The organism is Zhenpiania hominis (genome assembly GCF_014333425.1).
Lineage (GTDB): Bacteria > Bacillota > Clostridia > Peptostreptococcales > Anaerovoracaceae > Hominibacterium > Hominibacterium hominis.
Map to the genome: position 1 here is coordinate 1 of NZ_JACRYT010000013.1, position 57,671 is coordinate 57,671.

Genomic DNA, 57,671 nt, shown 5'->3' on the forward strand with positions numbered 1-57,671 from the left:
AAACTGACGAAGCAGAGGATATACATAAAGAACCGAGGAAAGATAGAAGCGAGGGATTTCAAGGACAAAGACAGAGGAAAAGGCAGCTATGGTGAATATGCAGAACGGATCATAGAGGAGGCCTGCGAGGGAGCGATTGATTTCAGCATATTTGAGAGGAGCGAGCCTGTTTTCGATGGAAGCAGCGGAACCCAGACACTGATCAGAAGCCTTAGCATGAACAGAGGCATACCGCTAAGCTAGATGATAATCATTTTGGATCTGTCAACCAAAAACTCCACAACAACTTGACACCGCCAGTTTCTAGCTGCATTTTGATCAGAAATAACGATTCCATTAAGATTTAATATTTGAGCATTAACAGCAAGAACACATAAAAAATTGTGCTGATCGCGCCTTCTATACATCATAGGATTTCGTGGATCAAAATATAAGTTCACATAGGAATGCAGTTCCTTTCCATTTGGGATGGTTTTATTTCGTCTTTCTTGAACATCTGGATCAGCAATGGATTCATGTTGAAAATCAATATTGTTGTATGATAATATACCATGTTTAATCACTGTAGGGATATTTTTTATAGGCATTATATTATATAACACTCGTTTTTTTGTTAAACGAAAAAAGAGTTCGGCATAATTCATAATATTACTCCTAAGCAAGGATATCTTGCTTATTTTTACACCCCTCTACCTATTAGATTACTCAGTTATAATTTCTTTATGTCATTTTATCATAGAGTCCCATGGAAACCAATAGATATGTCAGCATCTTCTCAAAAGTTTGTTTAACCTGCATATCTATTATCTCCTCTATCTCCTCCAAATTAAATCCTGTTTAAATCGTGTGGTAAACTGCACATTATACTTCACGGGCATCCTTAAGCGATTCCATCGTCGAATATCTCGGCGCGGAAGGATCCTCCTTCCGTTTCCATCCTTCTTCAATCGCTGCTGCAGTAGTATGGCTTGGCACTTCCAATTTTAATTCTAATCGAAACATTTTATCATTATATCAAACGAATTTTATTGTATTTTTGATAAAGAAAGCAGCTTCTCAAAAAGCTTCTGGCTTTCTAAGAGGCTGCCTATAAAAATGTGTTGGGTCGTAATTTACCTTACTTTAACTTTCTTCACTTTACTGTAATCACCGTAAATCTTTGTCTTTCCGACTTTCTTGTATGCACGGACTTTCACATAGTATGTTTTTCTCGCTTTCAGCTTTTTGATAGTCCGCTTCACCGTCTTGTTTTTGCTGATAGTGATATTTTTTTTGCCTTTTTTGAACTTTTTGTTCTGGGCGTATGTAATCTGATAGCCGGTCGCTTTGTTGTCTCGTTTCCAGCTTACGGTCATACGTTTTTTGCCTTTTTTGACTTTCACACCCACAGTTTTCTTCGGCTTTACCGTGATGGTAATTCTTTTCGTTGCAGCGTTATACTGGCTGGTTGCCGCTGCTGTGATCGTGATAGTTGCCTTACCCGGCCCCTTCAAAGTTACTCTTCCGATGGTGCTGACGGTTGCCACTCTTGGGTTGCTGGACTTATAGGATAGTTTTGTTTTAGCTTTGGCGTTCAGGTTAAATGGTTTATTTCCGTAGGTCTTTATAACGGATTTTGCAGTGATGGTTTGAGAATTTCTTGCAACTGGCGTTGTTGGTTTTTGTTATTGTAGAGGGGTTTCATCTATTGTTCCGTCACTTGACACAGCCCCGGCATAAGACCAGAGATTAGAGGTTAGATTTAAACGCAAAGCGGGTCTTACTCCAATATCACACATTGCAACATAAGTGCCTCCTTCTGCAATGAAACCATTCTTTGTAACATATACAGCACCAGATGCCTCCTCCACAGAACCATAAGAACGTAGCCACCACGTATCATTATTAGCTGTGTCTCCTATTTTCCAATTGACATAATCTGTGTCTTTAGAAATTCTTGTCGGTGTATTCTGCTGAGTGTCTGGGAACCCATAGGTACTATTTTTTGCTTCTGTTACAGAAAGTAAAAAAACTTTATCAGTAGTATGAGGTCCTGCATTATTCATAATCTTTTTCTCATAAATTGCGTTCTTTTCTTGTTCATTAAATGCCACATCTATGAAATTTTTCTGTGTAAAATTTTCTTTTGCTGAATTATAATCACTGCCATATCCATTAAGCCAGCTTCTAATAATGGAACGACTCCAAACACCACCGCCTTCATCTGTATTATACATCAAATCTTTTTCTAAATTTTTATCGGCCAATAGCAATGCTTCATCACCATCTACCGACAACACCCTCCATTTAATCGGGTCGTTATTGAACCCACCGTTCCCATCCGAACTCTGTGGATAGTGTCCAAACCAGACGCAATCCCAGGTGACGATTCCGTCCGATGCGGTTCTTGGGTTCTGCAGGTTTGTTGTTGCCGCGCTGGCCTTCGATACATTCATCGGCATCGCCAGTGTCACCAGCATCAATAACGCAACCGCTATCGCTATCCACCGATGCCATTTCTTCTCTACACTCATATTCAAGAGGTTCCCTCCTTCAAGACGTTCGATTCCGGCATCCCTAAGCGACGGTAACCTCTCTCCCGTTTCTCCCTAATGCTACTTGAACCGTTTGAATGACTTTCTGTTCCGCAATCATCCTCTTGTTCACATACTTAATCTCAGTGTATCGCATTTTCCAGATTCCTGCATTAACATAGGTTAACAAACCAGACTTTTTTGATGTTTTTATGTATTTTTCTACATATTCTTCACAAATTCTGTTTCTTTTCTATCAGTATGCCACGTTTCTTTCGCACAATTTGAGAGTCTGGATACAATCCATCGGAACACAAAAAGACTGCCGCCAGCCCCAAGACCAGCAGCAGTTCAAACAACCCGTTCCTTTTTACAACCTGTATATCTCATCTTGTGGAGTATCGAAAAGCCGCTCCTTTCCCTCCAGCAGATTCAGCATCTTCAAACAGTATTCATATCTTCTGAGTATAAAATTCTCTGCTCCATGTTTGTTCTTATCGATCATCCCCATGGCAGTAAAAATCGTAAAAAATTCCGACAAAAGCTGCCTGATGTACCGTTTCTTGATCATAGATCTCATCTGTTACATCCATGCTTGCAGATGAATAGGTGCCTAAATTATGTTTCGAAATCTCCGGCAAATCGCCTTTTTCTTGAATGGCTTCAATCCCTTCTTTACAGGTAACCAGAAGCTGCTTATATGCTTTATCCCGATCTACAAAAATCGGCTCATTATACATAATACCAATGCACTTAATACTGTACCTATAAGATATTTCTTTTTCATCAAATTCATCTCCATTCACCACCTATCTTTACTATTTTTTCCAATAATTCCAAGGCTATCCGTTCCTCAAATTCGGCTGTCAAAGATGCAAGAACACATATTACTGCGGCCATCGCTCTCTTAGACGGAAGATTCTCTCTAACAGATTCAAAAAAGGTAAGCCTTTTTATTTTTCTCAGAAGACTCAGTAGTAAATCCCCATACCGCTTCATCTGTGGTATAATTAAAAAAAATCAAGGAGAAATACATGAACACCAATCATAACCTGCAATTGCTTTCTGCCAAGCTCCCCTTCTGGAGCCATTTATCGGCTCCTGAGCAGCAGTTTCTCTCGCAAAGCATCTCACTTTGCGACTATAAAAAAAACCAAACAATCCATACCGCGGAGTTTGAATGTATCGGGCTCCTTCTTGTCAAGTCCGGAATGATCCGCATCTTTCTGATTTCGGAGGAAGGAAAAGAAGTCACGCTTTACCGGATTTCGGAAGGAGAAGTTTGTGTTCTGTCCGCAGCCTGTGTCCTTCCGTCCATCACGTTTGACATTCACATTGAAGCTGTATCGGATACCACTCTGCTTCAGATTAGCGCGCCTGCCTTTTCCCGTTTGATGAAAGAAAACATTTATGTCGAAGCTTTTGCATATAAAACTGCTTCTCTGCGCTTTTCAGACGTTATGTGGACCATGCAGCAGATTCTTTTCATGCGGTTCGATCAAAGGCTGGCTGTCTTTCTTTTAGAGGAAAGCGCGGCGCGAGATACGGATGTATTAAAAATTACCCATGAACAGATCGCGAAGCTTGTCGGAAGCGCTCGGGAAGTTGTTACACGCATGCTGAATTATTTCGCGGAAGAAGGGTGGGTCACACTGTCCCGTGGAAAAATCGCCGTCAAAGATCGCGACGCATTAAAATCGCTGCTGCAGCATTCCCTGCCGCAGCAGCGGTAATATCGCTAATATCGCTGTCGCTACTTTTTCTTTTTCCCCACTTCTTTTCTCTTTCCTGAGTCTTCCCTCAGCTCCATCGGTTCATGATCTTTTCTCGGTACAATTTCTCCCGTCTCTACAAGGTGAACAAACAGGTCCGCCAGCTTTGGATCAAACTGGCTCCCTCTCTTCCTTTGTATCTCTTCAAGAGCATATTCTACAGAATAAGGGGTTTTATAAGATCTTCGGGAAACCATCGCGTCAAAAGAATCTGCGATACACAAAATTCTGGCAGATAGAGGAATATCCTCTCCCGAAATTTTCCGCGGGTATCCTTTTCCGTCGTAGCGTTCGTGATGTCCGATGACTGCAGGGATTACATAATCCAGCGATGGAAGATGGCGGATAATCCCAACGGAATTCTCTACGTGCCCTTTCATAATCTCATACTCCTGATCCGTCAGCTTTCCCGGCTTATTGAGAATATCTTCCGGAATCCCGATCTTTCCGATATCGTGCAAAAGGCCCGCTTCCCGTATCAGCTCCACAAAGTCCTCTCCCATATCATTTCCGGCGGCCAGGCTTGCCGCATAGTAGGCGACATTTTTCGAGTGATTGAATGTATAATGATCCTTGGTGTCAATGGCGGCAGTCAGCGCATAGATCGTTGAGGCGTATTCCGAGTAGGCATCCTGCTTGTACGCGCTCCCCTCATCTCCGGGCAAGAACGCGTTACTGCTGCCTCCATGGGCCAGCATAATCGCATTTTTCCCTCTGCGTTTCACCTGGTAGACTGCCATATCCGCATTGTCCACCAGTTCTTTCATACTGCCTGCCGCATAAGGATACGAGGAAATACCTCCGCTGACAGTCAGAACTTTCAGCGTGTAATCCTTTTCCGCCTTATTCATATCCATAATCTGCCTGCGTATATTTTCCGCCAGATTTTTCGCAGACAACAGATCATATCCCGGGAGAATTACAGCAAACTCTTTCCCACTGTATCGCGCCGTGTATCCGTTATTTCCCACGCTGGCCGTTATGATTCGAGCCACCCGCTGAAGGGCCAGATCCCCTTCCCTGTATCCGTAAAGCTGATTGTAAAGCTTGAAATCATCCAGGTTGAGGATAATCAGCGCAAGGGAACGGTCTTTATTCTTTTCAAATTCTTCCTGAAGCACTTGATAAAAACACTTTCGATTCAAAAGCCCGGTCAGATCATCCGTCCTGGCTTCCGCGTAAGCTTTCTCGTACAGCCTGGAATTCTTAACCGCGATGGATCCGATGGAGCTGATCGAGGATAAGAAGCCAATGTCATCGTATGTAAATCGTCCATTTTTTTCCTTTGCGGAAATCGCTACAAACCCAATCAGAAAATCTCCGTCTCTAAGGGGCAGAAACACCTCAACTCCCAGATCCCGAATCTGCTTTTTTTCGCTCTCCCACATGGATTTGTAAACGGTAAGACATCGGAACTCATCCATAAAAAGGAAATCACACTTTTGCTTCAGGTAGACAACAATCGGATTGGAAGCTTTCAGAGAAACTTGTTTACTGTCCAGCGGACTGGCGCTGTAAGCGATATCATATCTGCTCCCATCGCTGTCCGCAATGAAAATAAATACTTTCTGCACTCCAAGAAGCTGGCGTACCGCGTCCGTTACATATTTCAGCACCTGATTGATTTCAAGGCTCCGGGAAACATTTTCACTAAACTCTTTCAGGGCATCGGATTTTACCAGTTCGTCCTTGATGAAAACGCCGTCCACAAACTTTTTCACCCCATAATACAGCAAGAAAGTCAGAAGGGTAAAGAGAACTGCCGTAATCAGGATGTAATTATCCGCGTACCTCCCCAAAATCGAACGAATAACGCTTGCCAAAGGGACAATTACATTCGAAAAGAGCAGAATCGCGATCGCCATTACCACAATATAGCAGCTTCCCTTTGACACCAAAAGAGTCAGTTTGAACAGACGCCGCCGGTACAAAGCGTAACTCATAAAAATGACCATCAGAAACGCGGAAAGAACATCGATGGGAAATCCTTTGAAAACAGGAACACACAGACAAAGCTGTCCAATAAAAAGGCACAAAATTCCCAGCAGGATCGGACGCAGCTGTCTTTTGCGGATTTCATCCGTTCTGTAACTTTTTCGGAACAGCAGCATCATATGGATCAGAATCAGCGCGCACACAGCAAAGAGGATTCCCACCGTCCATGTCACGTGATAGACAAAACTCACCTGCCCGTCTCCGCTTTCAATCATCTTCGGCGCTTCCAGGAAAAATCCTGTCGCAATATTAATGATATTGATGAGCAGCAGGCTCACCAGCCATACAGGAGTCAGTTTTGATTTTTTCTCTCCCACAAAAGCCTGTCCGAAATAGAAGAGGCCATATGCCATCATCAGAAGGCCAAACAAGGAAACATCATACCAGAACTTTTCTGAAGGCCACAGACGCATACGCATACAAAATGAACCTCCGGTCCACAGAACACTCAGCACCAGCACCAGAATAAACGCGTTATTCAGTTTCGTTCTCCTTGCGGCCATGAAAGCAAACAGAAAAATCCCATAGCCGCCGAGGGCAATTGCGGGAATAAACACATAACTGTTCATTGTTCTGCCCTCCCTTGCTGCCACTCATAAGTATTTTTCTGCAAAGCGGTTAGATTACGCACATCCCGTATAGACGGATTAATTTTCCTCAGCTTTTTCTGATAGGTTTTATTATACTCCGCAAATGTACCGCATTTCAGAATCGTAATCTGAAGAGGATCCATGCCCAAAATCCGCTTTAAATCTTTATAGTCATGATCCACATATTTAAAATAAACCGTCAGATGTTCTTTCAGAATTTCTCTGCTGACCGCCCGGCTCACAAGAGAATCCGGTTTCAATTCTACATACATGTGCATGCGCGGCTTATTTTCCGACGTATATTCTTTCACAGCCAGCCAATCTTCGATATCCAGCCCCGACAAATTCACAACAGTCTGGATCGCGCTCTGGGATATTCTTGTAAACCCCGCGATATCAATAATATCCGCAACTCGGTCAATATAATGAAAACGCGGAAGCTTTGTCTGATCTTTGCTGCTTTCAAGAGCCACGCACCGGTATACATCTCCTACCCGGTAGCGCATAAACGCTCCTCCCTTTAAAACGGAAATCACAATTTCATATTTTTCGCCGGCAAGAACTTCGTTCATCAGACAGGTCTTCGGTTGATAAGAGGGGTCTTCCAGATTCTTATTCATCTCCTCTTCCGGAATGAATTCGTAAAAGCAAGTGTCCGGGAAAAAATACATTCCTTCTCGCGTCCAGGTTTCCGTTCCAATACAGGAAGGCTCTGTTCCCGCGAACAGTTCCATCGGCCGTATTCCCCAAAGCTCTTCCAGTTCATTTTTATAACAGTTGTTATCTGTCCCCGCTACCATAAAACCCTTCAAATCAAACAAGTCTTTTGGCATTATATCTCTGCCTTCTTTTTTGCAGATCCGTTTTGCACGCAGATATCGGGCCAGCCTTTTGGGAGAAACATGGAGTATAGAACCCTTTCCGTTTTTTCCGCTCTCGCTGGAAGCCATTTGTGAAAGGGATCTGCTGACATAGTACGCGACACTTCCCAATCCGAAAAAAAAGTCAATCCCTCTGGACATTCCCATTTTAAATCCCTTTTTATTTCTCTCGGAAAAGGAAAGCTTCTCCGCTTCCTCCACAGGCGGCAGAAACTCAACTGTAATTTCGTCACAAAGGGCCCTTGGCATAAGACCGGTAGCATAAGGAAGCGGCGCCAGACCATAAAGCATGGTGTCGCCCGCCTTTGCGCTGAACCGCATTTTTTCCGTACTGGTACACAGAATCATACAGGCAAGGATGTTATTTTTATAGGTATTGAGCATTCCTTCCGTATACGGAGCTACCTTAATCGGATGTTTGCCTCCTTCCCAGGTGGTCTGAATCCAGATAATCGGCTCCGCGGGAAGCATATCCCCCCGTTTCTGAAGCAGAACATCCGCATAATCTTCATAGGTAGTCAGAGGAAACGATTCCCTCAGTTCTTTTACAGAATGTATCGATTTTCCTTTTAAAAGCTTCTTTCCCAGCTGAGAACCCGTCCACAAAGACAACTGTTCTTCCATCAGGCGATTCTGTATATTCATATACTCGTCAATATTCAAATCCAAAAAACCGCAATACTCATTCCAAATATCTTCGGCACGGCTTTGCTTCAGTTTTTCCTCGAATTTCATACATGTTTCCTTTCCCTTTTTAAGGTTCTGATACATTCAGACATACTCTTTCCTGTAGGGATCAGAAAGGGCACTTTCTTCTTGTAACTGCGATAGTCTGCAAAGCAGTTTGGGAATGTCCACACATCCTGTACAATCACATACAGTAAATTACACACGCAAAAAATAACTCCAGCAAGGATTACGGACGGTTCCGGCACAGCGGCGGCAAGGCAGATATACAAACCGACAAACCACAATACTCCCGGATGTCGGCACAAAGCGTACATTCCTTCTGCACACACCTGAGGGTCTCCATCTTTTTTTATATAAGTTTCGCTGAATGGGATCGCAAAAAACAGCGTATAAATAAGAAGGATGAAGAACACTGCCGCCAAAACCAGGGCAACCCACTGCCCAACGCCTCCTATTCCTCCGCGCTCCCAGTTCCGAACCATTAGAATCCCTGTCGCTGTCGCCAAAAGCAGCGCCCCAATGAAAAAAGCCGATTTTATCCATTTGCATTTCTGTTTTACCGAATTAATATCATAAATTGCAAATAGAAGAAAGGCAACCACTCCCGCCGCGATACATGCGCCGTCTGTCATTTAAAAACTTTCCTTTAACTGTCCGGTCCGATACGCGTTCACTAGCGCTCTCAGTTCCTCCACTTCCCGTTCCAGTTCCTTTCCCTGGTCTGTATCCCGTACGGTCATTCGCTTTGGAAGTGTCTCAAGGGTCGTAATCTTTGGCGTATGGAACACCTGAGTTCCATCTTCCTGAAGGGGCTCATAAGGTTTGTGCTCCGAAAGAGCCATAAACCTGGAATTAAAGATAAAGGTATACCCCGCGATCCCGGTCTGTTTCTGATAAGCCTTTGAAATTCCTCCGTCAATGACAATCAGTTTGCCGCCTCCCTTGACCGGACTCTCCCCGTCTTTGATTTTTACAGGCACATGCCCGTTTAAGATATGGGAAGTCTTCGGATCCAGATCAAATTCCGCCAGAATCTTCTCACAGATTACTTTATCATTAATCAGAGAATAGTATTCCGCCGTATGTTCTTTGTGGGTCTTTTTGTCCGCAATGAAACACCGTTCAAAAGTCGTCATCTGATCTTTTCCAAACAAGGGGGAATTATTGCTGAGCCATAAATACCACATAATATCACCGGAACGTCCCGTCTCTTCGGATTCATCCGGTACAAAGTAAGCCATTCTCACCTGTTCGTCCAGGTAATCCATGTAATCCTTTCCCTTTTTCGTAACGCCGTTTACCGTACACTCCTTGAACTCCCCATCCGCGGTCATCGGAATACAGCCATGGAACAGCAGGTTGCCGTTAATGCATTTGTACAAGCTTCCGTGACTGTAAAGAAAACGGATATGCTTTTGCAGCTTTTCACTCTGAAGGAAGGACGCTTCCAGGGAATGAAGCATTTCTTTTTCTTCTTTTGTGAGTTCATAGGGGTTTTCCGGATCAATGGTCGGGAAGTTGGCGTCCCTCAGTTCATAAGTCACGCCTTTTATGTCGATGGTCCCCTTTCCATAATCAATTTTATCCAGCAGCATCCGGTGTTCCAGTTTATATTCAGGATGGGCCATGATTCTCTGTCCCTCTACCTTGAACTGGCAGATAGCGATGGCCTTATTCATCTTCGCCGCCAGTTCCGGATCAACCGGATCGTATTTATTTTCATCAAGGATTTTCGGCTTAAAGTACTCACACGGGTCATCCCCATAAATCGTAGAAGCAAGGACTGCCAGCGGTCGCAGGTTAATCCCGTATCCGATTTCCAGCATATCAAAATTATTGTAGCTGATGTTCATCCGCAGTACGTTTGTAATGCAGGCCCAGTTTCCTGTCGCCGCGCCCATCCAAACGATATCGTGGTTTCCCCACTGAAAATCTACGTCATGGTAATCGAGAAGAAAGTCCATAATGGCGTCCGGATGCGCGCCTCTGTCCCAGATGTCTCCGATGATATGCAGTCTGTCTACCGCCAGGTTGCTGATCAGATTTGCCATCTTGATGATGAATTCTTCCGCCACACCGCACGCTACAATAGAATTGATGATCTCACTGTAGTAGTGGGCTTTATTGGCCTCATCATCCGCATGCAGCAACTCATCCATACTATACGCGAGATATTTCGGAAGCCTTTTGCGCACCTTTGATCTCGTATATTTCGTAGAAACCGATTTACAGATTTCAACAAGCTGGAAAATTGCTTCTTTACACCATTTGTCAAAATCCCGCTCCGAAGCTTTTCTCCGTTTCAGTTCCGCCTCCGCGTTGTACACAAGAGCCGCCAGCGCGTCCCGTTCGTCATGAGAAAGGTCCGGTCCGAAAATTTCATCCACTTTTGTGTGGATGACGCCGGAAGCGCTCTTTAACATGTGGATAAACGCTTCATGCTCGCCATGCAGATCACTTAAAAAATACTCGGTTCCCTTAGGCAGCGCCAGAATCGCGCTCAGGTTAATAATCTCCGCGCAGGCCGCGTTAATGTTTGGATAATCCTTCGACAGATGCCGCAGGAATTGCTCGTCAATCATGATTTCTTTCTTTTCTCCTTCACCAAATACTAATATCTGATTATTTTTTCCTGTTTTACGGAATTCTATCAAAATCCGACTTCTGTTTACATTGTAACATAACTGAAATCTCGCCGCAATTTTGAATTGGTTACAATAATAAAATTATATCAAATTGGCAGAAATATGCAATCTGCCGCGCAAACTTTCTATAATTTGGAAACTAATTTAAAACATGAGAAAGGAAGCGGAGTTACGCTGATAATCAGTGGATAATCCGCAGGAAATCAGCGGGCAAACATCAGGAAACCAGCGGGCAAACATCCCGCCCCGCTTCCCGAAGGTGTTCGCCCAGAGCTTCCCTTCCATTGCATCATGGATCGCTTCCAGCGTACTCCACAGGATTTCTGTCTGTGCTGCGAGATTTGCTAATTTGTCTTGAATATAAATTCTTGAATCATTTCTCATCTCCTTGTAGATTCCTGTCCATTTTAATTCAGAACAAATCCCTGAAATTATGGAACAGAAGTTGCGGCGCGCGAATAAATTGGCAAAAATTCTGGGCTTGGTGCGCGATGCGCGAACATTTTGGGCAAAAGGAACGAGTAGTTGCATTTTTCCCCAAAATTCTCCCTTCGTCTCTTTGTTTTTAAGATCTAAATTTCCAAATATGGAATATATAGTAAAATTTGCTTCAAAATCCGCAATTCTGATTTCGGAAAGGCAATCATGTTCGCACCCATGTCTCCTTCGTACTTGACATTATAAAAAACACCTCCAAAGTAACAGATTTTTATATTTTATCTGTCTACTTTAGAGGTATCATATCAAAATCAATATGGGTGGTAATTACTACTAAATTAATACACCTTTTTACATTTTTTTGCGTTAACTTCGTACACCATTCCGGATGGTTTTTTACGCCATTTTTACACCAAATAGCGATAATTTACAATAAATGGCAACAATCACCATCATTTTTTCAATAGTTTCAACCATTGAAATTTCAACGTATTTACCGGATCTCCCGAATATTGAACGGAGTGTTCTGATATACATAATAATTGAGCCAGTTGGAGAACAGCAGGTTCGCGTGGGCTCTCCAGCGGAACAGGATCTCCTGCTCCGGATCATCGTTCTTAAAATAGTTGGCAGGGACCTGGATGTCCAGTCCTTTTTTTACATCGCGGAAATATTCTCCCGCCAGAGTATCCTTATCGTATTCCTGGTGGCCGAGAACGAAAATCTGCCGGCCGTTTTCCGTGGAAATGATATGAGGCCCGACCTCCGGCGATTCTGCCAGAATCCGCAGTTCCGGATGCTTCAGGACATCCTCTTTCCAGATCTCCGTATGTCTGGAATGGGGAGCGTAGAAGATCGAATCAAATCCCCTCATCAGCGGATTATGGGCTCTGGTCACCCGGTGCTCGAAAACGCCGAACACCTTCTGATCCAGCAGGTGCTTGTCGATTCCGTAATAGTAGTAAAGCGCTGCCTGCGCCCCCCAGCAGATAAACATATTGCTGTAAACATGCGTCTTGCAGAACTCAAAAATTTCGCATAGCTCCTTCCAGTAGTCCACCTGCTCATAAGGCATCTGCTCCACCGGCGCTCCGGTCAGAATCATCCCGTCAAAATATTCATGCTTAATCTCGTCAAGAGTCTTATAGAACGTATCCATATGCTCCTGGGAGATATGGGTGGATTCATGGGAATCCATCTGCACCAGAGTCATCTCCACCTGCAGCGGACTGTTTGCCAGCACTCTGGCAAGCTGCGTCTCTGTGGCGATTTTAGTCGGCATCAGATTGACGATTACGATTTTCAGCGGACGGATATCCTGCGTCGTCGCCCTGGCCTGCTCCATGGTAAAAATATTCTCATTCTGCAGCGCTTCTGCCGCAGGCAGTTCGTTCGGTATGATTAAAGGCATTGATACTTCTTGTGTCCTCCTGTTTTCCGTTTATTTCACTTTATCGAGAGCCTGATCAAAGTCATAGATAATGTCTTCAATGGCTTCCAGACCTACCGATACCCGAATCAGGGACGGGCTGATTCCCGCCGCGATCTGTTCCTCTTCCGAAAGCTGTCTGTGGGTTGTGCTGGCAGGGTGCAGCACAGAAGTGCGGATATCGCCCACATGTACAACGATACTGGTCAGTTCCAGATGCTCCAGGAATTTTTCTCCTGCCTCTTTTCCACCCTTCACGCCAAAGCAGAGTACGCCGCTCTGTCCCTTGGGAAGATATTTCTGCGCCAGCTCATAGTACTTATCGCCTTTGAGACCCGGATAAGCAACCCAGTCCACCATCGGATGATCTTTCAGATGCTCTGCCAGTTTCATGGCGTTTTCACAGTGACGTTCCATACGGATATGCAGCGTCTGCAGCCCCTGATGAGTCAGATACGCGTTCATCGGCGCCATCGGACAGCCCAGATCCCGTACCAGTACTGCCGTCAGTCTCGTGCAGAAGGCGGTCGGACCGAACTTTTCATAAAAGCGCAGTCCGTGGTAGCTTTCGTCCGGTTCGGTCAGACCCGGGAATTTATCCGACGCGGCCCAGTCAAACTTTCCGCTCTCCACAATCGCGCCGCCTACGCAGCTGGCGTGTCCGTCCGCGTACTTGGTCGTGGACTGAATCACGATATCGGCTCCCAGTTCCAGGGGGCGGCATAAAGCCGGAGTTGCCAGCGTGTTATCTACAACCAGCGGAACTCCGATTTCCCTCGCGACCTTTGAAAACTTCTCAAAATCCAGAACGCTCAGAGCGGGGTTTCCAAGAGACTCGCCGAATACGGCCTTGGTGTTCGGTCTGGCGAACTTCAGAATTTCCTCCGCCGGAAGATCCTGATCCACAAAGTCCACGTCGATTCCCAGTTTTTTCAGAGAAACGCCCAACAGATTGTGGGTGCCGCCGTAGATGTTGGACGCGGAAATTACATGATCCCCCGCGTTACACAGGTTCAGCACCGTAATCAGAGTAGCCGCCTGTCCGGAGGAAGTGGCAATTCCGGCGGTTCCTCCTTCCAGCAGCGCCATCTTGTTTTCCAGCGCTTTCACCGTAGGGCTTCCCAGCCTGGTATACATAAAATTGGGACTCTCTAAATCAAAAAGATCGGCTACATCCTTCGCGTTATAATAGCGGTAAGTTGTATTCTGCACGATAGGGAGCACCTGAGGCTCTCCGCTCTTCGCCTTGTAGGCGCCGTGCACGCATCTGGTTTCAAACGCGGTTTTTCTTTCTTTTGTCATATGTATATTTCCTCTCTTATTTTTTCATAAATTCATACTCAATATCTTACACGATTTTTCACGAAAAAACAAGGAAATCTCAAAACAGGTTCCGCTTAAAGCCGGTATAGGTCGCCGCAAAATACAGCAGATAGACTCCCGCGAATATCAGCAGGGAAATCCCGTAGTAAAACAGCGCGGAAGTGGGAATCCCGGTATAAAATACAAATCTCTGCCCCGCGTAGATGGAAAGAATTCCGCTGAGGATTACGGCCATCAGCATCGGCCACAGGTAATAGGAGGCAAGCTGTTTCAGCACGATCCGCCCGATTTCCCGTTCCCTGAGTCCCAGCTTGCTCAGAACCTGGTAGCGAAAACGGTATTTCGCCGAATCGCTCAGCTGCTGCACGGAAAGGATCGTCATGGACACGCACAGGAACACGATCGCGATATAAAACAGCGGATAGGCCATAGAAGCAAGGACAAAACGCATTTCTCCCATCATGTTGTCTCTCACCATCACCGTTGCCGCCATGGTTATGATCTCATTGGTGCCGTAGCCCCAGGTAATCACCGCTTCCATTTCCCCGGTCTCCTCGTTTTCATAATCCTTGCTGTCCGCCAGAAGATCCTGCAGACCATCGGGAGCAGATCCTTTCAAATCCGCTGCCAAAAGAGAGTAAAACGGATTCATCGAATTGGCCAGGCGATCCGGAACCACCAGGATATAATCCGCCCCGTTTTCCCCGCTCTGGGCAAAGGGAATCGTTTCAATACCGGCACAGCTGAGGGAATGTCCCGCCGCCTCAATCCCCGTTTCCTTCCGGAAGCGCTGGAAGCTGTCTTTGAGCCGTTCTTTTGTCTGAATCAGATACTGCCGTTCTCCCAGGCGGATCGGCTCTTCTCCCAGCATTTGCCGCAAAGCGTTGTAATCGCTCAGCTTCATATAGGTATCATAATCAAAATACTCGCTGCTGCCGGTGTTTTCCGTCTGCTGGCTTTTGTTCTGAAAGTAGGGAAGGTTCTCCCGCAGCCAGTCGTTCACAGTTGTGCTCCCGTTCTCATAAACCCGGTAGACCCGCAGAGCTTCCGGCTCCGCTTCTTTTTCCAGAATAGCGATCTGCCGGGCGAAATCATCGTCCTTCTCATCGCTGAACATAATGACATCAAAGGGAAGCTCTGTTTCCAGCATCTTGTTCTGATAATCGCTGAGCATCATTGCCGCGGAGCATCCGACCAGAGCCAGAGCCAGCAGCACAGTGATGCTCCCCATAGTAAACCGCATCGTTTTTATCTTGGAAGCCATCTGGCGGAGAAGAAAGATCCGTTCCCCTTTATAAATTCCTTTACCCTGCCGTTCAATGCGGATGGCCGTCAGACCGGAAAGGCCCGCGTAAAAAAGATAGACGCAGACGATCAGCCCCGCGCTCATGGGCCATACATTGGCCATATTGAAGCTTCCTGTAAACAGGAAACTGAAAAACAGGATCGTATAGGCAACCGCGAGAAAGAGCCAGACCGCAGACCGCTTTGTCTGTTTTCTGCGCAGCATCTGGTTCTGCCGGTCCAGATAGAGCAGGTCATAGATCTTCATCTTTTTGAAAGCCCTGCGGTTTCTCCACAGAGCGAGAAAATAAACGGCTCCGAACAGACATACGGTCATCAGCAAGCCGTATCCGCTCACTTCCGCCGACAGATGATAAGCCCTCTGGAAAATATGATAAAAAATCGCCGTCAGAATCTGCTGGAAAAAAAGTCCCGGAAGGATTCCCAGGATCAGCGCCGCCGCTCCGATCAGAAGATTCTCCCTTGTAAACAGCTTCCGTATCTCTTTTCGCTTCATTCCCATCAGCAGGTAGGTTCCGAATTCCCGGCTTCGTTTTTCCAGCATAAAGCGGATCATATAGTGAAACAGCCACGCGATGATGAAAATCAGGAAAAAGGTAACAAGGCACAGCATGGCGGCCATGATACCTCCGCCCTGCGCGTAGAGCGCTTTCAGATCCCTGGAGAAAATCAAGGAATTGAACGCCAGCATCAGCGCGGAAATAATGGTCATGGTCACCAGATAGATCAGGTAGTCCCTCATGGAACGCCTGGCGTTTCGAAAGGCGAGTTTATTCAGCATGGGAAAGCTCACCTCCCGTAAGGGAAAGAACTTCCAGAATCTGATTCAGGAAATCACGCCTCTGCCCGCTGCCCCTGCGCAGCTCGTGAAAAATTTCCCCGTCCTTTAGATTCCCAGTTCCTCCATGATAGCCCCGGCCTTCTCCTTGATTTCCGCTGCCGGACGTTTGCGGATGCTCAGCGCCAGCGTGATGTTTTCTTCCAGAGTCAGCGTGTCCAGGAGATTGAAGTCCTGAAATACAAACCCCAGATGCTCTTTTCTGAAATCCGCCAGCTGATCCTCGGAAAGCGCGGTTATATCCGTATCCCCGTACCAGATATGACCGGAGGTCACCTTGTCGATGGTGGACATCAGGTTCAGCAGCGTGGTTTTTCCCGATCCGGAAGCGCCCATCACTCCTACAAATTCCCCGGATCGCACTTCAAAGCTGATTCGGTTTACCGCCTTGGTTATATTGTCTTTTGTTCCATAATATTTTTCGATATCACAGACTTTGATTGTTCCGTTCATTTCTGTCATTCCTTTCTTTTCTGAATATCTCAAGTATAAAATGAAACAGCAGGCGTTTGTATCGCTGTGTCTTACGCCAGTCTTACAATTTTGAAAGACTTCTTTTCCGGGCATTTCCCTCGCTTTTCACAGGCTCCGGTCTTTCGTAAAAGGTTCCCTTTGGAAAGCGCAGAATCATCTTCATGCCCTTCCCCTCTTCCGATTCGGCGTGAATCTGGATTCCCAGTTTTTCGCACAATTTCCTGCAAAGATAAAGCCCCATGCCGGTAGACGCCCGGCTGCCGCGTCCGTTGGTTCCGGTAAATCCCTTATCAAAAATACGAACCAGCTCTTCCCGCCGTATCCCGACCCCCTCATCGGAAATGGCAAGCTGTACCCCGTTTTTTATGTCTTCCGCTTCAACGCGGATTGTCCCCTTTTCTCCTTTTTTGTATTTAGCCGCATTGATGAGAATCTGACTGAGAATAAAAATCAGCCATTTTTCATCACAAAAAACCGTTCCACATTCTGTGCGCACAGTAATCCGCATCCCGTTTTGAATCAGAAATGCTTTGTTTTTGGCAATCGCCTGATAGACCACCTCCTGCAGATCCAGTTCTTTCATCAGATAATCCTGGTACACAAAATCCGATCGGGCGTAAAAAAGCGCGGATTCAATGTAATTTTCAATTTTTCCAAGCTCCGGGCGGATTTTTCTCGCCAGGGTCTTTTCCCCGGATCCGGTCTGATTGTCGCAGATCAGTTCAATAGCGGTCACCGGAATCTTGGCGTCGTGAACCCAGCTTTCAATATATTCCCGGTAATCTTTCTGCTCTGCCTCCAGGCGGTGGATTTCTTCGATTACCGATTTGTTTGACTCTTTCAGAAGACGGGCGTAAATCTGATCCTCACAGCGGTACGGACGTTTGATCAGCTCTCCAAGAAGATAGGGCCGATCAAGGCCGGAGAGAATTCCCTCCAGTTCTTTGAAATATCTGCGCCGTGAAAGATAGGCGCAGATGAAATAAGCGGCCGCCGCTGCCGCCCATCCGATGAGAATCAGCCCTACCATTCCCCCTTCGGTTCCGCCGGCTGTCAGAAAAAGCGACAGCGCCGCCATTCCCGCCAGATTCAGCAGAATCGCGGCGGTCCGATCCCTGAGATATCCGCGTATCGTCATGCTGCATCACTCCCTGCTTCCAAGTTTATATCCCATGCCCCGCTTTGTCTCGATAAGATCGCCTGCTCCGATCCCGGCAAGCTTTGCCCGGATACGCGTCATGTTGACACTAAGAGTATTATCGTCAATAAAAATCTGATTGTCCCACAGGTATTCGATGAGATCCGCTCTGGAAACCACCTCTCCCGGATGAAGAAACAAAGCGTTGAGAATCCGAAATTCATTTTTAGAAAGCTCAGCTTCCCTGCCATTTTTACGGATGCTGCAGGACAGCAAATCCAGCGTAACATCCCGATACGTAAGAGTCCTCTCCTCTTCTGCCGGCGCGCCGCTTCGTTTCAGCACCGCCGCGATCCTGGCAAGAAGAATAGGCGCCTGATAGGGTTTTGAAATATAATCGTCACCGCCTCCTGTGATACATTCCAGTTCGTCCATGGAAGTGTTCCTGCTGGTGACAAAAATCACCGGCACGTCGGAAGTATTTCGCAGCTTCCTGCAGACCTGAATTCCGTTTTCCCCCGGAAGATTCACATCCAGCAGCACCAGATCCGGCGATTCCCGCAGAATCTGCCCGGCAGGATCTTCAAAGCTCTGGGGGCACACCGGCTCATAAAGCGCATTCTTCAGAAGGACTTCCAGTTCCTCCCGAATCGCCGGATCATCTTCAATTACCATAATTTTGTACATCTTTTCCCTCCCTTTTCCTGCACCTACCATACCACAGATTTTCCCCAGGGACAAGATAAAGCGGCAGAGCGGATGGACCGCGGCCGCGGGCAAACATCATACCGTTTCCCGCTGCCGTGTTTGCCCGCAGAAAAAAGCCTGACCGTTTTTCCGATCAGGCTCTGCTAACAGACTTCGTCTCCAGATGAAAAGCGGGCCGCCACTGTACAATAGCGGCGGCCAATCTACTATAAAACTTTACTGAGAAAGCTCTTTGTCCGCTCGTTCCGCGGGGAATCAAACAGTTCCGCCGGGGTTCCCTGCTCCATGATAATTCCCTGGTCCATGAAGAACACCCGATCCGCCACTTCTTTGGCGAATCCCATCTCATGGGTTACAATCACCATGGTCATTCCCTTTTCCGCCAGATCCTTCATTACGGCAAGCACTTCTCCAACCATTTCCGGGTCCAGCGCCGAGGTCGGCTCATCAAACAGCATCACTTCCGGATCCATGGCAAGAGCCCGGGCGATGGCGACTCTCTGTTTCTGTCCGCCGGACAGGGCCCTCGGGTAAGCAAGGGCTTTATCTTCAAGGCCTACCGTTTTTAACAAGTCTTTTGCCTTTGCTTCCGCGGCTTCTTTTGACATGCCTTTTACCTTAATGGGCGCCAGAGTCAGGTTGTCCAGCACGGTCATATGTGGAAACAGGTTAAAGCTCTGAAATACCATTCCCAGCTTTTCCCGCACCTTGTCGATGTCCACATCCGGCCGATTGATCTGTTCTCCGTCCAGATACACTTCCCCGCCTGTAGGCTCTTCCAGCAGGTTCAGGCAGCGCAGAAAGGTACTTTTTCCCGATCCCGACGGTCCGATTACGCAGACCACTTCCTGTTCCTTGATTTCCTCGGAAATTCCCTTCAGCACTTCCAGTTTGCCAAAGGATTTTCTCAAATCTTTTACCTTAATCACCCTGCGCCATCCTCCTTTCCAGATACGCCACAATCCGCGACAGAGTAAGCGTCATAATCAGATAGATTACCGCCACTCCGATATATGCCTGAAAGGACAAAAAGGACTGGGAAGCCCATAGCTGTCCCCGCCTTGTAATTTCCACAATTCCCGCTACAGACAGAATCGCTGTTTCTTTTATTAGCGCGATAAACTCGTTTCCAAGAGCCGGAACGATGATTTTAAACGCCTGAGGAATGATGATATAACGCATGGTCTGGGCGCTGCTCATCCCCAGGGAACGGGCCGCCTCGGTCTGTCCGATATCAACCGCCTGAAGCCCGCTGCGGATGATTTCCGCCATATAGGCAGAGCTGTTGACGCCGCAGGCAATAAAACCAATCAGAATTTTAATTTCCCAGTGAAAGGATACGCCAAACCACTCGCTGATAATCTGCGGGATTCCGTACGCCAGAATCAATACCTGCACCAGCAGCGGCGTACCTCTCAGGATGTCCACGTAAATCGTCGCGATTCCCCGCAGAATTTTAAACCGGGACATTTTCGCCATAGCCACCAGAAGTCCCAGTATCAGTCCGATAAACACCGCTACCAGTGAAATCAGCAGGGTGGTCGGCGCGCCTTTTGCCGCTACGATGACTCCTTGTAAATATTCCTGCACCTTATCTCCTCCTGACAAGAATCAACCTTTGACCGCCTGCGCGGCCAAAGGTCTCCTAACAATCCTATTGTATCTCTTATTTATTGAACCATTCATCAACCAGTTTGTCGAACGTGCCGTCTTCCTTGATATTGGCAAGGCCCGCGTTGATCTTCTCAAGAAGCTCCGTATTGCCCTTCTGAACCGCGAATCCGTAGTTTTCCGCGTTCAGAGGTTCGCCGACCATCTTGATTTTATCCGGCTGTTTTTTCATATACGCTTCGGTTACCGGCTTATCGTTGATCACCGCCTGCACATCTCCGTTAAGAAGCTGCATCATCGCGGTATCAAGTCCGTCCAGAATAACAGCCTCCGCGATTTTCCCCTCATCAGCCAGCTCCTGTGTTTTTGTAGCTCCTGTGGTTCCGGTCTGAGCTGCGACTTTCATGTCCGGCGTCAAATCGTCCACGCTCTTGATGGTATTGTTGTCTTCTGTAACCGCAACCATCAGCTTGGATTCATAGTAAGCGTCGCTGAAATCCACCTGCTTTTGCCTTTCCGGATCGTCCTTGTTCATTCCGGCGGCGATAATATCAATGTTTCCCGCCTTCAATGCCGGCACCAGCCCGTCAAAGGTCAGGTTTTCAAAGGTCACTTCAAATCCCTGATCTTCACCGATGGCTTTAATCAGATCCATATCCAGGCCGACAATATTCTGTTCTTCGTCCGTTGTGTCAAACGGTGGGAATGTCGGCTCTGTTCCTACCTTGTAGGTCACTTTCTCCGAATCGCCGGATGTGTTTTCTTCGCTGTCTCCGCCGCCGCAGGCCGCCAGTGAAAAGGCCAGCGCCACGATAAGCAGGACCGCAATGATACTCTTCTTTTTCATTTTTCTTTCTCCCTCTTAAATAAGTGTCGGTTTAATAATTATACGACGCATACAAAAAACATGCAAGAGTAAAGTATCTATTCAACAAAATAAAAAGTGAAAATGACGAGAGGAGTATCAATCGCCCGAATACCGTCACTCATTCAGAGAAAAAACCTGTTCCAGCCATTTTCCGTAATCTCCGATCCATCCGCCGTCACCGCCGAATCCGTGGGGCCAGTCCTGTAAAACGATCCGCTTAGAAGACCGCTGCCATAATCGTATGCCTCCGGAAAATCCTCCGGAGTAGCCAGAGTGTCTTCGGATGTTCCGTCTCTTACTTCCGATTCTTCCCGCAGCTGTGCGGTATTCCCTTCTTGATTTTGCTGTGTACGCATTGTTTCCTCACTTATTTTTTCTTGAGAATCCGCGCCGCTTTCTGACTGCGCGGAACAGCCGGAAAAAAGCAATATTGCCAGCGCGAACAGAATCCCGATTTTTTGATACCTTCGCATGTTTTTTCTCCTTTACCTATCGCTATTGTAAGATAGTTTCAAGGGAAAGTACAATGCAGGTTATGAAATCTGCTATAAGTGAAAATTCTAGTAACCCCGACGCGTTGCGAGTTTCATAAATACAAAGAGATAAACCACTGTCCGAAAACATAAGCTAGATCTGGAGGTGGTTTTATATGGCAGAAAAAAAGCAACAGGAGACAATCCTGGTAAACGGATACGCATATCCTACAATTTCCCGGGAAACTCTGGACGCGTGGCTTGTAGATCTGACGTTTGTCTCCGCGTTTAGTTATGGTTTTACTGCGGACGGACAGCTCATCATTCTTGATGATGAAAATATTACAGAACCTGCAAAAGCAGCGGGAGTGGAGCCTTTAATGGTGCTTACGCCTCTGGACAGGCAGGGCGCGTTCAACAACCAGTTAGCGAAAAGCCTTCTGGAAAACCCGCAGGCGCAGGAAACCCTGATCGCTCAGATCTCGGAAAACATTCGCGGGAAAGGTTTATTTGGCGTAGATTTTGATTTTGAATATGTATTTGCGGAAAATCGGGATCAATATACAGATCTTGTAAGACGAGCAAGAATAAAGCTAAATGAAGAGGGATATCTTGTAACCGTGACCCTTGCCCCGAAAACTTCCGCGGATCAGAAAGGCCTTTTATACCAGGGACATGATTATCGGGGAATGGGGCAGGCGGCCAATTTTGTTCTTTTAATGACATATGAATGGGGATATACCTATGGTCCGCCGATGGCCGTAGCACCGCTGAACCAAGTGCGGCAGGTTATCGAATACGGAGTTACGGAAATTCCTCCCGATCAAATTTTAATGGGAATTCCCAACTATGGTTACGACTGGAAGCTGCCGTTTATAAAAGGCGAGTCGCGGGCGGAAAAAATCTCAAATGACGAAGCATTGGCAAGAGCCGCTTATTACGGAGTTGAAGTACAATTTGACGAGCTGGTGCAATCACCTTATTTTTATTACACAGATGAAAATGGAATCGATCATGTCGTATGGTTTGAGGACGCGCGAAGCCTGCGCGCAAAGCTCGCCCTTGTATCTGAATTCGGGCTGGCCGGCGTCAGCTACTGGAACATTATGAATTTTTTTCAGACCGGATCAGAAGTTCTGCAGGGAATGTATACAGTGGCGAAGGTATAAAGCTCATTTTAAAGGTTTTATTTTCACCACTTAATACCCGTACATGTATTAAGTGGTGAAAATTCGCATCTGACTTAATTTTCCCTGGAAATACCTGTATTGCCACTATCCGTTCCCAGTGCGTATTCCACAAAAAATCGCAGCCCTTCCGCCTGTTCTTCCAATGTCAGACAGACAAGAGCCAGACTCAGCATTCGCAGTTCCTTGGGAACTTCCTTATCTCTGAAAATCCGAAGGCATTCTTCCATCAGCGACATTTTTTCAGCAAACCAGGCCTTAATTCCATGCACACCTGCCGTTCGTTTCCTTTCTCCGGTGGCACAAAAGACGAAGGTCCGCAGGTACTCCCGCTCTGAGGAACCGATGTTTCCTCATCGCTTCTTTTTTTATCAAAAGTATTCCAAAACTCCTGTACTTTTTTCCACTGTTCTTCTGTGAGCTTCATGATACAAATATCCTTTCGGATCCGCAAACTTTTTCACGGAGATCTGTTTGTCCGGAAAATTCACTCTTTCTTTTTACTTTACCCTTTTCCCGCTACGGGAACTGTAACTGCTGTAAACTTTCTTGCCTTTTACTTTTTTATAGGCCCTTACTTTATAGTAATACCGCTTGCCGCGTTTTAAGCGCTTGTTTATGAATTTAGAAGTTCTATGTCCAACGGTTTTGATCCGTTTATAGTTTCCTGACTTTTTCGCTGAACGGTAAACCTGATAGCCGGATACACCGGACACCTTTTTCCATCTTACCGTAATTTTCCGTTTTCCCGCAGTTGTCCGAACGCTTGATGGAGCTTTCGGCTTTGCCGATTCTGATGATGCGGAGGAAAACGGATAGACAGCGCTTCCGTTGTATGCCCGTACTTTATAATAATAGGTCTTTCCTGCTGTAAGGCCTTTATTCTTAAAACTGGTCGTGCCGGAACCAACGGTTTTTACTCTTTTATAGCTGCCGTTCTTTGAAGAGGCCCTGTAAATCTGATAGCCGGATACGCCGGAAATTTTATTCCATTTCACCTGAATCGTTTTATAATTATATCTGGCCGTACTGATTCGCGGAATCCTTCTTGCCATCTTGCTCAGATTGCTCAGTTCCGTCTTCGCCCCGCTCCGGTACAGATCCTTGGCGCTGAACAGAGAATAGCCGCCGCAGCCGTAAGAACGGAGCAGGTTCAGCTGATCCGCCAGGTTGGTGGATTTTTTCTTCCAGCCCGGGTCATCGCTGTATTGAATTCCGATCCGGTAAGAGGCCAGTCCGATATACATATCCGTTCCGTTTTTATTCAGATTTTTCCAGGCTTTCAGACGGTCCGTATACATGGTCGTTTTTCCGCGGCTTCCCCACTGGTTCGTCCAGTAAATCTGCGGAATGATATAGTCGATATATCCGGAGGAAGACAGCCATTTGTCCACGTCCGCCCCTGCGGATCTGCAGTTTTCAATATTTCCCTGGGGGCTGATTCCGAACACCGCGCCGCTGCCCGAGGACTTTACGGTACGGTATACGGATTTTACCATTTGATTGACATTAGAACGTTTTTTCGATGCGGAAGGATCTTGGCTTACTTTTAAAATTTTATCATTATCCCGATTCTTATAGCCTTTTTTAGCGTGATAAAAGTAATCGTCAAAATGAATTCCGTCTACATCATACGCCATCACTTCCCGAACAGCGGTTTCAATCCGCTTCGTGGAGCTTTCATAGGCCGGGTCCAGATAATAATCCATGCTGATCCGGTAAGGATTCATCCAGGCGTGAAGTTCCATGCCTTTGCTGTGCGCCAGCTCCACCATGATTTTCAGAGGATCAAAGGAATAGGTGTCTTTGGCTTTCTTTTTGGAAGAAGCTTTAGAGGTCAGAGAGGACATAGCTTTAAAAGTCGGACTTTTCCAGGCCGCGTCGTCAAAGGCCCTCACATGGAAGTAAACCGTATTGAGCTGATTGGATTTTGCTTTATTCAGAAAAGCGGAAGCCTTTGCCCGAAAGGTTGATTCACGGTTGGTCTTCATCCCCAGAGAACTGAAGTCTACATAGGAAAGCCAGACAGCCCGCACCTCCTGACCGCCGCTTAACGCGCGCGCTTCCTCTGCCCTGTGAAAAGGAACGATCCCCAGGATACTGGTGATTCCAAAGATACATACGGTAATCATGACTGCAATTCGTTTCTTCATAGTCTCCTCACACTTCTTGTTCACACTTGATTTCGATAGTTTTCTAACTCCTGCCGGGCGCCTTTCCGGTACAGATCCTTGGCGCTGAATAAAATATAGCCTTGGCAGCCTTCTTCTCTAAGTATTCGTAACTGCCTGGCAAGATTGTCATCTCGCTTTCCCCACCCGGGATCATCCGAAGCCTTTTCCCCTGCCCGGTAGAGGGCTAGTCCTATATAAAGCCGCACCTCTCGCTCATTCAGGGAAATCCACTCTTTCAGTGTGTCGCTGAACATCTTCTCCCGCCATGTGGCGCTGTGCTGATCCGTCCAGTATATCTGCGGCGCCAGGTAGTCCACATATCCTTCTTCCGACATCCAGGTTTTAATATCCGCTCCGATCGATTCGCAGTATCCGGTGTTTCCGGCCGGGCTGATTCCAAACTGAATTTCCTCTCCGTATTCTTTCACCGTTTCGTAAACCGACCGCACCATCCGGTTGACGTTTTTCATTTTTTCTTCCGCGGAAAGCTCCGCGTCTTCCGTGTAAAAATAGTCGTCAAAGTGAATTCCGTCCACCTCATAGTGATCCAGGATCTCTCTCACGCATGTAAGAATCTCTTCTGTGGATTCCGATGCGGCCGGATCGAGGATCTTCTTGTCAAAATCCGTATTCCGGTAAGGATTCAGCCAGGCGTGAAGCTGCATATTATGTTCATGGGCAAGTTCTGTCATAATTTCCAGCGGATCATAAGGGATTTCCTCCTCTTTGTCCCAGATATACCGGCTCATGGGAAAGGTATCGGACGGATAGGAAGCGTCCCGAAATGCCCGTACATGAAAAAACACCGTATTGACGGAGTTTTTCTCCGCCCGCCTGAAAAATTTTTCCGCGTTTTCCCGGAACTTATCTTCGCTCTTATTATACAGTCCCACTTCCTTAAAGTCCACATAGGCAAGCCAGATTCCCCGGACTTCTTCCCCGATTTCCACCCGGGAATTCTGATTCTGATAAAGCAGCATCCCTGCCGCAAATCCCGCGAAAACCAGCAGTGCTAAAGCTGCGGCCTGTATCTTCCGTTTTCTGCGGCGAAGCTGCTTTGAGCCGCTCCTTCTCTTTCGCCCTTTTTTCTTCATACCAGCCGATTCCGCCTTTCTCCCTTCAGAAAGCTTTCCAGATTCGCCCCACAGGTGTCTACAACCGTTTTTCTGGTTTCATAGGGGGTGAATGCCACATGGGGCGTAATCCAGCAGTTTTCCAGTCCAATCAGAGGGTTTGCCTCTTCAGGCGGTTCCGGTTCCATTACATCCAGGCCGGCGGCGGTCAGTTTTCCCGAAGTCAGAGCCTCCGCCAGAGCCCCCGCGTCCACCAGACCGCCCCGGGCGGTATTCAGAAGGATCGCGCCGTCCTTCATATTTTCGATAAAGCTTTTATCCACCAGATGCCTGGTTTCCGGCGTCAGCGGACAGTGGAGGGATACCACATCCGATTCCACCGTTTCCTGAGGGGAACGGCTGTAGATATTTACTTTCATACCAAACGCTCCCGCAAGTTCCGCCACCTTTTTCCCGATATTTCCATATCCTACGATTCCCATGGATTTTCCGGAAAGCAGGGTCAGGGGCGCGGTTTCCCGGAGCGTCTCTTTACAGGAACTCCAGTCCCCGGAAAAGACGCCCTGCCGGTACGCTTCCACCCGGTTGGTAATGGAAAGCAGCAGAGCCACTGTATGCTGCGCCACCGCGTCCGTGGAGTAGGCGGGTACGTTGGTCACCGCGATTCCCAGCCGCGCGGCAGCCTGCAGATCCACATGGTTATATCCCGTTGCCGCGATTCCGATAAACTTCAGCGACGGGCTGCGCTCCATCTCCTTTCTTCCCAGCGGCACGGAGTCAAGGAACACCGCTTCCGCTCCGTGAAGCCTATCTGTGATTTCTTCTTCTGACGTTCTCTTGTAATCCTTGAACTCTCCCAGTTTTTCAATCGGCTCCCAGGAAATATCACCCGGATTCACCTCTGAACTGTCTAAAAACACAATTTTCATCTATCCCTCCTGATCGAGTTTCTCTAAAAGGCTCCTTATTTTCTGCTCCGTCCTTTTGCTCTTTTTTCCCTTCATGGTCACCACCAGATTGTCCAGGCGGAACACCTCTCTGCACAACCCGGTCAGCTCTTCTGCCGTAACCCTTTCATAGGCCTTTTTCCTCTCATCCAGCCGGGTGCTGGTTTTCCCCAGAATATGTCCCTCGTACGCCTGCGCCCAGTTCAGATTTGAAGCGTGATCCAGAATCAGTTCTCCATTGTCAATATATACAGGCTTTACATAATCCAGTTCATCTCCCAACCCCTGTTTCAGGCCGCAAAGCAGTTCCACGACAATTTCCACGGACTCCAGCAGTCTGGAAGGCTGAACCTCATACTGAAAATACAAATTTCCGATATTGCTGTACTGCTCCATACCGGGATCAAAACTGTAAATACAGCCTGACTGCTCGGACAGCGCCTGATGGACTTTGGCGTTTTCACAGTCAAACAGGATATCATAAAGCAGCATATATGCTGCCTGGCTGCAGCGGTTCGTATCAAGGTCAAAGGAAAAGCGCACCAGAGTGTCTTTACTCTGTTTAACGGCAATCTGCCCGTTTCTGCGGAAAAACCGTTCCGGCACCGGCGCCAGATTCCGCCGCACTTTCTTTCCCTCATTCAGTTCGAAGGATTCAACGGATCTGCTCAGGAATTCAATATCCTCCTCTTCCACGCAGCCGGTCATGTAAAAAAACAGATTGTTCGTGGAAAACAGTTCCCTGTGAGCCTGCTGCAGATGTTTTTTTCCCATCCGATCCAGCCGGGTGCTTTTTCCGGTTATCGTCTGCGCGAGAGACGTTCCCTCCCAGACAATACCTCCGGTAAAAAACTCCAGCGAAGATCGTTCGTCATCTTCCCGGATTTCCGCCTTAATCCGTCTGCGTTCAATATCAATTTCCGCTGCCGGAAGGACAATAGGTTCAAACAGCTTTGTAAACACCGCAATCGCCTCCCGCAGATGCTTTTTCGCTCCGGTGATCTCAAACTGGATGAACTCCTTGTAGGTACACGCGTTGAACATCAGTCCCCGCCTGTCCAGGTAAGGATACAGTCCTCCGTCCATCAGCCAGTTGATATTGCGGATTACAATGTGCTCCAGGAAATGAGAGATCCCGTTTTCTTCCTCCCCTTCGTACAGGCTGCCTGCCCTCAGATACAGGCTGAGACAGAAACTGTGCAGGTGCTCTCCGGAATCGCAGAAAATTTCAATTCCGTTTCTGGTTACCTTCCGCTGTTCCATTTACTTCCTGCTCTCCAGGTACGCCGCCCTGCCTTCCTGATACAAATCGCCTCCCGCGCTGTCCAGAACAACCGTAACCGGAAAATCCTCCACCTGCAGTCTGCGTACAGCTTCCGGCCCCAGGTCTTCAAAGGCGACAATTTCAGCGGATTTTACCTTCTGCGCCATCAGAGCCCCCGCTCCGCCGATGGCCGCGAAATAAACGGCTCCGTTTCGGATAGCCGCGTCTTTCACCTCCTGGGAGCGCTGTCCCTTTCCGATCATAGCGGTTTCCCCCAAATCCAGCAGCGTAGGCGCGTAAGCGTCCATCCGGTAGCTGGTTGTAGGGCCTGCCGCTCCGATGGGGTTTCCCGGCTTTTCCGGCGTCGGGCCCACGTAATAGATCACCGCGTCCTTTACTTCAAAAGGCAGCGGCTCCTGATTCTCTATCATCTCGATCAGACGCTTGTGGGCCGCGTCCCTGGCTGTATAAATGGTACCGGTGAGAAATACAGTATCGCCGGCTCTTAAGGGTTCTAATTTTTCTTTTGTAAATGGCTCTCTGATTCGATATTCCATAGTTCCTCCCGCATGTCTTTCTATAACGTCCGCTCCGCATGTCTGCTGACATGGCAGTTAATATTCACAGCGACCGGAAGCCCCGCGATGTGAGTCGGAGCGGTTTTAATCTTTACCGACAGCGCCGTTGTTTCGCCGCCAAAGCCCTGGGGGCCAATCCCCAGATCGTTGATTCTTCTGAGCAGTTTCTCTTCCATTTCCGCGTAAAAGGCGTCCGGATTCGGTCTGTCAAAAGGAATCAGCAGCGCTTCCTTCGCCATCAGCGCAGCTTTGTCAAAGGTGCCTCCAATTCCAACGCCCACTACGATCGGCGGACACGGATTCGCTCCGGCTTCCTCACAGGTCTTCACAATAAAATCCATGACGCCTTCCGCCCCCGCTGACGGCGGCAGCATTTTGATCCGGCTCATATTCTCCGACCCGAACCCTTTCGCGGCAAAAGTGATTTTCACCTGTTCCCCCGGAACAATCTCATAATGGATATGGGCCGGCGTATTGTCTCCGGTATTGATCCTGCGTAGCGGGTCTCTTACCACCGACCTTCTCAGGTAACCATCCCGGTAGCCCCTGCGCACTCCTTCGTTTACCGCGTCTTCCACAAAGCCCCCTGTCAGATGCACATCCTGTCCGATTTCCAGGAACACGCAGGCAAGGCCTGTGTCCTGGCACAACGGGAATACGCCTTCTTCCGCGATTCCGATATTTTCTTCTATCTTTTCCAAAACGCTTTTCGCGACCGGCCATGGCTCTTCCTGCGCCCGTTTTTGGATCGCGCATTTTACATCTTCTCCCAGAAAATAGTTGGATTCTCTCGCCATTTCCGCAACCGCGTCCGCGATTTCTTTCACATCAACTGACCTCATAGCCTCTCCTCCATAAAAGTTCTGTGTTCTACTATTATACGAAAAAATACGCATCTTGGGAAGCCCTTCCGCATACACTGGTAGCATTTAAAGTGCGGAGGAAACTATGCAGCGAAACAGAAAAAACAGGAGCAGAAAAAGAAAGCCGGCAGTACGGACAGGAAGACGTACAGCTCCGCCTGTCCTTAAATCCGCGGCCATTCTCGTCGTCGCCATCATTTTTATCCTGATTATCATTCCCTTTACCATTACCATGGTTTTTACCTCTGATTCACAGGAAGGCACAAAAAAAGAGAACCGTGATCCCGGCGCCCAGCCGGAAGAAACAATTACAGATACTGCCGCTGTTCCAAAAACTATTCGCGTACAGAGAGAGGACAGCGGAAAGCGTGAGAAAATAGAATTTGAAGAATACGTAAAAGGCGTTGTCGCCAGCGAAATGCCTTCGGATTTTGAGGAGGAAGCCCTGAAAGCACAGGCAGTGGCAGCTCGCACCTACTCTCTCGCCAAAGTACAAAACGCGAAAAAAAACGGAAATTCCTCTACCCATCCAAAGGCGCCCGTGTGCGACACCGTCCACTGTCAGGTTTATCAGGACAAAGCCCAGCTGAAGAAAGGGAAAGGCGCGGACTGGATGAGGTCAGACTGGGAAAAAATATCCGCGGCTGTCGAGGATACAAAGGGACAGCTCCTTTATTATGACGGCCAGCTGGTCCAGCAGGCGCTGTTTCATTCTTCCAGCGGCGGAAAAACAGAAAACTGCGAAGACGTCTTTGCCTCCGCAGTCCCTTACCTTGTCAGTGTGGAAAGCCCTTACGAAGAAGACGCCACCCATAAAAAAGAAACCCTGACCCTGTCCCTTTCCGAGTTTTCCGCAAAAATCAAAGCTTCCTATCCGGATATCAGCTTCGGAACAATCCCTTCCGGCGGGATCAAAATCCTCTCCCGCAGCAGCGGTGGACGGGTCGATCAAATGCGAATCGGAAACGGGACGGTTACCGGAAAACAGGTTCGGGAGGCGCTTGGTCTCTATTCCGCCAACTTTACCATCTCCACAGGAAAGGATACCATCACCTTTACTACCACAGGGTCCGGCCACGGAGTGGGAATGAGCCAGTACGGCGCCAACGGCATGGCAAAAGAAGGTTACTCCTATAAAGAAATCCTCCAGCACTATTACAGCGGAACCACCATAGCTGGCGGCAGTTAAAAACGATTTCATACCCCGGATATTTTTTCCACGCGATATCCGGCCTGTTCCAACGCCCTGGCGATTTGTCTCTCATCCACTTCTCTGTCATAAGAAACAACCGCCTCGCCTCTGGCAAGGCTTACAGAAGCGGAAGCCCCATCTATACGGTTGATTGCGTTTGTCACGTTATTGACACAGTGTTCACAGTGCATACCGGAAATTGTTACGACTTTTTTCCCCAGAACCCTTCCTTCCAGCTTTTTTTCCCGCACAGGGACAGGGCTTCCGCCGCCTCCGCAGCATCCCCCTTTTTTCGATCTCCTTCGGATACCGATGATGGCCAGCGCCAGCACCGCAATTACAATCAGGATTCCAATAATATTATTCATGCTTTTTCCTCCCTTTCCGTCAGGTAAACACAGAAAACCGTAAGAGACCGGAGGGCTTCCGGTCTCTTATATCTTGTTATAAAGCTATTTTTCGCTGTGGCATCCGCATTCGTGTTGGGAATGCTCCAGATGCTTGAGATTCTTCACGGCACAGCTTCCGCCTGCCGGACAGCCGATACATTTATGCCCTTTTTTTCTGGCTCTCACAAGATAGGCTACCGCAGCACCGATGATAATTACCAGTACGATTACCGCAATAACTGTACTCATGCCGCAGCGCCTCCCTTTTTATGCAGGGCGCCAAACTCCGCTTCCAGTTTGCGATTGGAGCGAATCACAATCATCACTACGATTGCCGCCATGGCAAGTACCGCGATCAGACCCGGGAAGAATCCAACGCCGACGCTTCCGGTTGTAATAATAGTTCCCACCTGATATACCAGGAACGCCACTGTATAACCAGTGGCCAGCTGCAGGCCGATGCCGCCCCACAGCCACTTCTTGCTGCCCAGTTCCGAATTCATCGCGCCGATTGCCGCAAAGCAAGGAGGCGTGTACAGATTGAACATCAGGCAGGCCAGAGCCGCTGCGGAAGTAAGGCCAAAGGTCATGGCAACTTCTCCCGCCCCGCCGGTCAGCGCCAGTTCCTCTGTATCAATAAACGCGGACAGTCCGTAAACTACCGCCAGCGTGCCAACCACATTCTCTTTGGCGATAAAGCCTGTGATCGCCGCCGCTGCCATCTGCCATACGCCGAAGCCCAACGGAATCAGCAGTACCGCAAACGGAGTCGCGATGGTCGCCAGAATGGAAGTATTCTCCATGCCTTCTTCCACCAGCTGCAGCTGCCAGTTGAAGGACTGCATGATCTGAACCACCGCGTTGCATACCAGAATAATGGTCGCCGCTTTGATAATGTAAGCCTTCGCGCGTCCCAGCATGGAAAAGGCTGCCCTCTTAAGGCTCGGAATTTTATATTCCGGCAGTTCCATAATAAAGAAAGATTTTCTGTATTTATGACCTGTAATTTGTTTAATCAGCAGGGCTCCGAGGAAAATCAGGGCGATTCCCACAAAGTACACCAGCGTGCTGACCCAGGAAGCGCCTCCGAAGAATACCGCCGCGAAAAGAGCGATAACCGGAATTTTGGCGCCGCAGGGCATAAAGGTCGCCAGCATGGCGGTCGCTCTTCTTTCCCTTTCATCCCGGATCGTACGGCTTGCCATAATTCCCGGGATCCCGCATCCTGTTGTAATGATAAACGGAATGATGGATTTTCCGGAAAGGCCGACTCTTTTGAAAATCGGGTCCATTACAACGCTGACACGAGCCATATAACCGCAGTCTTCCAGCAAAGCAATCAGGAAGTACATTACCATTACCAGAGGCAGGAAGCCTACTACCGCGCCTACGCCGCCTACAATGCCGTCCGCCAGCAGCGCCTGCAGGAACGGTGAAGTGTTTTCAAGGAGTCCGGATACCCATCCCTGGAACGTTTCGATCCAGCCCACCAGCCAGTCCGCGATAAGAGGGCCCACTTTTGACTGAGAAATCCAGAATACCGCCCACATAACCGCCGCGAAAATAATGATTCCTGCTACTTTATTGGTAAGAATCCGGTCTACCTGGTCCTGTTTTGTGGTATCTTTCGTAAGAATCTTTCTGCTTTCAACTTCACCCACAATTCCGTTTACAAAAGCAAAGCGCTTTCTGTCCTCAGCGTCTACCGCCTTTTTGTCGGTCATGTCAATATCCGCCTGCAGATACGGAGCTTTCTGCCCCTTCCCGCTCAGTGAAACTGCCTGCTTCATCACTTCGCTCAGACCCTTGCTGCTGGTGGAAACCGTTTCGATTACCGGGCAGTTCAGCTTTTCCGCCAGAAGCTTTGTATTGATTTTGGTTCCCTGCTTCTCATTGATATCACTTTTATTCAGCGCTACAATCACCGGGATTCCCAATTCCAGAAGCTGTGTGGTAAAGAACAGACTCCGGCTCAGATTAGTCGCGTCCACGATATTGATAATCGCGTCCGGATTTTCGTTTCTGACAAAACCGCTTGTAATACTTTCTTCCGGAGTGAACGGAGACATAGAATAGGCTCCCGGAAGATCCACCGCGATAAGCTCCTCCAACGCGCCGCTGGAAAACTCTTTCTTAATCGGACTTTCCTTCTTTCCGATTGTAACCCCGGCCCAGTTACCAACGTGTTCACTTTTCCCTGTCAGCGCATTGTACATCGTCGTCTTGCCGCTGTTCGGGTTGCCGGCAAAAGCAATTCTCATGATACATCCTCCTGTTTTATAGTGTCTTAAAGATTGCGTTTGTAGTTATACAGGGCTAACCATAACCCATAAAAAATAGTGACCACCGCCACTATTTCTATATCAAAACGGCCTCTGCAATACCGTTGTCGATATTATACCTTCCATCCTTGATGGACACGACGCAGCCGCCCTTCAGATGTGAAATCACCGTGATGGGCTCTCCGCTGTAACATCCCAGACGAAACAGGAACGATTCCAGTTCTTCATCGTCCGTTCGGATTTCCTTTACAATATAAGTTTCGCCAATAGTAGCTTCGCTCAAATTCATAATTCTCTCCTCACCGTCTTCTAAAAATCAAACACTTGCCTGGACAAACCTTATATTATGCAGGCCATCCTATGGTTAGTAACTTCTAACTACATCCTTAGTTTAGTACAAAAGAAAATCTTTGTCAACGCTTTTCTTCCAGAAGCAGACAGAAATTTAAAAGTTTTAGTTAAAAAAGAAAATCGCTTTCAAAAAAGAACAACTGACCCGCTACGCAACAGGTCAGTTGTCCTATAAATGTTATTGAGTAAAGGTTGTTTGCTTGATAATTGCTTGTTTCCATCCCTAAAAGTTTGATGCAACTAACTAGGTTAGTTATAACTTACCACTTTTTCTACAGTTTGTCAACCTGTTTTTTATAATTAGATAATTTTCCTTCCTCTCATGCCGGATTTCAAGCCCGAACAGCAAATTCCTCTATATCCGAATCTGCTCCGCGATCTGCCTGCTCAAAGCAGTCCGCATATCCTCCGAGATAATAACCACTCCCCCTTCATACGCTGATATAATTCTCACTTTCGCGCCGGGGATTAAACCGATACTCCTGGCAAATGCTTTGGTTTTTTCATCCCCGTTTACCTCCTGAATTGTTTGTTCTGTTCCTGCGGGCGCTGACCATAATGTTATCATCTTATCTTCTCCTTCCTGCCTGTTTTGGTGGTCCATCGCTCCATACAACCGGAGCTTCTGTTTACACGCCCATTATACCTATAGGGGTATATGTTGTCAAGTTTTGCGCGAATCCGTTAAATATCGTCAGAGCGATATTTTCCGGATCATAAAAAGAGCGCAGCACGGTCTCTGCGCTCTTTTCCTGTTACTTACTTTCTTCCACCAAATCTTCCGTAGCCATCACATACAGCGCTCTGGCGTAAATCCGGCTGAGCATCAGGAGTCTCTCGCAGGAAATATGCTCATCCTGTTTGTGAAAGCAAAGCTCTTCCCCCGGGATGGATGGGCCGTAAGGAATAAAGTTTTCCAGTATCCTCGCATAAGAGCCGCTGCCATGAGCAATCGGTTTGCTCTCCGCATCACCGGTCATTTCCTGATAAATTTTGACTAGCCTTTTTATCAGAGACCCGTCCGGATCTACATAAAAATGAGGATTCCGCATCAGAATCTGGCACTCGCATCCGGCGTCTTCCGCCGCCTTCCCAAGCTTTTTCTCCAGTTCCTCCACCTGCTGTGAAACCGGATAGCGAATATTCATTCCCGCGGAAAAAGAGTTCTCATCAAGGCGAATGATTCCCAGATTATTGGTGAGCGCGCCGCTGGCATCCTCAAACGAGATTCCCAGTCCGCTGCCGTCTGTATCAAAGGCAATCTGTTCTGCCAGTCTATGGAGACTCCGGCATAGAGACTCCGGATAAAAATCAATGTCCCGCAGCACCTGCAGCATCAGCGCTCCGGCATTTACTCCGATTTCCGGCGAAGACGCATGGGCGGACTTTCCCTCAATCGTAAGGGTGAGCCTGTTTCCAGTCTCGGACAGGGAAAACCCGGAATTCTCAAGAAGGCTTTCTGCCGCGCGCCGGATTTTCCCGAGCTGTTCGGCGCTTCCCTCAAATACGGCCTCAGCCTTTGGCATTACCACATTCAGCGCTTCGCCTCCGGTGAAATGCGTTAAAACCGGAAGCCGCGAATCCGTTTCCTCCACAGAAAGATTTTTTACAAAGGAAAAATTCAGAAAGCCTTTTTCCGCAAAGACAGCGGGGAATCTGGCATCCGGCACAATTCCACATACCGGCATCTTCTCTACGTGGTCTTTATAATAGCAGATGCAAGGGAAATCCCCCAATTCCTCATTTGTGCCGATGATATGCTTTATCTGCCGCTTCAAAGGGACGCCGCTTTCCTTCAGCGCCAGACAGGCGTAGAATGCGGCAATGAAGCAGCCTTTGTCATCCACTGCCCCTCTCCCATAAATAACTCCATCTTCGATTTCTCCTCCGTAAGGATCATGGGTCCATCCGTCGCCTTCCGGCACTACGTCCATATGGCTGATTACGCCCGCGGCCTCTTCTCCCTGTCCAAAATTGATTTCACCTGCCCGATAATCGAAATTTACGCATTCAAATTCCTTTTCCTCTCCCAGTCTCATAGCAAAATCAAAGGCCTGCCTGGGCCCGACTCCAAATGGCGCGTTTTCCTCCGCTGGTCCGTAAACTGATTTAATCCGAATTAACTCGCGCAGTTTTTCAATCATCTCCGGATGATAAGCTTCAAGGAGCGAATCGATTTGTTTTTCCCATTCTTTTTTCATGCTCAGCTGCCTCCCTTAAAGAAACGAAACGACGAGGAACGCGATCGTTGTCAGTATGTAGGAAATAATCGCGTAAGGAAGCGTTCCCTGCATCTGATAGTACGGCTTGATATCGACTGCTCTGGAAGAAACCATCACTGCATCGCCGCATACATAAGTAGTGCTCCCCGCCGCAGACGCACAGACCAGCGCCGCGCAGGACGGAAGGGGATCAACGCCCAATCCGTTTGCCAGGGGAACAACAATCGCAATAAAGATCATCGCCATATCCCAGAAGCCTCCGCCGAAATAAGAATATACCGCGCAGAATCCGAAAACAAGAGCCGGAAGATAGGCTCCGTTCAGGAATGGCTTCAGTGTTTCCACGACATAGTCCGCCATGCCGGTCGCCGTATTGACCTCTACCAGCGTCATAGTCATCGTAATCAGCGTACAGATCGCGACCATGCTTGTCACGCCTTCATACGCGTTATCCAAAAGTTTCGGAAGCTTTACCTTCCTCTGAATCAGCATCAGAGCCGCGGTTACCGCAATCGCTGCCATACAGCCGAGCATGACATTGATATCGGTCAGCAGCGTAACGGCAACCAGTACGATCAGAGGGATCAGGAAATTCCACGGATGCGCCTTCTTTCCTTCATTTTCCGCAAGGATGGACTCAAAGTCGGGAGCTTGAATCGCCTCTCCCGTGTAGCTTGCTTCCGGAGGGCACACGATCCCCTGTTCCGCCGCGATCCGCGCGTGCTTTTTCGTAACTCCCAGCATCGGAATAACGCCGAAGATAACCAGCAGCACAACGGCCAGAGAAATCCAGGAATAGAACATATACGGAAGCGCCGCGATATAGGCGTCTGCCCCGCTGCCGCCGCGGGTCACGCCGAAATCCTCAAACAGCCCGCTGTAAAAGACCGCCCATGTGGAAATGGGGATCGCGATGCAGACCGGAGCTGCTGTAGAGTTAATGACATATCCAAGAAACGTCCGCGGAATCCGATGGCTGTCGCACACCTTTTTCATGGCTGTCGCAATCGCCATATTGTTCAGGTAGTCATCCACAAAAATCAGCCAGCCCAGAATATAGGTAATCAGCAGCGCCTTTTTCTTTGTGTTCGCGTATTTGCTGAGCCACATGGCGAATTCTGTCACCGAACCGGAGGCGTCCAGCAGCGCAATCAACATACCGAACAGAGCCAGAAGGAGATAGAGATACCCCAGCGTGCCTCCTGAAAAGGCGGCCTGTACTTTCTCCAGCCATACTGCCGCGAACTTCCAGCCGCCCAGAAGGATCGAACCGGTTAAAGTCGCCGCCGTAACGGACAGCAGCATTCTTTTCGTTGTAAAAATCAGAACAAATAATACCAGCATTGGCAATAATGTCAATACACCTAAATCCATTGTTTTCCTCCGTAATTTTCTTCTTACATCTGCCAGATTTCTGTACGGGAAAAAATACTTTTCCCCGGCTTCGCGTCTTTCTGAATGATGCCGTTATCCACAACCGGCACGCCTCCAACCAGCACATAATCAATTCCGTCCGGCTGAGCCATGGGATCTCCCATCCCAGGGAACGTAGCATTGTCCTTTACCCGTTTCAAATCGAAAACGAGGATATCCGCATCCGCGCCTTCTCCGATGAATCCCTTTGTTTCCAGCCCAAAAAACTGCGCCGGCATCCAGGAGGATTTTTTCACGAAATCCATAACCGTCAGGACATCCTGTTCCCGTACCAGTTCCCGCAGGATTTTCGGATAGGTGCCCGCGGTCTGCGGATGTCCGATTCCCGGAGCAAGGTTTGGAAATCCCCCATCTGTGGAAATCATCACATACGGCTGTTTTAAAGCGAGAGCGATCTCATACGGCTTTCCTACAAAGGCCGTTACGCTGGCGTCCGGATCCGTTTCTCTCAGTTCATGAAACGTTTCCTCTGTCAGACGCTGCCCCGCGTATTTTCCGGTTCCCGCCAGAATATCTTCATAGGAGCAGTCATAAATCTGCTGCCAGCCCTCACAAAACACTTCCGAACCGACCGGACAGGCGAAATCACAGTAAGCTCCGCTGTCCACAGCGATCTGGTATCCCTGTCTCCTTGCTTTTTCAATGATTTTCAGAGACTCTTCCATCATTCCCTGACCGCACTGATAAACGTGATGGGATAAAAGAACCCGGACGCCGGTTGTTTCCTGGAGCCGGATAACCTCCCTTGTTGCCTCCAGCGAGTTCCATCCTCCCGCTCTGGAATGAATCGGCATTACCTTGTCATATTTCGCCGCTACCTCTGCCATTGCCACCATTTCTTCCCATGTGGTAACAGGCGCGTATTCCAGTCCCATCGAAAGGCCGACAGCCCCTTGCAGCAGATCCTCCTCCGCCCACCGGGCCATGTTCTGAATCTGCTCCTTCGTAGCCGTATGATAGGGGCTTTCAATCCCCGCTTTTTCCCGCAGAATCCAGGACTGGGGCGTCAGCGCCGCTGTATTGAGGGGGTATCCGGTTTCGTCCAGACCGGTAAGAAACTCCTTCACCGGATAAGGGCCCAGTCCGCAGGAACCGACAATAATCGTCGTAACTCCCATACTTGCCATCACATAGCCGCTGAAAAGCTGTCCGTCCGCATGACTGTGCGGGTCTACAATTCCCGGACATACAATTTTCCCGGACGCGTCGATTTTACGCTTCGCGGAGAGCCGCGCCCTTGTCACTCCTGCGATTTTTCCGTTTAAAATCGCTACATTGCCAATGGTCCGCAGTTCTGTCTTTGGATCGATCACCGTTCCGTTTTCAATCACACAATCATAAACCGTATGAAAAAAATCCTTCTTTTCCTTCAAAAAGTACACCTCCTTCAAGTAAAAACCGCAGGCAGAATTTCCTGCCTGCGGCAAGTCAGATACCTGACTATCATACCATATAGAACGTTTTTTGAAAAGTGATTCTATTTTACTTTTGCCGCGAAATCGGCCATCGCGTCCGCGATTTTCAGCTGCTGCGGGCAGACCGCCTCACAGCTGCCGCATCCGATACACGCGGACGGCCGCTTTTCTTCCGGCATCGCGGACAATGCCATCGGCGCGATAAAGCCCGCGCCCTTCGCCGTGGAACAATGTTCGTTATACAGCTTCAAAAGCCCCGGTATATCCAGTCCCTGCGGGCAATGGCTTACGCAGTAGCTGCAAGCGGTGCATGGAAGTCCGATTCCGCTTATTTTCTCATCCGCGATCTGCATCAGAGCGTTCATTTCTTTCTCATCCAGCGGCCGCTCCTCTTCAAAAGCCGCGATGTTTTCTTTCATCTGCTCAAAGCTAGATGCTCCGGTCAATGTCACATCCACTTCCGGAAGGCTCTGTAAAAAGCGGAAAGCCCATGCCGCCGCGCTTTCCCCGGGTCGCAGCGCGTTCAATCTTTTTTCCTCTTCCGCGGAAAGGGATGCCAGCGAACCGCCCCGCAGCGGCTCCATAACCCATACCGGCAGATTGTATTCCTTTACCAGTTCCACTTTCTCCTTTGCGTCCTGGAACTTCCAGTCCAGATAGTTCAGCTGCAACTGGCAGAATTCCATCTGATCACCGCAGTATTCCAGGAACCGTTTTATTACTTCATAGGATCCGTGGGCGGAAAAGCCCAGATGACGGATTCTCCCCGCTTCTTTCTGCTTCAAGAGATAATCCAGAATCCCGTACTTTTCATTGAGATACGAGTCAATATTCATCTCACAGACATTATGGAACAAATAAAAGTCAAAATACTCGGTCTGGCACTTTTCCAGCTGCTTTTCAAAAATCTCCTCCACTTTATCCATGTTGGAGAGATCGTATCCCGGAAATTTGTCCGCCAGATAGTAACGGTCTCTCGGATATTTTCCAAGGAGCTTTCCAGCAGTGATTTCAGACTGGCCGTTATGATAGCCCCACGCGGTATCAAAATAGTTCACCCCATGCTCAATCGCGTAATCGATCATCTGCGCCGCCTGCTTCTCATCAATCGGCACTTCCCCGGTTCCTTTTACCGGCAGCCTCATCATTCCCATGCCCAGCGCGGACAGTTTTAAATCCTGAAAATCCTTATATATCATGTTACTTCCTCCCTTTCTCTGCTAAACTTATCCTCTTTCACTTTCTATATTATATCTCGTTAAAAAGGAAACAGAAAATACTTAGTTTGAATATTTCTCTATGCTTTTTCCGTATAATGGATTTACAATATTTTACATGTATGTTATAGTAATTATGTAAATTTTATCCAATATTAAACAGAAAGGATCCTGCCCTATGCCGGGAAATTATTACTTGCACAACAAAGAAAGCTCCTATATAATTAAAGGAGAACTTTTAAGGGAAGAAGAAATAACTTATAATACAAACCGTTCTATGAAGGACAGCGTTCTGCGCCTGCTTTTAGATGATGAAGAAATTCTGCTTCAGGTCTTCAACGCGTTGGAAGGGACAACGTACAAAGAAAAAGAATCCGTTCATATCAATACGCTCAAAGGTCCTATTTTCAGCAGACGGAAAAATGATCTTTCCTTTTCTGTCGGACCGTGGTATCTGAGCCTGATCGAACACCAGTCTTCCCTGTGTCCGAATATTCCTCTGCGGATGTTCATTTACCTGGGCCGCATATATGAACAGATTCTGGATATGACAAAAACCTATCGGGTGTCTCTGTATCAAATCCCCCTTCCCCGGCTCTATATGCTGTATAACGGTACGATGGAAGGGAGGTATTCAATATGATGTTTGACGAGATCACTTACGAAGATATCATGCGAATTCGGATTGAGGAAGCGGAGGAACTTGCGACAAAACGTGGCATGGAGCGGGGAATCCAGCAAGGAATCCAAAAAGGCATTCAGGAGGGCATTCAGGAGGGCATTCAAGAGGGAATTCAGCAGGGAGTTCCCCAGGGGATCCGGCAAGCAAGTGAAAGAATTGCTTTAAAAATGAAAGAAAAAGACCTGCCTCTCTCAGAAATCTCAGAGTGTACAGGTCTGAGCGAGGCAGCCATTAAAGCCCTCTAAAAAAGACATCTGCGGATTTTTTAAGGAGCAGGTCTTACGCTCTGTTACCATTTCCCCCGGAAGGAGGCTCCCGCACAAAAGCGGAGCGGATACACTGTACCTGCTCCTTTCCCGCGTCACTTTTTCCTCGCTGAAGTTGGCGTAACAGTAGCGGCATCCCGCGGGACAGGTATGATAAGTTCCTATATCAATGCTTTCACAGCAGCCGCACGCTTCTCTCTGTCCGCGGTCTTTTCCCGCGTTCAGGCCGCAGCCAAGTATTCGTTCGAGCCGTCTTTTGTCAATACAGCTTCCGGCTGGAACCCCTGCCTGGCTCAAATCCAGTTTCTCCGCGCAGCTTTCTATCTTCATTCCATAGCGCGCGGCAATCCCCGCCAGCTTTTCGGCCAGCAGGATACACTCTTCATCCGCAGGTCTTCGGATTCCCATTCCTGCCAGATTGCGTTCCGTCTTAGCATAAAAATCCAGAAAACTGATTACAGCCTGCTCCGTATACCCGGAAAGGGCTGCCGCAATCTGTCCAAAGGTCCGCACATGATACGCAGCGTCATAGGCTCCGCAGAAAAGAATCGGATCATACCTCCAGACCACCCGTTCTTTTCCGATTTTGCCGGCCAGTTTTTGAAAGACGGCAATTCTCCGGCTTCTGTCCGCAAGTCCCGGTTCCAGCTCTTTTCCATAGCCGTTGAGGGTGAACTGAACATAATAGGGAAAGCCTTCCAGTTCATCCAAGCGCGGCAGCAGTGACTCCGGAAATTTGGTCCAGAACACGATACCGTCTATCACATCTCTTGATAAGCAGATACGGCTGATCTGCCGCGGGTTCATTGGATTTCTCACATAGACATATTCCTCTTTCATGCGGTTTAAAAACCAGTCTCCATAGTAGCGGGGAATATCTGTCCTCCTGCTGACGCTGAGTATCATGATAATCTCTCCCTTATTTCAGAGCCGCTCCGTCTGAAAAAGCGTTCCCGACTTTTTCTCCTGTTTTCAGATAGGCACCGTTAACGGGGTCAAAAATAATCGGCTGCAGCTTGTCCGGATCAATATTTCCATCCTTATCCAGAATCCGTTCATCGGCATTGACATTTACGATCTCACCCACCAGACGGCAGGAATCCGGATCATAGCTGAGCAGCCTGCACTCTACCGCCATTGGAAGCTCCTCAATCAGGGGAGCATCTACAAACTCGGACTTCAGCGCATGAAAGCCTGCCTTAGCGAACTTGTCCGGCACATCATTTCCGGATACGATTCCCACATAGTCACAGGCGATTACATGCTCCGCGTCTGCCATGCTCACCGTAAAGGCCTTACGCGCAAGGATATTTTTTACAGTTTTGTGTCCCGGACTGAGGCACATGGAAATCTCCGTTTCCTCACTGATTCCGCCCCAGGCCGCGTTCATGGCGTCCGGCGTTCCATCCTCGCCGTAAGTGGCAATAATAAACACCGGCTGCGGATACGTATACGGTTTTGCTCCAAAATTTTTTCTCATTTTATGATCCTCCTGAAATTTTTTACTATTTGCTTTCCTGATCTTCGATCTGTATATCTGTTTCCACGCCATACTTTTCTTTTATCTTGGAAAGTTCCAGAAAATGTGGCTGCTGGCAGTGTTTCTTCTGAGCTTCTCTGCTGGACCACTGCTCCCAAAGGAACATCTTATCTTCTTCGTCAGCGTAATAGAAAAATTCATATCGTATGCATCCCTCTTCCGCTCTCGATTTTTCCGGTGCTCCGCAGGCCTTCACCTCTCTGTAAAAATTCTCCCGCGTCTCCTTATCCGCACATTTGTAAGTCACATAAAAATTTGTCATATTTTCCCTCCGTGTTCTTTCTATATTAATATGTTATATGGATACTATCACTTTATCGCATTTTTTTCAAGCTCATGGAATTATAAAAACACGTAGAACAGTCGAAACTGCAACTTCCGATACCAGGACAAATTTCTATAAATCCTCTGTACTATTTTCCGGTACGCCTGTTTTACAAACGCCTCATCCTCCTCGCTGGGCGGTTCCGCACCGAAAGCCGCCTGGTTTACGATCCCTACAAGCTTCCGGCTTTCTTCTCGAGAAAGCCCCTGCACTGCCTGCACCAACCTTTCAGCGAAATCAATCTCCTGTCCGGAATATTCCCGCAGGACGCCTGCGGCATGTACCGCTGTTATCAGCTTCGAAAAGCATCTACGGCAATCCGCTTTTTTCATCCGCCGCAGTTTTACCTGTCTCCTTACCAGAATACCTGCCGCGATAAAAAACAAAACTCCTGCGGCGATCCAACCGGCAGAAAAGGAAAACCAATCTTCTTCTTTTGCGAGGCCCTGTTCTTCTGGATCGCTTTCTGATAGGCATTCTGAAGCTGCCGCTGCCACCGGGCATATTCTCCCATTTCACGGGACGCGCTCTGCCAATTGAGATTCATCTCCTGCTGCTCATAATATCGATACCGATAGGCGCTTTTTCCAAAATAGCCCCGGTTCCAGACACTGTAATAAGGATTGTAGTAAACGCTGTAATCTCTGGTAAGATAACGAAATGTCAGATTCCTTCCCTCTTCAGAAGCCTCCGGGTTGGTACTGCTGTTCATAAAAAAATACATGGAGTCCAACATCGTACCTACCGTTCCTCTCCAGTCCCCCCATCCGAGAATTTGTGACGTCTGTTCTAAAACGTCTTCTTCTCCTGCCGGCATCCATTGTCCGTTTTCATACTCTCCGCCTTCAAACCCTTTTAAATACTGCTCCTCTCCTATCAACACAAAAGCGGCTGCCAGGGTAAAAGCCACCGCGATAAAAGCCAAAGCAGTTATCCGAAGGTGCGTTTCCGCCCTGCCGGTACCCTTTGATTCGGTTACCCTTCTTTTTTTCCACTTCCTCCCTTGTATGGACAAAAAGAAAATCTGGAAAAATAGCAGCAGAATCACACTTCCTGCTCCCGGCTGAATCTGAACCAGAGGGCCTGCCAAAAGCAGAAGAGTTGTGAACAGATATAGAAAGCCGTGGCTCCTCCATCGAAATTCCAGAACAAAAATTAGAAATACAGCCATCAGCTGAACCATCCCTGGAAGCAGCGTATCCTGAAAAAGAAAGAGGATAAGCAGCCAGCTCGCTCCGAAGATCCAATCAAACCAGAAGCCCACTCTGACAGAAAAACAGTGAATCCACCAGAGGAAAATACAGAAAGCCGCTACAGCCAAGTCGATTAGCAGAACAGGATAGGAAAGTCCTTGGCCGGACTGAAGAAGGAAAAGAATCCCGCAGACGCCGGCGGCAAAACCTGCCAGTTCTAACATATGGTCTTCCTTCGTTTTTTCCACTTTTGCTCCATTGATTACAATTTTTTTCTCTCCACTCCCATTCTATCCCCTCTTCATCATACAGCGTTAAATCGTAGTCCAGATAGAACTGCGGCGCCATGCTCATTTCCTGCATCTGCCGATCGGTACAGCGGAGGAACGGCTCCTTCCCGCTTTCATACAAAAGCCGCATCATTTCCGCAAGCTCACTTTCTTCTGAAACTGCTGTCCGCCGCGCTTCCTGCGGCTCTGTACAATTCCACAAAACCTCTAGTGTATCTGCGGCACTCAGGACCCTTTTGGCCAGTGCCCACAGCGCCCTGTAGAAAGCATCCATTCCCTCTTCCGAAACCTCTATCTTCCTTCGATTGGTCAGAAAAAGAAAACAGGATTTCCCTTCCTCTGTCTCATACTCTCTGACCAACAGTGTTTCCATACGCGCGCTCTGGTTCCAGTGGATATGCCGCATCGAGTCTCCCGTCGCATAATCGCGGATCTGCCAGCTCTCTGCCAGATTCGAATTTCCTCCCAGAGAAACAAATAGATTCTCATGCTCCGTCACGCTCTGATGGAAATCACACTCCCCATCAGCCGCCGGATCGGAGGGAAGCGCCGCTACTTTCATTACCTCCTTACACTTTTTTCTTCTGCGGAAAAGCTGAATTGGATCATAAATCCAGATTTTTCTCATTTCCACTGTATACAGACCACAGTAAGGAAAACGGATATACAGAAAAGACTCATCCTCTTGATTGCAGTCCGCGCTGCTTTGGAAAAATACTTTCTCCGACGAAAAAGGGCTGTAAATCTGGAAAGAAACCTTAAATCGGGATGGAATTCTACTTTGGTTTTCCGCGCGAAGATTGCACCGATAGGTCTGCCCCGTCCGGACAGTATCATATTTTTTGCCAAACCTTATTTGCAGCCCCTTCTTCAAATACCAGGAAACCACAAACATCAATACCGACAGAACCACTTCCGCTATACAGGCGATCATTAAGGGAACCGATCGGTAACTTCCCGCTACATAATAAGTAAGCAGCAAAAATAGGAAAAAGAATACCCGGTTCATTTTTGTCACTTCCCCATGGGTGGCTTTTCTACAGACTTTAAGATTTCTTCCCCAATCTCATCTCGCCCTTTGCGCTCCATCCTTGCTGCCGTATTGAGAGCAATCCGGTGTCCAATCACATACCGATATTGTTCAGTTACATCCGCTGGTATCACAAAATCACGTCCTTTCAGCCATGCGTCGGCTTTCGCGGTTTTTACCAGCGCAATCGTCGCCCTGGGACTGGCGCCCCGCTCCAAATACGGATGATCTCTTGTTTTTGTCACAAGTTCCAGCAGGTATCGATAAATCGCCTCACTGACGAAGACACGGCCAACGTCTCTCTGCATCTCCATAAGTAAAGTTTCATCCGCCGCGGGGCCAAGGTTTGAAATTGACTGCCTCTGTTCGATGGATTTTGCCATCAAAAGCTCACTTTCAAAATCCGGATATCCCAGACTCATGGACACCATAAATCGATCCACCTGGGCTTCCGGCAGATAATTGGTTCCCGCGCCTCCATAAGGATTCTGCGTGGCGATCACAAAAAAAGGGCTGGGCAAAGCTCTTGTAATCCCTTCAACGGAGACCGTTCTCTCTTCCATAGCCTCCAGAAGCGCGGACTGGGTTTTCGGCGAAGCGCGATTTAGTTCATCTGCCAGCAGCAGGTTGCAGAACAAGCTCCCCTTCTGATACACAAACTCCCCTTTTTCTCTTTGATAAATCGAAAACCCTGTTAAATCTGACGGCATCACATCGGGCGTGAACTGAACACGCCTGCATTCAAGCCCCATACTTTTGGAAAAAGCAACGGCCATGGTAGTTTTTCCTACTCCCGGCATGTCTTCCAACAGAACATGTCCACCTGCCAGAATCGCGATCATTACTTCCCGGACTTCCGGTTTCTTTCCCAGCACATATCGGTTCACCTGCTCAATAACTTCCTGCGCCTTATTCCGCAGATCTTTCACTTCTCGCTCCCCCCTTTTGAAGTATACTGGATAAAAGAATTATACCCCTTAAAGTTGACTTCAGGTCAACCTCCCTTTCTTGTAGTTTTCATGTAGGTTTCATGTATCCCTTTCTGCCTGAATCGAAAAAACGGACCCCCTCCGGGCTGGTTGCCGTTTCATGGGGTTCCGTTTTAAGTCTATTATAATAATTCTTTTCTGGAAAGATTGATTCGATTCTGGCTGTCGATCTCTGTGACCTTCACTCTCACCTTATCGCCTACATTCATCTCGTCCTCCACCTTTTCCACCCTGTGTTTCGCCATCTTGGAAATATGAAGGAGTCCTTCTTTACCTGGAAGTATCTCAATAAAGGCGCCAAAATTCATCAGCCTGGTTACGGTACCTTCATAAATTTCTCCAACTTCCACATCCTTTGTCAGAAGCTCGATTTCATGGAGAGCCGCATGAGCGCTATCCATATCCGGAGCCGCAATATATACAAGACCGTCATCATCAATATCAATCTTAACGCCGGTGTCCGCGATGATCTTATTAATGGTCTTTCCTCCCGGTCCAATGACAGTCCGAATCTTTTCCGGATCAATCTGCATGGAAATAATCCTCGGCGCGTAAGGCGAAAGCTCTTTTCTCGGTTCAGGAAGCTCGTCCAGCATTTCTTTCATAATGTGCATTCTTCCTTCATATGCCTGTGCCAAAGCATCCTGAAGCACTTTTTTGGAAAGGCCATGCACCTTGATGTCCATCTGAATCGCCGTAACGCCTTTCGCCGTTCCCGCAACCTTAAAGTCCATGTCCCCAAGGAAGTCTTCCATTCCCTGGATATCAGAGAGAATTGCCATCTTGCTGGTTCCATCCTCTTCCACACGCTCGATCAGCCCCATAGCGATCCCCGCTACCGGCGCGGAAATTGGAACGCCCGCGTCCATCAATGCCAGGCAGCTTCCGCAGACCGATGCCTGAGAAGTAGAACCGTTGGAAGAAAGAACTTCCGATACGACCCGAATCGCGTATGGGAAATCCTCTACGCTTGGAAGTACCGGCAGCAGCGCTCGTTCCGCCAAAGCTCCGTGTCCGATTTCTCTTCTTCCCGGGCTTCTCAAAGGTCTCGCTTCTCCTACCGAGTAAGGCGGGAAATTATAGTGGTGCATATATCTTTTTTCCGTCTGTTCGGTAATGCCATCAATGGTCTGCGCGTCCCCCATCGCTCCCAGGGTAGCAATCGACATAACCTGAGTCTGTCCTCTTTTAAACAGCCCGGAACCGTGTGTTCTCGGCAGAACACTTGTATCCACCCAGATAGGCCGGATTTCATCCAGTTTTCGGTTATCAGGACGTATCCCCTCATCCAGAATCATGCTCCGCACCTGTTCTTTTGTGATATTATAAAGAACACTGTCCACATCTTTTCCGTTTTCCGGATAGATTTCTTCAAAATGTTCCTTGGTTTCCGCTTCAACCGCATCCATATTATCCAGACGTTCCATCTTGTCGTAAGTCTGGATCGCGGTCCGCATCTTACCTTCCGCGTAATCTCTGACTGCGGCGTCGATTTCTTCCGGAACTTTGTAGAATTCAATTTCCTTTTTCGGCTTGCCGATTTCAGCCACAATATCCTCAATAAAGGACACGAGCTTTTTAATTTCCTCATGAGCAAACATGATAGCGTCCAGTATATCCTCTTCCGGAACTTCATTGGCACCGGCTTCTACCATCATGATTGCTTCCTTTGTACCGGAAACTACAAGATGCATATCGCTGGCTTCCCTCTGCTCCAGACTGGGATTTACAATAAACTGGCCATCCACTCTTCCGATCAGAACCGAACCTGTGGGGCCATCCCATGGAATATCCGAAATCGCAAGGGCGACCGAAGATCCGATCATAGCCGCGATCTCCGACGGCGCGTCATTATCAATACACATAACGGTAGCGATTACCTGTACATCATTATAAAATCCCTTTGGAAACAGCGGTCTCAGCGGTCTGTCCATCAGTCTTGAATTCAGGATCGCCTTTTCGCTGGGCCTTCCTTCCCTTTTAATAAATCCCCCTGGAATCTTCCCTGCCGCATACATCTTTTCCTCGTAGTCGCAGCTGAGCGGGAAAAAATCAATATCCGGTCTCGGTTCCTTGGACATTACGGCGGTTACATTCACGACTGTATCCCCGTATTTTACCATCACCTGGCCGTTAGCCATCTCGCAGACCTTGCCGATCTCCAGCTCCAAAAGCTTGCCTCCGAGAGCCGTTTTAAATGTCCTGTAATCTGTGAATTTCATTAACAACTACCTCCTGTTAATCTTCTCCTCATTATCTTCAATTATACAAAAAAATCAAGCGGGAGCAGTTTCCCCCGCTTGCATTTCTTTTTCTGATTATTTTCTTAATCCTAAACGGGAAATCAGGCTTCTGTATCTCTCCAGATCCTTTTCCTTCAGGTAATTAAGCAGATTTCTTCTCTGACCAACCATCTTTAACAATCCTCTTCTGGAATGATGGTCTTTTTTGTGAACCTTTAAATGTTCATTCAGATCATTAATGCGATAAGTCAGAATCGCGACCTGTACTTCCGGGGAACCGGTATCCCCTTCTTTTAACTGATATTCTTTAATAATTTCCGCTTTTTTTTCCTGAGTAATCATAATTCCTTCTCCTTTTCTTTATCCACCTTTAGCCGCGCCTCCGCCGGAGCGTCGAAAAACTCAGCAAAAGGTAATTTTCCTAACGATTTATATTACCATATGCACGAAACCATTGCAAGTGGTTTTATCGAATCCGCTTTGAATAGCTCCTGAGATACTTTCTGCGCATTCGCGCGCAGTAACGCCTTTTAATCGGCCTTCCTTCCACTGCCCGGGCCGCGAAAAAAGCCATGGCGTTCTTTTCCGTAATTTTGGACAGCGCCAGCGCATCTTCTTTCGTATCCGCGGTCACAAGCGCTCCGATACCTCGTACAATAACCGAATGCCCTCTTCGTACCGCATGCTCCGCAGCCCCTTGGTCTTGAGGAAGGACATCCATTTTAAGCCCCGCGAGCTGGGCAAAGTCATCCAAATAAGGTCTCATCACTTTATTTTTCTCCGCAAAATCCAATAGGATCTGACTGCGGTTCCAAATGATATGTTTTCCCACTTCCCGAATATCCCCTTTATTTCTGCTGAGAATCCCAGGATTCAGCTTTTTCAGATAGGCTTCGCAAGCTTCCTCCAGACTGCAGGCAGCCGCGAGAGCCTCTTCATAGTCCCTTCCATAGCACACTGCCCCGTGATTTCTAAGAATTACAACATTTCCTTCCGAAATGGACAGGGCCTTCTTTACATTGGAACAAAGTCTGTCTGTTCCGGAAAGTCCGTAGTCCGCGCAGATTAAGGTTTTCCCGATTCCCGGATACGATCCCGGCATACGAACAAAGGATTTTCCCATGGCCGAAACAGCCGAAGCGTTATCCTGATGGGTATGGATCACAAACCTTGCGTCTGTTTTCATCCTATAAATCTCCCTATGGATTTTTTTCTCCGATGACGGAAGAAACCTGCCCTCATAGCTCAGATCCGAAAGACGAACCCGAACGACTTCCTCCTCCGTAAGGGTCTGATAATCCCTGCCGCTGGCTGTAATAAAAAAGGTTTCGTCATCCGCCCTGCAGCTGACATTTCCCCAGGTTCTGGTAATCAGTCCTCTCCTGACCAGTTCTTTCCCCGCCAGAATCACCTGCCTCTTTACTTCTCTCTCGTCCATGTTCCATCCCCTTCCCGCATTCTAATAGGTCCCCGCAATCCGCCTATGGAAAGAACGGGCCGTAATGCAGTCGTCTGTAATCTGCCTGGAAAGCGCTTCCACACTTTCAAACTTTTGCTCATCCCGAGTTTTCTGAAGGAACTCAACCCGTATCATTTTCCCGTAAAGTTCTTTATCAAAATTAAAAATATGCGTTTCCACATTTTTATGATAAGTTCCGATGGTTGGCTTTACCCCTACATTGGTAATGCTCGGATAGCGCACCCCGTTATAGACGCAGTAAGTCACATAAACGCCATTCGGCGGGGTCACCATTGTTTCATCGATCATAATATTGGAGGTCGGAAATCCTATGGTACGTCCCAGCTTATTTCCAACCACCACTTCTCCGCCGATGGAGTAGAGCCTTCCCATATACTTCATACACTGATCTACCTGACCGTTTTGAATCAGCTTTCGTATAAACGTACTGCTTACCAGATTGCCGTCGATTTCAAAGGGCTCCTGAATGTGAATTCCGAATCCCCTTTTCATTCCTTCTTTCATTAGAGTCTCTGCCGTACCGCTGGCTTTGTAGCCAAAATGATAATTAAACCCACAGTAGGCCTGACGCATGTGGAATTTTTCAAGCAGCAAGTGTTCGATAAAGTCAATGGGATCCATCGTCAGAATGGATTCGTCAAAGGGGATGTTAAACATATAATCGACGCCCAGCTTTTCGATAATCGATGCTTTTTCTTCCGGATAAAGAATATTTTTAACCACTGTCTTTCCCGCCATCAGATTCTTTGGATGGTTGGAAAAAGTAAACACCGCGCTTTTCAGGCCCGCGGCCTCGGCACTTTTCACAGTACGCAGAATAATCTGTTGGTGCCCCTTATGGACGCCGTCGAAATTTCCCAGTGCGACAACTGTTTCCTCTATATTGTCAATTTCCTCTAATGTGTTAAAAATTTTCATTTTCTATCCTCTGTAAAACACCTTATCGGCTGCAAAAGTCTTATATTTCGCGTTGTAAAAGGCAACTCCCAGAAAACGCTCTTCCCTTCCATCCCGCAAATACATATTATACGCTCTGCGCAGCTGCGGCCGCACAGATATATGGGGCTCCTGACTCTCAAAAATAGGCTTTTTCTCTACCACCGTCTCTTGTGGAACAATATGGCCTCCATTGCAAAAAATTTGAGCCTGCTTTTTATTCAATACCGCTTTTCCAAAATGAACCAGGGGATAATCAATGGCAAGCAACAGCTTTTCTACTTCCTCACGGTCCATTTCTCGAATATCTCGAATATCGACCGCCTGTTCAATCGAAAAAACGCCGCTTGAAAGCCTCCGCAGCCCGCTCATAACCGCGCCGCACCCCAGCAATCTTCCTACGTCCCTACAGATGCTTCTTATGTAAGTTCCCTTTGAACAAGTAACCTGCCAAATAATTTTACGATTTTCCAGATCCATTTTGAGAATTTTCAGTTCCTGTATGAAAATGTCTCTTGGTTTAATCTCAACCTCTTCCCCTGCCCTGGCGTACTGGTAAAGTTTTTTTCCATCCACTTTTAACGCCGAAAATTTAGGTGGTATTTGAGAGACTCTTCCGGAAAAAGACGCAAACGCCTGTCGAACCTGTTCTTCGTTAACACAAACGGCCTCCGCCCGGGAAGTAACTTCCCCCCATATATCCAGAGTATCCGATTCCAGACCAAGCTCCATTTCACACTCGTAAGTTTTGAAATCCAGATCCAGATACTCCATAATACGGGTTGCCGAGCCGACACAGACAGGCAAAACTCCTGTCGCCATCGGATCGAGCGTGCCGGTATGTCCTACCTTTTTTATCCCCAACACCTTCCGCATCACTGCCACACAGTCGTGGGACGTCCAGTCCGCCGGCTTATTTACATTGATAATTCCTGCTGTCATAGCCTAATCCTTTATCTTAAGGCTTTCTTCGATTGCCTCTTTCACGCTTTCGCACGCCTCCTGCAGATTTGTGTAAAGGGTACATCCCGCCGCCTTCACATGGCCGCCTCCACCGAATTTCGCCGCGATCTCCGCTACATTTCCCGTAGTTTTAGCCCGCATGCTCACTTTAATCCGCCCGCCATCCTGTTCTTTTACAAAAGCGCCGATCTCCACTCCTTTAACGTTTCTCACCGTTTCCACCACGCCTTCTGTTTCCGACAATTCCGCTCCCACCTGCCGGAGCATTTCCTGGCTAACATAAGCAATGGCGGCTTTCCCGCCTCCAAACAGTTCCAGTGTATCCAAAATCCGATTTGTAATGCGAATTTTTTCCAGTCGGGTATTCTGATACAGCTGAACCGCTACTTTGGCGTGATCAATTCCCGCGTCGTACAGATCCGCTGTAATCAGATGACTTTCCTTAGTAGCGTTAGAATACTGGAAGTTGCCGGTATCCGTGCTGATTCCGGTAAAAATAGCCTCACCGATTTCCTTATCAATCGGGATTCCCATAGCCTTAATCACCTTATAAACCAACTCTGCTGTAGCTGCGATACTCCCATCAATAAAATTATAGTCGGCAAAGGGCGTCGAAGTTGTATGATGATCCAAACAGATCGTTATTTTTCCCTGAAAAAACTTTTTTTCCCGCTTTGGGAACCGAACTACCTCCCCACAGTCTACACACATGCAAACGTCCGGCTGATGGATTGCTTCCGAATCCATGGTACAATACCCTTGATCCAGAAAACTCAGATATTCAGGCACCTCATCCTCTGTAAGGATGACTGCCTCTTTTCCCGCGCAGCGCAACGCTTTGCACAGCGCGGCGCAGGATCCGAGAGCATCTCCATCCATCTGAATATGGGGAAACAGAATAACGGATCTGGCGGCCATGAGCTGCTTTGCGATCTCTTCGATTGAATGATTCTGCTTCATATTTTTCCTCTTATTTATCTAAATTCTGGATGATTTCATCAATATGCCTTCCATAGTCCATAGATTTATCAATTTTAAAAATCAGATCCGGAACATGGCGCAGTTTGATCTTCTTTCCGATCTCTCTGCGGATCAGCCCTTTCGCGCTGCGCAGCGCCTCCAACACATCTTCCTGTTCTTTCTCCCTTTCCTCATGTTTCGGATCCAGCCCCAGGACCGTCACATAGGCTGTAGCGTAACTGCCGTCGGCTGTAACTTCGACAGCAGTTATGCTTACCATTCCCATCGCCAATCTCGGATCCTTCAGCTCCCTTAGAATCAGCTCACTGATGATTTTCCGTATTTCCTCACCCAGACGCTCTGGTCTGTGTCCTCTTCCCATTGTCTCTGTATCTCCTAATCTCTTTTAATTTCTTCCATCTGGAAGCATTCAATAATATCTCCCTCTTTGATATCGTTATAGTTTTCGATTCCGATTCCGCACTCATACCCTTGAGCCACTTCTCTGGCATCGTCTTTAAACCGCTTGAGAGAAGCGATCTTCCCCTCATGGATTACAATACCGTCACGGACCAGACGAATCTGCGCGTTGCGGACTACTTTTCCTTCCGTTACATAGGCTCCGCCGACAACGCCGACACCCGGAACCTTAAACGTATCTCTTATTTCTACTGTTCCCAGAATAACCTCTTTAAATTCCGGATCCAGCATACCCTTCATAGCGTTTTCCACATCGTCAATAATATCGTAAATTACACGGTAAGTCCGAATCTGTACATTATCGCGTTCCGCCATAGAGGAAACCGCCGCGCTCGGCCTTACATTAAAACCAATAATAACCGCATCTGAAGTGCTTGCCAGCATTACATCCGACTCCGTAACCGCGCCTACTCCTGTATGCACAATTTTTACCCGCACATTCTCGGTAGACAGTTTTTCCAGGGAAGATACGATAGCGCCCACAGATCCCTGTACATCGCCTTTGACAATCAGATTCAGTTCCTTGACCTCGCCTTCCTGAATCTGGGAGAATAACTCTTCCAAAGTGGTGCTGGCATTTCTGGCCAATACTTCCTCTCTCTTCTTTTCTTTTCTGTGTTCGGCGATTTCCCTGGCAATTCGATCTTCTTTCACCGCGTTAAAAGCATCACCCGCATGAGGAACTTCCGTCAGACCCAGGATTTCCACAGCTGTCGCCGGGCCTGCCTGCCGTATCTTATCGCCTTTATCGTTAGTCATTAGACGAATCTTTCCTGAACAAGTTCCCGCGACAACGCTCATTCCCGATTTCAGAGTACCGTTCATTACCAGGAGGCTTGCGACCGGACCCTTTGCCTTATCCAAGCGCGCTTCCAGCACAGTTCCCATAGCCAGACGATTCGGATTTGCTTTTAATTCCAGGACCTCCGCCTGCAGCAGAATCATTTCCAGCAGATTCACGATCCCGTCGCCGGTCTTTGCGGAAACCGGCACGCTGATAACGTCGCCTCCCCAGTCTTCCACAAGAACGCCTTGCTCCGCCAGATCCTTCTTTACAATATCCGGATTGGCCCCTGGTTTATCCATTTTGTTGATAGCCACAATAATTGGCACACCCGCCGCTTTCGCATGGCTGATAGACTCAATGGTCTGTGGTTTTACACTGTCATCGGCCGCAACTACCAGAACAGCAATATCCGTTGTATGGGCGCCTCTTGCCCGCATCGCGGTAAATGCCTCGTGGCCCGGCGTATCCAAAAATACAATTTTCTGGCCGTTAATTTCCACTTCGGAAGCTCCGATGTGCTGTGTGATTCCGCCGGATTCAGATGCCGTTACATTGGTCTTTCGAATCGCGTCCAGCAAGGACGTTTTTCCATGGTCAACATGCCCCATTACCGTAATGATCGGCGGTCTCGGCTTCAGATCTTCTTCCTTATCTTCAAAGGTTTCCAGACCTTCTTCTACCTCTTCCTCTTCCACATTGCCGATAACAACGTCGATTCCCAATTCGTCCGCAAGCAGCAGCACCGTATCCTCATCCACATTCTGGTTTACATTGGCCATTACACCCATTTTCATCAGAGTCATAATGATTTGGGAAACAGATACCTGAATCTGTTCGGAGAGTCCCGCAACCGTAATTGGAACATTAATCACGGTTGTTCCTGCTGGGATTACGGTTTCCTCTACTTCAGGTTCCGGTGTATTCTTCGGCTTGCTTTGCTTCTTGGTACGTACTTTCTTTTCCAGGGAACGCGCTGGCTGCGGCTTTCCATTTTTCTTTCCGCCCCGTTCCAGCTTTGCGAATTTATCCCGTTCCTTATCTTTATCTTTCGACTTATCTGATTTTTTATGGGATGTCGGCTTTTCAAGAATCGCTTCCATTTCCTGATCTTTTCTCTGAGGCCTTCCGGATTTGTTATCCCGCCTCTGAGATCTTCCACCGTCTCGCTGAACACCGTCTCGTTTCTGACGTTTGCCGCCGTCTCTTGTATCCCGGTTATCCCGATTGTCTCTGTTGTCTTTGCGCGGCGACCGTTCTTCATTTCGTTTTTCCGCTTTTTTCTCCGCAGCTCTCGCCGCCGCAGCCTTCTCCCTTTTTTCTCTCGCAATCCGCTCTTCTTCATGAACTTCCGCTGCCTTTTTAATGATCTTTAAGCGTTCTTGACGGATTACCGGACGTTCTTCCTTTTTCTGTGGCTGCGGCTTTTCCTTTTTCTGTGTTTCCGCCGCAGGCTCTGCAGCTTTTACCTTGCTCTTATCCTGAACCGCTGCGTCTGCGGCAGTTCCTGTCTTTTTGCTTCTTTCCTCCAGTTCTTTGGAAACAACCGGTTTGCCTACCGGCGGCTTTGGTCTGTTTTCCAATTCTTTTGGAATTACTGGTTTGCCGGCAGGAGGTTTTTGTGTCGAGGTTTTTTCCTGCTGTTTTGCGGTATGTGATTTTGCGGCTTTATGCTGCATAGGAATCGCAACCTTCGCTGCCTTTACCGTTACTTTTGGTTCCTCCTGCTTTGCTTTCTTCTGAGCGGTTTGCTCCTTTTTTTTAGGCGCGGCTTTCACAATTTTCGTTTCCGCACCGCTGCGTCCTCTCAATACTGTATTTTTCACGGCCTTCGCGTCAATATCCTTCAAAGTGCTGTCTTTGTCCTTTACTTCTATTCCCATGGACTGCGCTTTTTCCAGAACTTCCTTCGCGTCCATATCCAGTTCTTTGGCCAGTTCATGTATTTTCATATTTGAACTCCTCCTTTTCCTTCCCCATCTTTGTCGATCTCGTCTAAAATAACGTTAGCAAAGTTCGGATCCGTTATCCCAAAGATGGATCTTCCTCCGGTTCCCGCCATCTCAGACAGCTCTTCACAGCTTCCATATACTCTGCAGGCAACCTGATATTTCTTTGCTTCTTTTTTTATCTTCTCACTGGTGTTTTCCGACAGATCCTCTGCGACGATTAGCAGTTTGATTTTTCCTTTTTTCATCGCGAAAACACATGAGTTAAATCCCATTACCAGATTTCCCGACTTTCTGGCAAATCCCAAATAACTCTGCAGCTTACTCCTCAAAAGCCTGAATGCTCCTTTCCAGCTTTTCCATCTGCTCCGCGGAAATTTCCATTCCCAGGCTTCTGGTCAGCGCCTTCTTTTTCTTCGCTTTTTCAAGGCACTGCCTATTAGGACACAAATACGCGCCTCTGCCTTTTGCTTTCCCGGTCGGGTCCAGGGAAACCTCTCCTTCATATCCTGCGATACGGATCAGTTCTTTTTTCGGTTTCGATTCCATGCAGCCCACGCATCTCCTCATAGGGACTTTTTTCGTCCCCTTCGGCGCCTTAGCTTTCAATTTCTTCTGTCTCCTCTTCCTGATCGTCTATATATTCAATCGCCTCTTCCGGCTCACTTCCAAAATATTGAGTATGGCTCTTGATGTCGATCTTCCATCCACAGAGTTTTGCCGCCAGCCTTACATTCTGGCCTTCCTTGCCGATGGCCAGCGACAGCTGATAATCGGGCACAATTACGGTCGCTGCTTTCTCTTCTTCATCAATTATAACTTTTTCCACCTTCGCAGGGCTCAGGACATTACTGATTAATTCTTCCGGATCATCGCTCCATGTAATAATATCGATTTTTTCTCCAAACAATTCGTCAACAATGTTCTGAACACGGCTGCCTCTGGTTCCCACACAGGCTCCCACTGGATCTACATTCTCGTCTTCCGTATAGACCGCAATTTTCGTCCTGGAACCGGCTTCCCTGGCAATACTCTTGATTTCTACGATGCCTTCTTCAATTTCAGGAACTTCCAGTTCAAACAGCCTTTTCACCAGACCCGGATGAGAACGGGACAGGAAAACCTGAGGGCCTTTGGTAGTCTTTTTTACATCCATGATATAAACCTTAATCCGGTCGTTAATTTCATATTTTTCGCCCGGAACCCGTTCGGTAGCGGCCAGAATTCCTTCCGCTTTTCCCATATTGATAAAGAGCGTCTCGTTACTGATCCTCTGCACCGT

At 47.8% G+C, this 57,671-nt stretch carries 59 protein-coding genes (1 of these 59 running past the window's edge); 6 read left to right on the forward strand and 53 right to left on the reverse strand.

Annotation, left to right across the window (positions count from 1 at the left end):
- Nucleotides 1–243 (forward strand): hypothetical protein (locus H9L42_RS11335; protein ID WP_187303511.1); only part of this gene is annotated, 243 nt, incomplete at its 5' end.
- Here the strand turns inward: H9L42_RS11335 and H9L42_RS11340 are convergent.
- The 4 genes from H9L42_RS11340 to H9L42_RS11355 form a co-directional block, all read right to left on the reverse strand.
- Nucleotides 240–644, reverse strand: a complete 405-nt coding sequence (locus H9L42_RS11340; RefSeq protein WP_187303512.1) for a DarT ssDNA thymidine ADP-ribosyltransferase family protein — start codon at nt 642–644, stop codon at nt 240–242. The two genes, H9L42_RS11335 and H9L42_RS11340, sit on opposite strands and share 4 nt — an antisense overlap.
- Before the next feature lie 468 nt (nt 645–1,112).
- Nucleotides 1,113–1,625, reverse strand: a complete 513-nt coding sequence (locus tag H9L42_RS11345) for a fibronectin type III domain-containing protein (protein ID WP_346726316.1) — start codon at nt 1,623–1,625, stop codon at nt 1,113–1,115.
- 39 nt (nt 1,626–1,664) lie between these two features.
- Entirely contained in the window at nt 1,665–2,513 is an 849-nt protein-coding gene (locus H9L42_RS11350; protein ID WP_207734967.1) for a DUF6273 domain-containing protein, read from the reverse strand.
- Between the two features lie 494 nt (nt 2,514–3,007).
- The gene (locus H9L42_RS11355) at nt 3,008–3,319 is read right to left on the reverse strand and encodes a hypothetical protein (protein ID WP_187303515.1); all 312 of its coding nucleotides are present in this window, start codon (nt 3,317–3,319) and stop codon (nt 3,008–3,010) included.
- A gap of 228 nt (nt 3,320–3,547) precedes the next feature.
- On the opposite strand from H9L42_RS11355, the gene H9L42_RS11360 reads away from it, so the two are divergent.
- Nucleotides 3,548–4,246: a Crp/Fnr family transcriptional regulator gene (locus tag H9L42_RS11360; protein WP_187303516.1), complete on the forward strand. Its 699-nt coding sequence runs from the start codon at nt 3,548–3,550 to the stop codon at nt 4,244–4,246.
- Nucleotides 4,247–4,266: 20 nt separating this feature from the next.
- Here H9L42_RS11360 and H9L42_RS11365 read toward each other — a convergent pair whose 3' ends face one another.
- The 15 genes from H9L42_RS11365 to H9L42_RS11435 form a co-directional block, all read right to left on the reverse strand.
- Nucleotides 4,267–6,849 (reverse strand): HD domain-containing phosphohydrolase, encoded by a 2,583-nt coding sequence (locus H9L42_RS11365; RefSeq protein ID WP_187303517.1) that lies wholly within the window; start codon nt 6,847–6,849, stop codon nt 4,267–4,269.
- A complete protein-coding gene (locus tag H9L42_RS11370; RefSeq protein ID WP_187303518.1) occupies nt 6,846–8,486 on the reverse strand; it encodes a GH3 domain-containing protein in 1,641 nt (546 codons plus the stop codon). The genes H9L42_RS11365 and H9L42_RS11370 overlap by 4 nt, the downstream gene beginning before the upstream one ends.
- On the reverse strand, nt 8,483–9,073 hold the full coding sequence (locus H9L42_RS11375) for a methyltransferase family protein (RefSeq protein ID WP_187303519.1): 591 nt from the start codon (nt 9,071–9,073) through the stop codon (nt 8,483–8,485). The genes H9L42_RS11370 and H9L42_RS11375 overlap by 4 nt, the downstream gene beginning before the upstream one ends.
- A complete protein-coding gene (locus tag H9L42_RS11380; RefSeq protein WP_187303520.1) occupies nt 9,074–11,023 on the reverse strand; it encodes a fructose-1,6-bisphosphatase in 1,950 nt (649 codons plus the stop codon).
- 207 nt (nt 11,024–11,230) lie between these two features.
- Nucleotides 11,231–11,617 (reverse strand): hypothetical protein, encoded by a 387-nt coding sequence (locus H9L42_RS11385; protein WP_187303521.1) that lies wholly within the window; start codon nt 11,615–11,617, stop codon nt 11,231–11,233.
- A 400-nt stretch (nt 11,618–12,017) separates the two neighbouring features.
- On the reverse strand, nt 12,018–12,935 hold the full coding sequence (gene metA, locus H9L42_RS11390; RefSeq protein ID WP_187303522.1) for a homoserine O-acetyltransferase MetA: 918 nt from the start codon (nt 12,933–12,935) through the stop codon (nt 12,018–12,020).
- 30 nt (nt 12,936–12,965) lie between these two features.
- Nucleotides 12,966–14,255 (reverse strand): O-acetylhomoserine aminocarboxypropyltransferase/cysteine synthase family protein, encoded by a 1,290-nt coding sequence (locus H9L42_RS11395; RefSeq protein ID WP_187303523.1) that lies wholly within the window; start codon nt 14,253–14,255, stop codon nt 12,966–12,968.
- A gap of 79 nt (nt 14,256–14,334) precedes the next feature.
- Entirely contained in the window at nt 14,335–16,362 is a 2,028-nt protein-coding gene (locus tag H9L42_RS11400) for an ABC transporter permease (RefSeq protein ID WP_187303524.1), read from the reverse strand.
- A gap of 105 nt (nt 16,363–16,467) precedes the next feature.
- Complete coding sequence (locus tag H9L42_RS11405; RefSeq protein ID WP_187303525.1) at nt 16,468–16,872, reverse strand: ABC transporter ATP-binding protein; 405 nt, start codon at nt 16,870–16,872, stop codon at nt 16,468–16,470.
- Between the two features lie 82 nt (nt 16,873–16,954).
- Nucleotides 16,955–18,031, reverse strand: a complete 1,077-nt coding sequence (locus H9L42_RS11410; protein ID WP_187303526.1) for a sensor histidine kinase — start codon at nt 18,029–18,031, stop codon at nt 16,955–16,957.
- A 6-nt stretch (nt 18,032–18,037) separates the two neighbouring features.
- Entirely contained in the window at nt 18,038–18,718 is a 681-nt protein-coding gene (locus tag H9L42_RS11415) for a response regulator transcription factor (RefSeq protein ID WP_187303527.1), read from the reverse strand.
- Nucleotides 18,719–18,945: 227 nt separating this feature from the next.
- The gene (locus H9L42_RS11420) at nt 18,946–19,668 is read right to left on the reverse strand and encodes an ATP-binding cassette domain-containing protein (RefSeq protein WP_187303528.1); all 723 of its coding nucleotides are present in this window, start codon (nt 19,666–19,668) and stop codon (nt 18,946–18,948) included.
- Complete coding sequence (locus H9L42_RS11425; RefSeq protein ID WP_187303529.1) at nt 19,661–20,329, reverse strand: ABC transporter permease subunit; 669 nt, start codon at nt 20,327–20,329, stop codon at nt 19,661–19,663. Before H9L42_RS11425 ends, H9L42_RS11420 begins: the two co-directional genes overlap by 8 nt.
- Before the next feature lie 76 nt (nt 20,330–20,405).
- A complete protein-coding gene (locus H9L42_RS11430; protein ID WP_187303530.1) occupies nt 20,406–21,197 on the reverse strand; it encodes a basic amino acid ABC transporter substrate-binding protein in 792 nt (263 codons plus the stop codon).
- A gap of 143 nt (nt 21,198–21,340) precedes the next feature.
- Nucleotides 21,341–21,691, reverse strand: coding sequence for a hypothetical protein (locus H9L42_RS11435; protein ID WP_187303531.1), 351 nt, complete (start codon nt 21,689–21,691; stop codon nt 21,341–21,343).
- A 176-nt stretch (nt 21,692–21,867) separates the two neighbouring features.
- Here H9L42_RS11435 and H9L42_RS11440 point away from each other — a divergent pair, with 176 nt between their 5' ends.
- Nucleotides 21,868–22,860 (forward strand): glycosyl hydrolase family 18 protein, encoded by a 993-nt coding sequence (locus H9L42_RS11440; protein ID WP_187303532.1) that lies wholly within the window; start codon nt 21,868–21,870, stop codon nt 22,858–22,860.
- A 74-nt stretch (nt 22,861–22,934) separates the two neighbouring features.
- Here the strand turns inward: H9L42_RS11440 and H9L42_RS11445 are convergent, their stop codons facing one another.
- The 7 genes from H9L42_RS11445 to H9L42_RS11475 form a co-directional block, all read right to left on the reverse strand.
- A complete protein-coding gene (locus H9L42_RS11445) occupies nt 22,935–23,150 on the reverse strand; it encodes a hypothetical protein (protein WP_187303533.1) in 216 nt (71 codons plus the stop codon).
- Between the two features lie 228 nt (nt 23,151–23,378).
- Nucleotides 23,379–25,031 carry a family 10 glycosylhydrolase gene (locus H9L42_RS11450; RefSeq protein ID WP_187303534.1) on the reverse strand — a complete coding sequence of 551 codons (1,653 nt, stop codon included), beginning with the start codon at nt 25,029–25,031 and terminating at the stop codon, nt 23,379–23,381.
- Nucleotides 25,032–25,051: 20 nt separating this feature from the next.
- Complete coding sequence (locus H9L42_RS11455) at nt 25,052–26,146, reverse strand: glycoside hydrolase family 10-like protein (protein WP_187303535.1); 1,095 nt, start codon at nt 26,144–26,146, stop codon at nt 25,052–25,054.
- The gene (locus H9L42_RS11460) at nt 26,143–27,054 is read right to left on the reverse strand and encodes a D-2-hydroxyacid dehydrogenase (protein WP_187303536.1); all 912 of its coding nucleotides are present in this window, start codon (nt 27,052–27,054) and stop codon (nt 26,143–26,145) included. Before H9L42_RS11460 ends, H9L42_RS11455 begins: the two co-directional genes overlap by 4 nt.
- Entirely contained in the window at nt 27,055–28,335 is a 1,281-nt protein-coding gene (locus H9L42_RS11465; protein WP_187303537.1) for a M16 family metallopeptidase, read from the reverse strand.
- A complete protein-coding gene (locus H9L42_RS11470; RefSeq protein WP_187303538.1) occupies nt 28,336–28,893 on the reverse strand; it encodes a Fe-S-containing hydro-lyase in 558 nt (185 codons plus the stop codon).
- A gap of 20 nt (nt 28,894–28,913) precedes the next feature.
- On the reverse strand, nt 28,914–29,756 hold the full coding sequence (locus H9L42_RS11475; protein ID WP_187303539.1) for a fumarate hydratase: 843 nt from the start codon (nt 29,754–29,756) through the stop codon (nt 28,914–28,916).
- 106 nt (nt 29,757–29,862) lie between these two features.
- Here H9L42_RS11475 and spoIID point away from each other — a divergent pair, with 106 nt between their 5' ends.
- Nucleotides 29,863–30,966 (forward strand): stage II sporulation protein D, encoded by a 1,104-nt coding sequence (spoIID, locus tag H9L42_RS11480; RefSeq protein WP_187303540.1) that lies wholly within the window; start codon nt 29,863–29,865, stop codon nt 30,964–30,966.
- Nucleotides 30,967–30,974: 8 nt separating this feature from the next.
- Here the strand turns inward: spoIID and H9L42_RS11485 are convergent, their stop codons facing one another.
- The 9 genes from H9L42_RS11485 to H9L42_RS11525 all read right to left on the reverse strand — a co-directional run bounded on the left by H9L42_RS11485 (nt 30,975) and on the right by H9L42_RS11525 (nt 40,261).
- Nucleotides 30,975–31,337, reverse strand: coding sequence for a heavy-metal-associated domain-containing protein (locus H9L42_RS11485; RefSeq protein ID WP_187303541.1), 363 nt, complete (start codon nt 31,335–31,337; stop codon nt 30,975–30,977).
- Nucleotides 31,338–31,421: 84 nt separating this feature from the next.
- Nucleotides 31,422–31,607 carry a FeoB-associated Cys-rich membrane protein gene (locus H9L42_RS11490; protein ID WP_187303542.1) on the reverse strand — a complete coding sequence of 62 codons (186 nt, stop codon included), beginning with the start codon at nt 31,605–31,607 and terminating at the stop codon, nt 31,422–31,424.
- Nucleotides 31,604–33,619 carry a ferrous iron transporter B gene (feoB, locus tag H9L42_RS11495; protein ID WP_187303543.1) on the reverse strand — a complete coding sequence of 672 codons (2,016 nt, stop codon included), beginning with the start codon at nt 33,617–33,619 and terminating at the stop codon, nt 31,604–31,606. Before feoB ends, H9L42_RS11490 begins: the two co-directional genes overlap by 4 nt.
- 97 nt (nt 33,620–33,716) lie before the next feature.
- Nucleotides 33,717–33,929, reverse strand: a complete 213-nt coding sequence (locus H9L42_RS11500; protein WP_187303544.1) for a FeoA family protein — start codon at nt 33,927–33,929, stop codon at nt 33,717–33,719.
- 417 nt (nt 33,930–34,346) lie between these two features.
- The gene (locus H9L42_RS11505) at nt 34,347–34,559 is read right to left on the reverse strand and encodes a FeoA family protein (protein ID WP_187303545.1); all 213 of its coding nucleotides are present in this window, start codon (nt 34,557–34,559) and stop codon (nt 34,347–34,349) included.
- 187 nt (nt 34,560–34,746) lie between these two features.
- Complete coding sequence (locus H9L42_RS11510) at nt 34,747–36,192, reverse strand: Sapep family Mn(2+)-dependent dipeptidase (RefSeq protein ID WP_187303546.1); 1,446 nt, start codon at nt 36,190–36,192, stop codon at nt 34,747–34,749.
- Nucleotides 36,193–36,207: 15 nt separating this feature from the next.
- Nucleotides 36,208–37,587 carry a Na+/H+ antiporter NhaC family protein gene (locus H9L42_RS11515; protein ID WP_187303547.1) on the reverse strand — a complete coding sequence of 460 codons (1,380 nt, stop codon included), beginning with the start codon at nt 37,585–37,587 and terminating at the stop codon, nt 36,208–36,210.
- A gap of 23 nt (nt 37,588–37,610) precedes the next feature.
- A complete protein-coding gene (locus H9L42_RS11520; protein ID WP_187303548.1) occupies nt 37,611–39,020 on the reverse strand; it encodes an N-acyl-D-amino-acid deacylase family protein in 1,410 nt (469 codons plus the stop codon).
- A gap of 104 nt (nt 39,021–39,124) precedes the next feature.
- A complete protein-coding gene (locus tag H9L42_RS11525) occupies nt 39,125–40,261 on the reverse strand; it encodes an aldo/keto reductase (RefSeq protein WP_187303549.1) in 1,137 nt (378 codons plus the stop codon).
- A 196-nt stretch (nt 40,262–40,457) separates the two neighbouring features.
- Here H9L42_RS11525 and H9L42_RS11530 point away from each other — a divergent pair, with 196 nt between their 5' ends.
- Both H9L42_RS11530 and H9L42_RS11535 read left to right on the forward strand, forming a co-directional pair.
- On the forward strand, nt 40,458–40,922 hold the full coding sequence (locus H9L42_RS11530; RefSeq protein WP_187303550.1) for a hypothetical protein: 465 nt from the start codon (nt 40,458–40,460) through the stop codon (nt 40,920–40,922).
- Nucleotides 40,919–41,206: a hypothetical protein gene (locus H9L42_RS11535; protein ID WP_187303551.1), complete on the forward strand. Its 288-nt coding sequence runs from the start codon at nt 40,919–40,921 to the stop codon at nt 41,204–41,206. Before H9L42_RS11530 ends, H9L42_RS11535 begins: the two co-directional genes overlap by 4 nt.
- Here the strand turns inward: H9L42_RS11535 and H9L42_RS11540 are convergent.
- The 18 genes from H9L42_RS11540 to nusA all read right to left on the reverse strand — a co-directional run.
- Nucleotides 41,162–42,133: a DUF1848 domain-containing protein gene (locus tag H9L42_RS11540; protein ID WP_187303552.1), complete on the reverse strand. Its 972-nt coding sequence runs from the start codon at nt 42,131–42,133 to the stop codon at nt 41,162–41,164. The genes H9L42_RS11535 and H9L42_RS11540 overlap by 45 nt on opposite strands.
- Before the next feature lie 13 nt (nt 42,134–42,146).
- Complete coding sequence (locus H9L42_RS11545) at nt 42,147–42,707, reverse strand: flavin reductase family protein (RefSeq protein ID WP_187303553.1); 561 nt, start codon at nt 42,705–42,707, stop codon at nt 42,147–42,149.
- Nucleotides 42,708–42,732: 25 nt separating this feature from the next.
- The gene (locus H9L42_RS11550) at nt 42,733–43,029 is read right to left on the reverse strand and encodes a putative quinol monooxygenase (protein WP_187303554.1); all 297 of its coding nucleotides are present in this window, start codon (nt 43,027–43,029) and stop codon (nt 42,733–42,735) included.
- An 80-nt stretch (nt 43,030–43,109) separates the two neighbouring features.
- Nucleotides 43,110–43,478: a hypothetical protein gene (locus H9L42_RS11555; RefSeq protein ID WP_187303555.1), complete on the reverse strand. Its 369-nt coding sequence runs from the start codon at nt 43,476–43,478 to the stop codon at nt 43,110–43,112.
- The gene (locus H9L42_RS17040) at nt 43,448–44,263 is read right to left on the reverse strand and encodes a hypothetical protein (protein WP_243235760.1); all 816 of its coding nucleotides are present in this window, start codon (nt 44,261–44,263) and stop codon (nt 43,448–43,450) included. Before H9L42_RS17040 ends, H9L42_RS11555 begins: the two co-directional genes overlap by 31 nt.
- Before the next feature lie 76 nt (nt 44,264–44,339).
- Entirely contained in the window at nt 44,340–45,584 is a 1,245-nt protein-coding gene (locus H9L42_RS11560; RefSeq protein ID WP_187303556.1) for a DUF58 domain-containing protein, read from the reverse strand.
- A 5-nt stretch (nt 45,585–45,589) separates the two neighbouring features.
- Complete coding sequence (locus H9L42_RS11565; protein WP_346726314.1) at nt 45,590–46,534, reverse strand: AAA family ATPase; 945 nt, start codon at nt 46,532–46,534, stop codon at nt 45,590–45,592.
- A gap of 182 nt (nt 46,535–46,716) precedes the next feature.
- Nucleotides 46,717–48,816: a polyribonucleotide nucleotidyltransferase gene (locus H9L42_RS11570; protein WP_187303557.1), complete on the reverse strand. Its 2,100-nt coding sequence runs from the start codon at nt 48,814–48,816 to the stop codon at nt 46,717–46,719.
- A gap of 96 nt (nt 48,817–48,912) precedes the next feature.
- Entirely contained in the window at nt 48,913–49,179 is a 267-nt protein-coding gene (rpsO, locus tag H9L42_RS11575; RefSeq protein WP_207734970.1) for a 30S ribosomal protein S15, read from the reverse strand.
- A gap of 124 nt (nt 49,180–49,303) precedes the next feature.
- Nucleotides 49,304–50,275 carry a class II aldolase/adducin family protein gene (locus H9L42_RS11580; protein WP_187303558.1) on the reverse strand — a complete coding sequence of 324 codons (972 nt, stop codon included), beginning with the start codon at nt 50,273–50,275 and terminating at the stop codon, nt 49,304–49,306.
- A gap of 21 nt (nt 50,276–50,296) precedes the next feature.
- Complete coding sequence (locus tag H9L42_RS11585; protein WP_187303559.1) at nt 50,297–51,235, reverse strand: bifunctional riboflavin kinase/FAD synthetase; 939 nt, start codon at nt 51,233–51,235, stop codon at nt 50,297–50,299.
- Between the two features lie 3 nt (nt 51,236–51,238).
- A complete protein-coding gene (truB, locus tag H9L42_RS11590; protein ID WP_187303560.1) occupies nt 51,239–52,195 on the reverse strand; it encodes a tRNA pseudouridine(55) synthase TruB in 957 nt (318 codons plus the stop codon).
- Nucleotides 52,196–52,198: 3 nt separating this feature from the next.
- On the reverse strand, nt 52,199–53,176 hold the full coding sequence (locus H9L42_RS11595) for a DHH family phosphoesterase (RefSeq protein ID WP_187303561.1): 978 nt from the start codon (nt 53,174–53,176) through the stop codon (nt 52,199–52,201).
- 10 nt (nt 53,177–53,186) lie between these two features.
- A complete protein-coding gene (gene rbfA / locus H9L42_RS11600) occupies nt 53,187–53,558 on the reverse strand; it encodes a 30S ribosome-binding factor RbfA (protein WP_187303562.1) in 372 nt (123 codons plus the stop codon).
- A 14-nt stretch (nt 53,559–53,572) separates the two neighbouring features.
- A complete protein-coding gene (gene infB, locus H9L42_RS11605) occupies nt 53,573–56,392 on the reverse strand; it encodes a translation initiation factor IF-2 (RefSeq protein WP_187303563.1) in 2,820 nt (939 codons plus the stop codon).
- On the reverse strand, nt 56,389–56,721 hold the full coding sequence (locus H9L42_RS11610) for a L7Ae/L30e/S12e/Gadd45 family ribosomal protein (RefSeq protein ID WP_187303564.1): 333 nt from the start codon (nt 56,719–56,721) through the stop codon (nt 56,389–56,391). Before H9L42_RS11610 ends, infB begins: the two co-directional genes overlap by 4 nt.
- The gene (gene rnpM / locus H9L42_RS11615; protein ID WP_415930462.1) at nt 56,711–56,998 is read right to left on the reverse strand and encodes an RNase P modulator RnpM; all 288 of its coding nucleotides are present in this window, start codon (nt 56,996–56,998) and stop codon (nt 56,711–56,713) included. The genes H9L42_RS11610 and rnpM overlap by 11 nt, the downstream gene beginning before the upstream one ends.
- On the reverse strand, nt 56,988–57,671 hold the 3' portion of the coding sequence (gene nusA, locus H9L42_RS11620; RefSeq protein WP_187303565.1) for a transcription termination factor NusA. 420 nt of this gene lie beyond the right edge of the window; 684 of the gene's 1,104 nt are visible here — the last part of the coding sequence; its start codon lies beyond the right edge, outside the window — the gene reads right to left on this strand; the stop codon is at nt 56,988–56,990. Before nusA ends, rnpM begins: the two co-directional genes overlap by 11 nt.

Coding starts and splice junctions, on each gene's coding strand:
- H9L42_RS11375 (WP_187303519.1), bottom strand. CDS start 9,073: ATGACAGACGGCGCATGTATCGCGGCGGGAGTGGTTGCCTTTCTTCTA.
- H9L42_RS11455 (WP_187303535.1), bottom strand. CDS start 26,146: ATGAAGAAAAAAGGGCGAAAGAGAAGGAGCGGCTCAAAGCAGCTTCGC.
- rpsO (WP_207734970.1), bottom strand. CDS start 49,179: ATGATTACTCAGGAAAAAAAAGCGGAAATTATTAAAGAATATCAGTTA.
- truB (WP_187303560.1), bottom strand. CDS start 52,195: ATGACAGCAGGAATTATCAATGTAAATAAGCCGGCGGACTGGACGTCC.
- H9L42_RS11350 (WP_207734967.1), bottom strand. CDS start 2,513: ATGAGTGTAGAGAAGAAATGGCATCGGTGGATAGCGATAGCGGTTGCG.
- metA (WP_187303522.1), bottom strand. CDS start 12,935: ATGCCTTTAATCATACCGAACGAACTGCCTGCGGCAGAAGCGCTGCAG.
- H9L42_RS11505 (WP_187303545.1), bottom strand. CDS start 34,559: ATGATAACATTATGGTCAGCGCCCGCAGGAACAGAACAAACAATTCAG.
- H9L42_RS11540 (WP_187303552.1), bottom strand. CDS start 42,133: ATGATACTCAGCGTCAGCAGGAGGACAGATATTCCCCGCTACTATGGA.
- H9L42_RS11400 (WP_187303524.1), bottom strand. CDS start 16,362: ATGCTGAATAAACTCGCCTTTCGAAACGCCAGGCGTTCCATGAGGGAC.
- H9L42_RS11415 (WP_187303527.1), bottom strand. CDS start 18,718: ATGTACAAAATTATGGTAATTGAAGATGATCCGGCGATTCGGGAGGAA.
- H9L42_RS11595 (WP_187303561.1), bottom strand. CDS start 53,176: ATGAAGCAGAATCATTCAATCGAAGAGATCGCAAAGCAGCTCATGGCC.
- H9L42_RS11500 (WP_187303544.1), bottom strand. CDS start 33,929: ATGAATTTGAGCGAAGCTACTATTGGCGAAACTTATATTGTAAAGGAA.
- H9L42_RS11365 (WP_187303517.1), bottom strand. CDS start 6,849: ATGAACAGTTATGTGTTTATTCCCGCAATTGCCCTCGGCGGCTATGGG.
- feoB (WP_187303543.1), bottom strand. CDS start 33,619: ATGAGAATTGCTTTTGCCGGCAACCCGAACAGCGGCAAGACGACGATG.
- H9L42_RS11410 (WP_187303526.1), bottom strand. CDS start 18,031: ATGACGATACGCGGATATCTCAGGGATCGGACCGCCGCGATTCTGCTG.
- H9L42_RS11525 (WP_187303549.1), bottom strand. CDS start 40,261: ATGATATATAAGGATTTTCAGGATTTAAAACTGTCCGCGCTGGGCATG.
- H9L42_RS11470 (WP_187303538.1), bottom strand. CDS start 28,893: ATGGAATATCGAATCAGAGAGCCATTTACAAAAGAAAAATTAGAACCC.
- H9L42_RS11585 (WP_187303559.1), bottom strand. CDS start 51,235: ATGAAAATTTTTAACACATTAGAGGAAATTGACAATATAGAGGAAACA.
- H9L42_RS11535 (WP_187303551.1), top strand. CDS start 40,919: ATGATGTTTGACGAGATCACTTACGAAGATATCATGCGAATTCGGATT.
- infB (WP_187303563.1), bottom strand. CDS start 56,392: ATGAAAATACATGAACTGGCCAAAGAACTGGATATGGACGCGAAGGAA.
- spoIID (WP_187303540.1), top strand. CDS start 29,863: ATGCAGCGAAACAGAAAAAACAGGAGCAGAAAAAGAAAGCCGGCAGTA.
- H9L42_RS11370 (WP_187303518.1), bottom strand. CDS start 8,486: ATGAAATTCGAGGAAAAACTGAAGCAAAGCCGTGCCGAAGATATTTGG.
- H9L42_RS11385 (WP_187303521.1), bottom strand. CDS start 11,617: ATGCAACTACTCGTTCCTTTTGCCCAAAATGTTCGCGCATCGCGCACC.
- H9L42_RS11580 (WP_187303558.1), bottom strand. CDS start 50,275: ATGGACGAGAGAGAAGTAAAGAGGCAGGTGATTCTGGCGGGGAAAGAA.
- H9L42_RS11485 (WP_187303541.1), bottom strand. CDS start 31,337: ATGAATAATATTATTGGAATCCTGATTGTAATTGCGGTGCTGGCGCTG.
- H9L42_RS11515 (WP_187303547.1), bottom strand. CDS start 37,587: ATGGATTTAGGTGTATTGACATTATTGCCAATGCTGGTATTATTTGTT.
- H9L42_RS11405 (WP_187303525.1), bottom strand. CDS start 16,872: ATGAACGGAACAATCAAAGTCTGTGATATCGAAAAATATTATGGAACA.
- H9L42_RS11340 (WP_187303512.1), bottom strand. CDS start 644: ATGAATTATGCCGAACTCTTTTTTCGTTTAACAAAAAAACGAGTGTTA.
- rbfA (WP_187303562.1), bottom strand. CDS start 53,558: ATGGGAAGAGGACACAGACCAGAGCGTCTGGGTGAGGAAATACGGAAA.
- H9L42_RS11380 (WP_187303520.1), bottom strand. CDS start 11,023: ATGATTGACGAGCAATTCCTGCGGCATCTGTCGAAGGATTATCCAAAC.
- H9L42_RS11450 (WP_187303534.1), bottom strand. CDS start 25,031: ATGAAGAAACGAATTGCAGTCATGATTACCGTATGTATCTTTGGAATC.
- H9L42_RS11545 (WP_187303553.1), bottom strand. CDS start 42,707: ATGAGAAAAAATTTTGGAGCAAAACCGTATACGTATCCGCAGCCGGTG.
- H9L42_RS11550 (WP_187303554.1), bottom strand. CDS start 43,029: ATGACAAATTTTTATGTGACTTACAAATGTGCGGATAAGGAGACGCGG.
- H9L42_RS11475 (WP_187303539.1), bottom strand. CDS start 29,756: ATGAGGTCAGTTGATGTGAAAGAAATCGCGGACGCGGTTGCGGAAATG.
- H9L42_RS11360 (WP_187303516.1), top strand. CDS start 3,548: ATGAACACCAATCATAACCTGCAATTGCTTTCTGCCAAGCTCCCCTTC.
- H9L42_RS11430 (WP_187303530.1), bottom strand. CDS start 21,197: ATGAAAAAGAAGAGTATCATTGCGGTCCTGCTTATCGTGGCGCTGGCC.
- H9L42_RS11530 (WP_187303550.1), top strand. CDS start 40,458: ATGCCGGGAAATTATTACTTGCACAACAAAGAAAGCTCCTATATAATT.
- H9L42_RS11560 (WP_187303556.1), bottom strand. CDS start 45,584: ATGAACCGGGTATTCTTTTTCCTATTTTTGCTGCTTACTTATTATGTA.
- H9L42_RS11465 (WP_187303537.1), bottom strand. CDS start 28,335: ATGGAACAGCGGAAGGTAACCAGAAACGGAATTGAAATTTTCTGCGAT.
- H9L42_RS11440 (WP_187303532.1), top strand. CDS start 21,868: ATGGCAGAAAAAAAGCAACAGGAGACAATCCTGGTAAACGGATACGCA.
- H9L42_RS17040 (WP_243235760.1), bottom strand. CDS start 44,263: ATGGCTGTATTTCTAATTTTTGTTCTGGAATTTCGATGGAGGAGCCAC.
- H9L42_RS11460 (WP_187303536.1), bottom strand. CDS start 27,054: ATGAAAATTGTGTTTTTAGACAGTTCAGAGGTGAATCCGGGTGATATT.
- H9L42_RS11490 (WP_187303542.1), bottom strand. CDS start 31,607: ATGAGTACAGTTATTGCGGTAATCGTACTGGTAATTATCATCGGTGCT.
- H9L42_RS11570 (WP_187303557.1), bottom strand. CDS start 48,816: ATGAAATTCACAGATTACAGGACATTTAAAACGGCTCTCGGAGGCAAG.
- H9L42_RS11395 (WP_187303523.1), bottom strand. CDS start 14,255: ATGACAAAAGAAAGAAAAACCGCGTTTGAAACCAGATGCGTGCACGGC.
- H9L42_RS11510 (WP_187303546.1), bottom strand. CDS start 36,192: ATGAAAAAAGAATGGGAAAAACAAATCGATTCGCTCCTTGAAGCTTAT.
- H9L42_RS11435 (WP_187303531.1), bottom strand. CDS start 21,691: ATGCGAAGGTATCAAAAAATCGGGATTCTGTTCGCGCTGGCAATATTG.